Origin of the sequence: Methylorubrum sp. SL192, from assembly GCF_026672325.1 — a bacterium.
GTDB lineage: Bacteria > Pseudomonadota > Alphaproteobacteria > Rhizobiales > Beijerinckiaceae > Methylobacterium > Methylobacterium extorquens.
The window spans coordinates 853,559-911,229 of the sequence record NZ_JAPPQV010000003.1 but is presented as its reverse complement, the minus strand read 5'-3'; the positions used below and the strand labels follow the sequence as shown (position 1 = coordinate 911,229).

Sequence of the window (57,671 nt, the reverse complement as noted above, 5' to 3'; positions counted from 1 at the left end):
GCGAGGAACCGGGTCCGCCCGTCCGGCTCTTCGACGTGGGGGCTCGCAATTGGGCCGGTTTTTCCGAATGGCCGGACCCCGAACCGACAGCGCTGTATCTCGCCTCGGACGGTCTCGCCGCGACCGCTGCGAACGGCCGCCTCGTGGCGGCACCGGGGGAGGCCGGCGAGGACCGCCTCGTGCACGATCCCTGGCGCCCCGCGCCGGTCGTCGGCGGGCCCTGGGGGACGCCGCCGGGCTATCAGGACCGCGCCGCCCTCGACGACCGCAGCGACGTCGCGGTCTATGACGGCCCGGTGATCGCCGCACCCCTGCAGCTCGCCGGCCGCGTGGCGGCGGAGGTGTTCGTCGAGACCGCGGCGGCGAGCCACGACCTGCACGCCACGCTCTCCCTGGTGGAGCCGGACGGACGCGCCGTCACCCTCACCGCCGGCCATCTGCGGGTGGTCGAGGCCGCCGCACCCGGCCCTCGACGCATCGCCATGCGGGGCGTGTGTTGCACGCTGCGGCCGGGGCAGCGCCTACGCCTATCGCTCCAGGCCGCCGCTTGGCCGGCCTTCGCCGTCAATCCGGGAACCGGGAGCCGCCCGGAGGCGAATGCGGCGATGCAGGCCCAGGTGATCGTTCTTGCTCTCCGCCACGGTGCCGAGCGGCCGTCGCGGCTGCTGCTGCCGGTGCTCGGGTGAGCCGCCCAATCGGTCCCGGCGGCACGGCCCTTGCTGACGCCGATCAGTGCAAACGGTGGCCGCGACGGCCCCCGCGGGAGCCTCGACAATGCGCGTGAAACGGGCCCTTTTCGGCCTCAGCCTACCCCTCCTCGCTTGGTTCGTCGCAGCCTTCTGCCTCGGCAGCGGCATCGCCACGGCGCCCGGTGCCCGTGCGCAGGGCACGGTGACGCCGCCGGCCGGCCAATCGCGCGTCACAGCTCCGGGCGGGCGGCGCGGAAAGGCCGCCCGTTCGCACCGGAAGCGTCATCGGTAAGGCACTTCCTGGGGTTCCTGTTACCCGGCGACATCGCGCGCCCCCTCCTCCGCAACCGGAAAGTTCGTCCCATGCGTACCATCACGACAGCCACGCTTGCCCTGGGCGTCCTCGCGGGCCTGGGAGTGGGCCTGGGCAGTGCGGCCTTCGCCCAAGGATCGACCGGCGCCCCAGCCGGTCAGCCGGGGGCAACCGCCCCGGGCGGCACGGAAGGGGCCGCCGCCCTCTCGAACGAGCAGGAGGCGATCCGCTCGGGCGAGGCGATCCCGGCGACGCCCGGCACCGGCGTGCCGATCGAGACGGCCCCGCCCCCGGCCGGGGAGCACCATCGGACGCACTCGCCGCGGCCCTGACCGGCATCGAAACGCGAAGAGGCGCCGCCGGATCGCTCCGGCGGCGCCTCTTCTTTTAGGGCCTCCGCGCCTGCTTCTACTGCGTCAGCCGGTCGTCGATCCCCTTCACGTACCAGTTCATGCCGAGGATCATCGGGTCGGGGGCCTGCTCGCCCTCCTTCACCGCGACCGAGCCGTCCTGCTTGAGCACCGGCCCCTGGAACGGGTGGATCTTGCCCTCGACGATGCCCTTCTTGGTCTCCTCGGCCAGCGCCTTCACATCGTCGGGCATGTTGGTGAAGGGTGCCAGCACGACCATACCGTCCTTGATGCCGGCCCAGGTGTCCCCGCTCTTCCACGTGCCGTCGAGAACGGCCTTGGTCTCGGCGATGACGTAGCCGTTCCAATCGTCGACGATCGAGGTGAGCTGCGCCTTCGGGGCGAAGCGGTACTGGTCGGAGGACTGGCCGAAGGCGAGCTTGCCGGCCTTCTCCGCCTCCTGCAGCGGCGCGGCGGAATCGGTGTGCTGGGTCAGGATGTCGGCGCCCTGGGCCAGCAAGGCCTTGGCGGCCTCCGCCTCCTTGCCGGGATCGAACCACGTGTTCACCCAGACGATCTTGATCTTGATGTTCGGGTTGACCGACTGCGCGCCGAGCATGAAGGCGTTGATGCCGCTCACGACTTCGGGAATCGGGAAGGAGGCGATGTAGCCGACGGTGCCCGACTTCGACAGTTTGCCGGCAATCTTCCCGCAGATGTAGCGGCCCTCGTAGAAGCGGGCCGAGTAGGTGGAGACGTTGTCGGCCCGCTTGTAGCCGGTGGCGTGGGCGAACTTCACCTTGGGGAATTTCTTGGCGACCTTCAGGGTCGGCTCCATGAAGCCGAAGGAGGTCGTGAAGATCAGGCCGGCGCCCGAGCGGGCGAGCTTCTCGATCGAGCGCTCGCTGTCGGCCTCGGGCACGTTTTCGAGGAAGGTCGTCTCGACCTTGCCGGGCAGCGCCTCGGCCAGCGCCTTGCGGCTGAGGTCGTGCTGGTAAGAATAGCCGTAATCGGCGACCGGGCCGACATAGACGAAGCCCACCTTGAGCTTGTCCGCCGCCCGCGCCGGAGCCGCCGCGACGGCCGCGCACAGAAGTGCCCCGGCCACGCGCGTGACGATGCTGCCCATCATGAGTGTCTGCCCCTTTTCGACGGCGTTGTCCGCCGCGGCTTGCCGGCGCCGCGCATGGGCGCCCGGGGGAATTTCAGAGCAAGACCAGGGCCAGGAGGGGGCGCGGGAGACGCTGAGCGGATGCTGGCGCATCCCATCGATGACCATCAGCGGTTCGGCTGGTCTTTGGGCATGGAGATCAATGCGCCGGTCGGGCGTCAAAGCCATGCTGATCCCGCACTGCCGGGCAGCGGGCCCCTGTGGCGATCGCTGACGCGAAGGCACGCCCGCGCTTGGTAGGCCGTAATCGAGCGCGGCTCGATCCTACCGATCGGGTCGCACGGAGCATCGGACCATGGATGACCTCGTCCTTCGCATCATCATCTTCGCGATCGTTGGCTTAGTCTCCGGTTTCATATCCGGATTGTTCGGCATCGGCGGCAGCACCGTGCGCCTGCCCATTTTCATTTATCTGCTTCCCTGGGTCGGCATCGGACAATCGGTCCTGATGCACGTGGCATCGGCAACATCCATGGCGCTGGTCATACCCAGTGCGATTACCGCGATCCGCAAGCAATATGCCCTCGGGAACCTCGATGTCGGGTTTTACAAGACATGGGTGATCGGCCTCTTCATCGGCGTCGCCTTAGGGGCAATCTTGCTTCCGCATGGATCGACTGAAATCCTGCAGACCCTGTTTGCGGTCTATATCCTCTTGGTCGGCTTCTACATCGCGTTCGGCCGTGGACGCTTTTCGTCCAGAAGCGAGGCGCCGTCGGGCAGCAAGAGGATCGGCATCGCTTCGTTCGTCGGGCTCGTCGCGGCTTTGACCGGAACAAGTGGTGGCACACTGACGACGCCGATCCTGAGCACCTGCGGGCTCGCTCTCGAAAAGGCGATCGCGATCGCCTCCGCCACCGGACTGGTGACCGGAAGCATCGCGACGATCGGGGGCATCCTCTCCGGATGGCATGCCCCGGATCGGCCCTCCTATTCGCTCGGCTACGTGGACCTCGTCATCTTCGTCGTGATGATGCCGACGGTGATGATCAGCGCGCCCTGGGGCGTCTCCGTCGGCGAGAAGTTCAGCGAGACGACGCTGCAACGGACCTATGCCGCGCTGCTCATCCTGGTCGGCTTGGATCTTCTGCGGCGGCTGGCGTTCTGACCCACGAGTGCGGGGCTTCGTGTCGGTGACCTTGGATCGCGGGTAGGCCGGATCGGGAACGTCACTGGCGGTCGCCGAGCAATGAGTGCGGCCGGACGCGGCTGGTGATGTGCTGCCAAAGGCCAATTCCGGCCTGCGGATGCCGGGGCCGCGGCACTCAGGTCCCCATCTTGTCGTGTCGCGGACCTTCCGAGCCGCGGTCGCGAAGCTCCGCGCGGGGTCGAAAGCAGCGCGGTCCACGGTCAGATGGTTGAGATTGACCCAACCAACCTAACGGCGTCCCCAGCCTAATGATGCCCGGCCATGTGGCGGCCGATCACCCCGGCTTCCGCCGCGGCGGCCGGCGTTTCGTAGACGAGGCGTCCGTCCGACATCACGCAGATGCGGTCCGACAGTTCGAGAATCTCGTCGAGATCCTCGCTGATCAGCAGCACGGCGGCGCCGGCGTTCCGCGCCGCCACGATGCGGGAGCGGATCTCGGCGACCGCCGCGAAATCGAGGCCGAAGCAGGGATTGACGACGATCAGGAGATCGACCGGGTCGGTGAGTTCGCGCGCGAGCACGGCGCGCTGCACGTTGCCGCCCGAGAGCGTGGCGATCGGCGCCTCCGAGGAGGCGGTCTTGACCTTGAAGCGGGCGATCAAATCCTTCGCCCGCCGGCTCATGGCGCGCCGGTCGAGCCAGAGGGTCGGGGCACCGGCGGGATCGTCGCCGCGCCGGTCGAAGGCGCGGAAGGCGAGGTTTTCGGCCACCGACATCCGCGGCGCGCAGGCGTTGCGCAGGGGCTCCTCAGGGATGAAGCGCACCCGGTGCCGGCGGCTCTGCGCCCGCGTGCCGCGATAGGGCTCGCCTTGGACCGCGACGCGCCCGCCGGTCGCGCGGATCTGGCCGCCGAGCACGTCGGCGAGCTCCTTCTGCCCGTTGCCGGAGACGCCGGCGATGCCGACGATCTCGTGGGCCCGCACGCGCAGATCCGCGACATCGATCCGCCGCAGGCCGGAGACGTCGGTGGCGGTCAGGCCGTCCACCCGCAGGATCTCGCGGGCCGGGTCGGGCTCGCCGACCCGTGCGGCGATCGTCCGCACGGTGCGCTCGCCCACCATCATCGCCGCCATGTCGTCCCGCGACAGCGCGCCGACCGCGCCGCCGCCGACGAGCCGGCCGCGGCGTAGGACGCTGAGCGTGCGGGCGAAGGCTTCGACCTCGCGGAACTTGTGGCTGATCATCAGCACCGTGAGCGTGCCCGCATCGGCCATGCCGCGCAGCAGGCCCAGCACCTCCTCGGCCTCGGCCGGCGTCAGCACGGAAGTCGGCTCGTCGAGGATCAGGAACCGGGCCTTGAGGTAGAGCTGCTTGACGATCTCAAGCTTCTGCCGCTCGCCGGCCGCGAGTTCCGCCACCGGCCGGTCGAGGTTCAGCCGGAACGGCATCCGCGCCATGAAGTCGGCCAAGGCCGCGCGCTCGGCCTTCCAATCGAGGATGGCGGGGGCGTCGGCCCGGCCGATGACGAGGTTCTCGGCGCCGGTCAGCGAGGGCACCAGGGTGAAATGCTGGTAGACCATGCCGAGGCCGCGCCCTTGCGCACCCTTCGGCCCGGTGATCTCGGCCTCGCGGCCATCGACGAGGACCGAGCCGGCGGTGGGGGCGTAGAAGCCCATCACGCATTTGACGAAGGTCGACTTGCCCGCCCCGTTCTCGCCGAGCAGGGCATGGAAGCCGCCGGCCTCGATCTTCATCGAGACGTCGTCGAGGGCGGTGAAGCCGCCGAAGCGCTTCGTCATGCCGACGGTCTCGACCGCAAGGGCGCCGGAGCGGGCGCCGGACGGGACGGGGTGCGCGGAAGCCGCCATGGCGCCTCAGCCCATCGCCGCCAGGATCGCCTCGGACGAGGCCACCGCGCCGAACACGCCGCCTTGCATCGTCACCATCTTCAGCGCCGCCTCGTGGTTGCCGGGGTCTGTGGCGGCGGTGCCGTCGGAGACGATCACGCATTCGAAGCCGCGGTCGTTGGCTTCGCGCATGGTGGTGTGAACGCAGACATCCGTGGTGATGCCGGTCAGGATCAGGTTGCGGATGCCGCGCGTGGCCAGGATCAGTTCGAGATCGGTGGCGCAGAACGAGCCCTTGCCCGGCTTGTCGATCACCGGCTCGTCCGGCAGTGGCGCCAGTTCCGGGATGATCTCCCAGCCCGGCTCGCCGCGCACCAGCACCCGCCCGCAGGGGCCGGGATCGCCGATCCCCGCTCCGATCCGGCGCGAGCGCCAGCGCTTGTTATCGGGAAGATCCGCGAGATCCGGCCGATGGCCCTCGCGGGTGTGGATGACGGGGTAGCCGCTCTTCCGCGCGGCGGCGAGAAGCCGTGCGATCGGCTCGATCGGCGCGCGGGTCAGGGCGAGGTCGTAGCCCATGGCGTCGACGTAGCCGCCCTTGCCGCAGAAATCGGTCTGCATGTCGATGATGACGAGCGCCGTGGTCTTCGGATTGAGCGAACCGTCATAGGGCCAAGGGTAGGGCTCGGCAGCGACGAAGCGTCCGCTTTCGGCTGCAGCGGCGGAGGGGAAGGGGATGACGCTCATTCCGCCGCCTCCCGCGCCGCCGTCGTCTGGCCCTCGCCGTAGGCGCGGGTCGGCGCCGGGAAGCCGCACGTGGTGCCGTCGGTCACCTTCACCGTCTCCTCCCACGGCACGCGGTAACGGCCGGCGGCGAGGTCGTGCATGTAGGTGTAGGGGCAGTCGCCCGCGCCGCCCTTCACCGCCGTGTAGCCGCGGTGGCCGAGCTGGTAGATGTTGTTCTCGACGCCCCAATGCGCCCGCGCCTCGCGGACGAGGTCCGGACGCACCTCGGCGGTGATGATCTCGTCGACGCGACCCGTGGTTCCGTGGGCGATGACGGTGCCGTCGAAGTTGACGATCATGCCTTCGCCCATGGAGTCGAAGCTGCCGTCCGAGCCGCACATACAGACATTGGCGGTCACCATCAGGTTGCAGAAGGCGTTCGACTGGTTGGTGAAGCGCCAGGATTCGCGGATCGGCGCGGTGTAGCCGGCCGTGCGGATCATGATCTCGGCGCCCTTGTAGGCGCATTCGCGCGCCATCTCGGGGAACATGCCGTCGTGGCAGATGATGAGGCCGATCTTGGCGCCCTTCGGCCCCTCGATCACCGGGATGCCGAGATCGCCGGGCTCCCAGGGCTCGACCGGCACCCAGGGGTGCATCTTGCGATAGTAGAGCTTGAGTTCGCCGGTGTCGTCGATGATGAGGCCGGAATTGAACGGATTGCCGTTCGGGTTGGCCTCCATGATCGAGAAGCAGCCCCAGATCCGGTTGTCGCGGCAGGCCTGTTTGAAGGCCGCGACCTCGGGACCGTCGAGGGTGCACAGGATCTCCGGTCGGGTGTCCATCGACAGGCCGTGCAGGGCGTATTCGGGGAAGACGACGAGATCCATCGTCGCGAGGTTGGCGCGCGCCTTGGCAACCATCGCGACGATGCGGTCGGTCTGTGCCTTGAGGTCGGCCCTGGTGGCCACGTTCGGAAGCTGGAGCTGCACGAGGCCGAGCACGACGCCGTTCGGGGATTTGTTCAGTCCGCCGAGACCGTTCATGGGGATTCCTTACTTCAGGGACAGCTCGCCCGGCGCGCCGGCCAGCGCCCGGTCGGGCGAGGAGGTGGCGATCAGGAGCGCCAGGGTGAGGATGTAGGGAGCGGCGTAGAACAGGTAGTAGCCCTGTGAGATGCCGACCGATTGCAGGGCGGGCCCGAGCGCGCCGGCGCCCCCGAACATCAGGGCGGCGCCGAAGCAGGCGAGCGGGTTCCAGCGGGCGAAGATCACCAGCGCCACCGCCATCAGACCCTGCCCGGACGAGATGCCCTCGTTCCAGGAGCCGGGATAATAGAGCGAGAGATAGGCGCCGCCGATCCCGGCGAGCACGCCGCCCGCGGCGGTCGCCAGGAGCCGCACGCGGTCGACGTCGTAGCCCATGGCGCGCGCCGCATCCGCGCTGTCGCCGACGACGCGCAGGATCAGGCCGGCCTTGGTGTTGCGGAACGCCCACCACAGGAACACCGCCAGCGCCGCGCCGGCCAGGAACAGCACGTTGACGCGCAACGCCGCCTGGACCTGCGGCAGGTCGGACCAGAAGCCGAAGGGAATCGCCGGCAGCGGCGGGGCCGAGGGCTGGATGAAGGGCTTTCCGAGGAAGAAGGCGAGGCCTGAGCCGAACAGCATCAGCGCGATGCCGATCGCCACGTCGTTGACGCGGGGGAAGCGGCAGATGAAGCCGTGCAGCAGGCCGAAGGCGCCGCCCGCGAGTCCCGCGACCGCGACGCCCGCCCAGGGACTGCTCGTCAGCACGGCGGTGGCGTAGGCCGACATCGCCCCGAAGACGAGGATGCCCTCCAGCCCGAGATTGATGCGTCCCGAGCGCTCGGTGATGGTCTCGCCGAGGCTGACGAACAGGAACGGCGTCGAGACGCGGATCGCGCCGCCGACCACGGCGAGCAACACGGTCCCCAGGCCGAGATCGTCGCTCATTCCGTCGGCCCCCTACCGGCTCTCACGACACCGCTCCGCGCTTCTCGGCCCAGAGATGCGGGCTGAACAGTTTGAAGCGCCCGTAGAGCGTCTCGCTGACGAGCACGACGAGGAAGAGCAGCCCTTCGAGCACGAGCACCGTGGCATCGGGCAGCTGCATCCGGCGCTGGATCAGCCCGTTCGAGGCCTCAATGCCGCCGAGCAGGAAGGCTACCGGCAGGATCGCGAGGGGATTGTGGCGGGCGAGGAAGGCGACGAGGATGCCGGTATAGCCGAAGCCCGCATTGAGCGAGGCGTTGGCGTTGCCGTGCACCGCCGCGACCTCGAAGAAGCCGGCCAGCGCCGCACAGGCACCGCCGAGCGCGGTGAAGCCGACGACGAGCCGCCCGACCGGCAAGCCCTGGATCTGCGCGGCCCGCACGTTGCCGCCCGCGATGCGCGCGGCGAAGCCGATCGTGGTGCGCTCGGTGAGCCCGTAGGCGGCCAGGCAGGCGAGAATGCCGATGCCGAGGCCCCAGTGAACCTCCAGGCCCGGCATGGGGCCGACCGCGAACGCCTCGCCGATCGGCCAGGTGGAGGGCTTGTTGAGGCTGCCCGCGTCGCGCAGCAGGCCCTCGATCAGGTGGTTCGAGAGCGCGATGGCGATGTAGGACATCAGCAGGCTGGCGATGGTCTCGTTGACGCCGCGATAGGCGCGCAGCGCGCCGACGGCGCCGATCCAGGCCGCCCCGGCCCCTGCCGCGGCGAGCGCCATCAGCGGCACCGCGAGCATCGGGGGAAAGCCCTGAAGCGGCTGCGCCGCGGCCGCCGCGGCCACGCCTCCGAGCACGATCGCGCCCTCGCCGCCGATCACCACGAGGCCGAGCCGGGCGGGCAGCGCGACGCAGAGCGCGGCGAGGAGCAGGGGCGCGGCGCGCTGCAGGCTGTTCTGGAGGGCGAAGGGCGAGCCGAAGCCGCCGCGCCAGACGAGGTCGAGGAAGGCGAGCGGGCTCTTTCCGAGGGCGAGCAGGAAGAGGGAGAACAGCAGGAAGCCGGCGATGACCGCTCCCACCGGGATCGCCAGGGCCTCGGCCCGGCGCGCGAGCCAGGCCCGAGCCTGGAGCGAGGCCGGCGGATGGTCCGGGCCGCTCACGGTGCTCTCGACGAGCGGCAGCGCGGGGGCGGTGGTGTCAGCGGCCATCGCTCACTCCTCGCCCGCAGAGCGGCAGAAACCGTGCCAAGCCGGCCCTCACCGCCCTACACCGAAGCGCAGGCCCGCCCGCGCCGCGCGACGGCAGGACGGATGGTGCGCGGGAGCCGTTCTCGGGGGGAGCCCGGGATCCGCTTGCATCCGGCGGGATGGCGGAGGCCGCATCAGGCCGAGCCCTTCACACCCTCGACGAGGTAGTTGGTCTTCTCCAGCTCGATCGCGTTCTCGGCGAACGCCTTGCCGGGGCCGGCGATCTCGTTGCCCTTGTTGTCCTTGAGCGGCCCCTTGATGATGGCGAAGCCGCCCTTCATCATTTCGGCCTTGACCGCGTCGGCGTTGCGGCGTGCTTCCTCGGACACTGCGGGCCCGTAGGGGCTCATCTTCACGAAGCCGTCCGGCAACCCGCCGCGCACGAAGTTCGGGGGCGCCTTGCCCGCCTGCATGTCGGCGACGAAGCCCTTGTAGATCGAGGCCCAGTTCCACTCGGCGCCGGTGAGGTACTTGTCCTTGGCGAGCGCCGACTGGTCGGCGTGGTAGCCGCAGACGAAGGCCCCGCGCCGCGCGGCGGTCTCAACCACGACCTTGGGACCATCGACGTGGCAGGTGATCACGTCGGCCCCGCCGTCGATCAGCGCGTTGGTCGCCTCCGCTTCCTTGACCGCGAGCGACCACTCGCCGGTGAAGATCACCTGCAGGGTGATGGACGGATCGACGCTGCGCGCGCCGAGCAGGAAGCCGTTGACGTTGTTGAGCACCTGGGGGACCGGCTTGGCGGCGACGAAGCCGAGCCGCTTCGACTTCGAGGCGTGGGCGGCGACGATGCCGTTCAGGTACTGCCCTTGGGCGATGTAGCCGAAATACGAGCCGGCGTTCTTCGGGTTCGCCTCGGTCCAGAGGCCGCCGCAATGGCGGAACTGCACCTTCGGGTTCTTCTTGGCCTCGATCAGCACGTGCGGATCGAAGTAGCCGAAGGACGTCGGGAAGACGAGGCTCGCGCCGTCCAGGTTGATCATGCTCTCCATGGTCTTCTGGACGTCGGTGGTCTCGCGGACGTTCTCCTCCTCGACGACCTGAAGGCCGGGGATCGCCTTAAGGGCGGCGGCGCCCTGAGCGTGGGCTTGGTTGTAGCCGTAATCGTCCTTCGGCCCGACATAGATGAACCCGACGGTGAGCGGGCCGGCGGCCCGGGCGCGGCCGAAGGGCAGCGCGCCGAGCGAGAGGGCGGCCGCACCGCCGAGAAGATGTCTGCGGGAGAAAGGATGGGCTGACACGAGGCGTGATCCGTCTTTCCGGGCCGGCGGCACAGGCTTGGCAGAATTGATCCTGTTCCGTGCAGAGAAAAGATCAAAGTTTCGGCATCAGAATGCGGATCAACCGTCAGGGAAAACCCTATCGAATCGGATGATGCGCCCAAAAAGACGTCCGCATATGCATGCTTTCGCGCCATCGATCCCGCGGGGCACCACTCCTCAACGGCTCGGAGCGAAGACGCGGCCGAGCGCCGCCGGTGCCAGCGAGCCGCCGCGGCGCCGGCCGAGCGACAGCAGGACGAGGGCCAGGATGGTGGCGAGGTAGGGGGCCGCCGAGAGCAACTGGCCGGGCAGGCCGAGGCCCGCGGCCTGGGCGTGGAGCTGGAGCACGGTCGCCCCGCCGAAGAGCAGCGCGCCCGCGGCCACCCGCAGCGGCTGCCAGGAGGCGAAGACCACGAGCGCGAGCGCGATCCAGCCCCGTCCCGCGGTCATCGCCGGCGCCCAGAACGGCGTGTAGGCCAGCGACAGGTAAGCGCCCGCGAGCCCGGCGCAGGCGCCACCGAACAGCACGGCGAGGAAGCGGACCTTGCGCACCTTGAGCCCGAGGGCGTGGGTCGCGGTGTGATCGTCGCCGATGGCGCGCAGGGTCAGTCCGGCGCGGGTGCGCCAGAGGAACCACCATACCCCCGCGACGAGGAGGAGCGCCGCGTAGACGAAGGCATCGTGTCCGAAGAGCAGCCGCCCGATCCCGGGGAGGTCGGTGAGGCCGGGCAGGTGGAGATGAGGCGCCGGATCGCGCTTCATCCCGACATAGCCGGCGCCGACGAGGCCGGAGAGCCCCAGTCCGAGGATGGTCAGCGCCAGTCCCGAGGCGACTTGATTGGCCGCCAGCCCCACGGTGAGAATGCCGAAGAGCGCGGCGAGCAGCAGGCCCGCCCCGGCCCCGCCGAGGGCGCCGAGGGCGGTCGATCCAGTCTCGGTGGCGACGGCGAAGCCGGCGGCCGCGCCGAACACCATCATGCCCTCGACGCCGAGATTGAGCACGCCGGCGCGCTCCACGACGAGTTCGCCGACGGCGGCCAGGATCAACGGGGTAGCCGCCGCCAGCACCGTGACGAGCACCATCTGGACGATGTCGAGGCTCATGGTGTCACCCGTGTGCTCGCGCCACCCGGCACGATCCGAACGTGGTAGCGCGTGAGCACGTCGGCCCCGAGCACGAGGCCGAGCAGCAATCCTTGGAAGGCGCGGGTCAGGTCGAGCGGCAGCTTCAGGTCGATCTGCGCCCCCTCCCCGCCGATCGTCGTGAGCGCGATGACGAGCGCCGCAAGCAGGATGCCGGGCGGGCTGAGGCGCCCGAGAAAGGCGACGATGATCGCGGTGAAGCCGTAACCGGGAGAGATCTCCGGCTGGAGCTGGCCGATCCGCCCGGCCACCTCGCAGATGCCGGAAAGACCCGCCGCGCCGCCGGAGATCGCGAAGACCGAGAGCGTCAGCCGCGCGTCCGAGAAGCCGGCAAAGCGCGCCGCCCGCGGGCTGGCGCCAACGGCGCGCACCTCGAAGCCGAACAGGGTGCGCGCCAGGACGAGAGCCGCGAGCACGATTCCCAGAAGGCTGATGAGCACGCCCGCATGGAGCGACTCGCCCTCCATCAGCAGGGGCAGCCGCGCGGCATCCTCGAAGCCGACGCTCTGCGGGAAGTTGTAGCCCTGCGGATCGCGCAAGGGGCCGCGCACCATGTAGTCGAGCAGCAATTGCGCGACGTAGACGAGCATCAGGCTGGTCAGGATCTCCGAGACGCCGAGCCTGACCCGCAGCAGCGCCGGGATCATCGCGTAGGCGATGCCGGCGAGCACCCCGGCGAGCAGCATCGCGGGCAGGACCCACAAGGTGGGCCCCTGGAAACCGTGCGCGGCGACGGCGACCCAGCCGCCCGCGAGGCCGCCGGCCACGTACTGGCCCTCCGCCCCGATGTTCCACAGGTTGGCGCGGTAGCAGAAGGCGAGACCGGTCGCGATCAGGGCGAGCGGCGCGGCCTTCAGCGCGACCTCCTGCAGCGACCAGACCTCGCTCAAGGGCGCGACGAAGTAGGTGAGGAAGGCCTGTTCCGGCGCCACGCCGAGGGCCGCCACCGCGATCCCGCCGATCAGGACCGCGGCGAGAAAGGCGAGCGCGGGCGCGAGCAGGTCGAGCCAGGGTGACCGGCGCGCGCGGGGGAGGAGATCAAGGCGCATCGCGCATCCCGTTCATTCCTGGCTCACCTCTCGCACGCGTGGGGGATCGGGTCCGGCGGGGGCTCAATGGACCGGCGCGGCGGTTCGGATCGCAGGCGCCGCCGGAGGCTCGCCCGTCTGCGGCTCCGGCTCCCCGGCCCCGCCCATCAGCAGCCCCAGGGCCGCGCGGCTGGTCGCAGCGGTCGGGACGGGCGGCGAGAGCGCGCCGGCATGCAGGACGGCGATGGAATCGGCGATCTCGAACAGCTCGTCGAGATCCTGGCTGATCACCACCACCGCGGCACCGCGGCCGGCGAGATCGAGTACGGCCTGCCGGATATGGGCGGCGGCGGCGGCATCGACGCCCCAGGTCGGCTGGTTGATGACGAGGATGCCCGGCTCGGCCAGGATCTCGCGGCCGACCACGAATTTCTGCAGGTTGCCGCCCGAGAGCGTGCCGGCCGCCGGGTCCGGGCCCGCCCCGCGCACGTCGAAGGCGTCGATCACCCGACGGGCGAGCGTCCGCGCCGAGCCGAGCCGCAGCAGGCCCAGCCAAGTGAGCGGCGCGGTGGCGTGGCGGGAGAGCAGCGCATTCTCCGACAGGGTCATGGATGGGACGGCGGCGTGGCCGTTGCGCTCCTCGGGCACGAAGGCGGCCCCGAGCCGGCGCCGGGCATTGATGCCGAGCTGGCCCACCGCCCGGCCGTCGAGGCGCACCGCCCCGGCCGCCGGGGCCCGGCTCTCGCCGGAGAGGACGTCGAACAGCTCCGCCTGCCCATTGCCCGCAATGCCGGCGATGCCGAGGATCTCCCCGCCCGCAACGGAGAGCGCGATGTCCCGCAGCGGCGTCCCGTGCAGGCCGGGCGCGGGCCGCGACAGGCGGTCGAGCACGAGGCGCTCGGCGCGGCCCGCGCGGGCCGCCTTCGGCCGCACCTCGCTCACCCCCGTGCCGACCATCATCGCGGCGAGCGAGCGGGCGGTCTCCGCCTGCGGATTGCAGCTGCCGACGACCCGGCCGCCCCGCAGGATCGTGGCCCGGGTGCAGAGGCGGCGCACCTCGTCGAGCCGGTGGGAGATGTAGAGCACGGCGCGGCCCTCATCGCGCAGGCGTTCCAGCACCGAGAACAGCACCTCCGCCTCGCCCGGCGTCAGCACCGAGGTCGGCTCGTCGAGGATCACGAGCTTCGGGTTCTGGAGCAGGCAGCGCACGATCTCGATGCGCTGGCGCTCGCCCGCCGAGAGCGACCAGACCGGCCGCGCGGGATCGAGATGCAGGCCGTAATCCGCTCCGAGCCGGGCGATCCGCTCCGCCAGCGCCCGGCCCGTGAGCCCGGCGGGCATGACGAGGGCGATGTTTTCGGCGACCGTCAGGTTCTCGCACAGCGAGAAGTGCTGGAACACCATGCCGATGCCGAGCGCCCGCGCGGCCTCGGGGTTCGCCAGCCGCACGATGTCGCCCTGATGCGTGACGACGCCCTCGCTCGGCTCCAGGAGGCCGTAGAGGATCTTCATCAGGGTCGATTTGCCGGCGCCGTTCTCCCCGAGCAGGGCGTGGATCTCGCCGGCGCGGATCTCCAGATCGACCTGATCGTTGGCGGTGAAGGCGCCGAAGCGCTTGACGATGCCGTAGGCCCCGAAGAGCGGGGTCGGGCCTTCCCTTGGGCTCAGCGCAGCGGAGGCAGCCGCCATCACGCCGTTCCGAACAGGGTGCGGGCCAGCCGGCCGTGCTCCTCGCGCAGGCGCCCGGTCTCGATGCCGACGGGCTCCCCGTCGATCACCCGCCACATGCCCGCCACCATCACCCGGTCCGCCCGGTGGGCGCCGCACAGCACGAGCGCCGCGAGCGGGTCGTGGGCGCCGGAGAAGCGGAGTTCGTCGAGGGTGAACAAGGCCAGATCCGCCTCGCGGCCGGGCTCGATCCGGCCGATGTCCTTGCGCCCGAGGCAGGCGGCCGAGCCCTCCGTCGCCCAGCGCAGGGCGTCGAGATGGGTCACGGCTTCCGCGCCGTAAGTCAGGCGGTTGATCATCAGGGCGTGGCGCACGCCCTCCATCAGGTTCGAGCTGTCGCTCGAGGCCGAGCCGTCGACGCCGAGGCCGACGGGGGAACCCGCCGCCTCCAGCTCGCAGGTCCGGCACTGGCCCGAGGCCAGCACCATGTTCGAGGCCGGGCAATGGCACACCCCGACGCCGGCGGCACCGAGGCGCTTCACTTCATCGTCGTTGAAGTGGATGCCGTGGGCGAGCCAGGCCCGCGGCCCCATCCAGCCGACCTCTTCGAGGTAATCGACCGGGCGCTGGCCGAACGCCTCCAGGCAGAAGGCGTTCTCGTCGAGCGTCTCGCCGAGATGGGTGTGCAGGCGGCAATCGTGGCGCTCGGCCAGCGCGGCGCTCTCGCGCATCAGCCGCTTGGTGACGTTGAACGGCGAGCACGGAGCCAGCCCGATCTGCACCATCGCGCCGGGTTCGGGATCGTGGAACAGGCGCAGCACCCGCTCGCTGTCGGCCAGGATGGTGTCGTCGTCCTGCACCAGCGTCTCGGGCGGCAGGCCGCCATCCTTCTCCGACAGGCTCATCGAGCCGCGAGTGACGAAGGCGCGGATACCGAGGGAGCGCGCCTCCTCGACCTGGATATCGACGGCGGCCTCAAGTCCTCTCGGGAACAGGTAATGGTGGTCGCCCGCCGTGGTGCAGCCCGACAGCAGCAGCTCCGTATAGGCGAGCCGCGTCGCCAGCCGGAACGCCTCCGGCGTCAGCCGCGGCCAGATGGTCGAGAGCGCCTTGAGCCAGGGAAAGAGCGGCTTGTTGATCGCGATCGGGTGCGCGCGGGTGAGCGTCTGGAAGAAGTGGTGATGCGTGTTGACGAGGCCGGGGATGACGACGTGGCGCGAGGCGTCGAACGTCTCATCCACCGGGCTCGCGGGCCGGGCGCCCGCGGCCACCACTTCGGCGATGCGGGTGCCCTCCACCACGAGCCCGCCGCCGGCCCCGTCGGCGAGGATCGCCAACGGATCGCGGAGCCAGAGACGGCGGGGGCGGGTGCTCGATTCCATCATCCGGCTTCGCGTTTCCTGTCGGGGATCAGAAGATGTGGAAGGCGACGCCGGCGAGGAAGCTCTTCTCCTCGGTGCCCTTGAAGGTCGCGGTCTCCTGATTGCCGAACTTGTTCAGCCAGTACTGGAAGCCGATGAAGACATCGACCTTGTTGGGCTGATCGTAGGCGAGCTTGCCGAGATCGAGCACGAGATTGGTGCGCGACAGGAATTCCAGCCCGCGCGGCGGGTTGAACGCGAAGGCGGCGGGGTTGTTGCTGATGCCGCGGCCCTTGGGCAGGACGATGTTGTTGAAGCCGGCCAGCGTCAGCGGCAGACCGGTGAAGGTCAGCGGCAGGCTGTAGACGATCTCGAATTCGGGGACCGTGTTGAAGCTCTGGTCGCGGTCGGGCTGGGTGTTGAAGCCGTTGCGGTTCCATTCCTTGTAGGCGTGGACCGACAGGTTCAGGAAGCCGGCCGGCACGTCGAAGGCGAAGTTCAGGCCGCCGACGACGTCGCGCTTCTTCGAGCCGAAGGCGTCGTTCTGCGAGTTGGCGTCGAAGCCGTAGGAGAGCGAGACCTCCTTGACGATGCCCGGGACCATGAAGGCCTTGGTGCCGGTCAGGGCGTTCAGGCTCAGCGTGCCGCGGTAGAGGCCGTAGGCTTCGGTGTTGCCGTAATCGGCGAAGGTCGGGATGCCGCCGGGCGTGTTGGTCGTACCGGCCGGAAACTGAGAACCCGATTGCAGGATGTCGAGGGTGAAGAAGTTCGTGCCGTAGGCCCAGGCATCCGCGTGCGAGATGTTGAGGATGTGCTTGGGCGCCTCGCGCGAGCGGAAGCTGCCGTCCGGCCGCTGGATCTGGATGCCGGGCGTGACGGTCGGGAACTGGTAGCGATAGCTGATCTGCGTGTCCGCGAAGAGGAAGAACGGCACTTCCTTCGCGGCCACCGTTTCGGGGGCCCGCTTCTCCCCGAGATCCGCCGCGACCGCCGTACCCACCGTGAAGAGCGACAGCGCCACCGCCGCAAGTCCCCGAACCGACATTCTTCGTTCTCCCCGACCATCCGTGTGGTCGGGCGGCAGCAACGGGGGTGCCAACACAAAACAAGCCGGAGCCCTCAGCGCCTATGCGGCAGCATAAGTCACAAATCCGCAACACATTCTCGGCGGTGCCGGGCTGGGTCGCCAGTGTATGGCCGGATCAGGACGCCTCTTAGAACCGGTGGGAGTTGGAGGACGAGCCGTCATCGCGCCGGGGCAATCCGTAGAACCTTCTCCAGGCCGCCCACCGTCCGCTCATGCTGCGCATTTCATGGACGTGATGCTGGCAGGGCCGCGGAGTGGAAGCCGTTTGCGCGCACGGCCGTTCGCACCGTGCGGCCGGAGCCGGCGGCGTGCCAGCGTGGACTGCACAGGCCGGCGCCAGCCTGACGACACTTCGTGCATCGGCGACGATGATCGGGCACGATTTTTCGGGAGCCGAGCGCCATCATCGCGGCGGCCCGGACACGCTCCGGCTCCCGGCCCCGCGCGGTCGCTCCGAGGTAGCCCATGCCCGCCCCGCAGCCCCTTCTCGACGCCGAACCTGCACCCCTGCCGTTCGATCCGGCCCGGACGGCCCTCGTCATCATCGACATGCAGCGCGACTTCCTCGAACCCGGCGGCTTCGGCGAGAGCCTGGGCAACGATGTCTCGCTGCTCGCCGCCGCGGTGCCGCCCGCCCGCGCCCTGCTGGCCGCCGCGCGCGCGGCCGGCCTCCTCGTCGTCCACACCCGCGAGGGTCACGCGCCCGATCTCTCGGATGCCCCGCCGGCCAAGCTGGAGCGCGGCGCGCCGACGGCGCGGATCGGCGAGCCGGGCCCGATGGGCCGCATCCTGATCCGCGGCGAGCCCGGCCACGATATCATCCCCGAACTGGCGCCCCTCGACGGCGAGCCGGTGATCGACAAGCCCGGCAAGGGCGCCTTCTACGCGACCGGGCTCGCGGCCCTGCTGGAGGCGCGCGGCATCGAAACCCTGATCGTCTGCGGCGTGACGACGGAGGTCTGCGTACACACCACCGTGCGCGAGGCCAACGACCGCGGCTATCGCTGCGTCGTCGTCGCCGATGCCTGCGGCTCGTACATTCCGGCCTTCCACGAGGCGGGCCTTGCCATGATCAAGGCCCAGGGCGGCATCTTCGGCTGGGTCTCGCGCTCCGCCGCGGTGATCGCCGCCCTCGGCCAAGCGTGAGGCGTCCCTGAACGGCGGAACGCGCCGTGGGCGGGCCCCGCCGGGGTGGCGCGGCCATTGCACCGGACCGGCCGCGAAGCGCCCGATCCTCGAGGGAATCCGATGACCGATCACGCCGCGGAGACGCCGACGCCCGATCTCGACGCCTACGCCGCGGCGGCGGCACCCCTGCTGGGCCTCACCCTCGATCCGGCCTGGACCGGGGCGGTCGTCGCCAACCTGCGGGTGCTCCACGCGGCGGCGGCGCTCGTTGGCGGCTTCCCGCTGCCCGACACCGCCGAGGCCGCACCGGTCTACACGGCGTGAGCGCGACGACGGATTTGAGCCTCGCCCCGGCCTCCGACATCGCCCGGGCCGTGTCGGCGGGGACGGTCGGCGCCCGCGACGTGGTTGCCGCTACGCTGGATCGCATCGCCCGCATCGATCCGGCGGTGAACAGCTTCACCGAGCGCTTGGCCGAGCGCGCCACCGCCCGCGCCGCGGAGCTCGACGCCGCGCGGGCCCGGGGCGACAGGCTCGGCCCCCTGGCCGGGGTGCCGTTCGCGGTCAAGAACCTGTTCGACGTCGCCGGGCTTCCGACGCGGGCGGGCTCGCGGATCAATCGCGAGCGAGCACCGGCCACCTGCGACGCCGCTCTGATCCGGCGGCTGGAGGCGGCGGGCGCTGTCCTGGTCGGGACGCTCGGCATGGGCGAGTACGCCTACGACTTCACCGGCGAGAACATCCACGACGGCAACACCCGCAATCCGCACGCCCTCGGCCACATGTCCGGCGGCTCGTCCGGCGGCTCGGGCGCGGCGGTGGCCGCCGGCCTGGTGCCGCTCGCGCTGGCCTCGGACACCAACGGCTCGATCCGCGTGCCCGCCGCCTTCTGCGGCTGCTTCGGGCTCAAGCCCACCTACGGGCGGCTGAGCCGGGCCGGGAGCTTCCCCTTCGTCGGCAGCCTCGATCATCTCGGACCGATGGCGCGCTCGAGCCGCGATCTCGCCCTGGCCTACGACGCGATGCAGGGGCCCGACCCCGAGGATTCCGCCATGGCCTCCCGCCCGGCCGAGCCCGCGGCTCCGGACCTCGACCGGGGCGTCGCCGATCTGCGCATCGCGGTCGCCGGAGGCTACTTCGCGCAAGGGGGCGACCCGGAGGCCTTCGCCGCCGTCGCGCATGTCGCCCGCGCGCTGGGCGCGCGCTGCAGCGTCGTGATCCCGGAGGCGGCCCGCGCACGGGCGGCGGCCTACCTCATCACCGCGGCCGAGGGCGCCGCACTGCATCTCGACCGGCTGCGCAGCCGGGCCGACGACTTCGATCCGGCGGTGCGCGATCGGCTCATCGCCGGGGCGATGCTGCCCGCCCCCTTCGTGGAACGGGCGCAGCGTTTCCGCCGCTGGTATCGCGACGCCGTGCTGGCGCTGTTCCGCGAGGTCGATGTGATCCTCGCGCCGAGCACGCCGGTCCGGGCGCCGCGTTCCGGCCAGACGACCTTCGTCCTCGACGGCGTTGAGTTGCCGGTGCGGCCCAATATCGGCGTGTTCACGCAGCCGATCTCGTTCATCGGCCTGCCCGTGGCCGCGGTGCCGGTCTGGCTCGACGGCGGCTTGCCGCTCGGCGTGCAGGTCATCGCCGCGCCCTGGAACGAGGCACTCTGCCTGCGGGTGGCGCATCACCTCGAACGCGAGGGTGCGGTCCGGGCGCCGGTCGCGACCGTGAAGGACACGCGATGATCATCGACGATCCCGCGGTGAAGGCCGAGGTCGAGCGGGCCTTCGCGACCTACGAGGCGGCGCTCGTGAGCAACGACATCGCGACGCTCGAACGGCTGTTCCACGACGATTCCCGCACGATCCGCTACGGCGCGGCGGAGAACCTCTACGGCATGGATGCGATCCGCGCCTTCCGCCGGGCGCGGCCCTCGCAGGGTCTCGCCCGCGACCTCGCGGGCACCGTCATCACCACCTTCGGCCGCGACTGCGCCGTGGCGATGACGCTGTTCCGGCGCGAGGGCGCCCCCGGCCGCGTCGGACGCCAGAGCCAGACCTGGCTGCGCTTTCCCGACGGCTGGAAGGTGGTGGCGGCCCATGTCAGCGTCATCGACGACGCTCCCGGTGAGGGCGCGAGCGGCGCCTGACGCGCACCACCGTAGAGCGCAGGCCGGCGGCCGGTTCAGGCCTTCCGATCGGTGCCGGCGACAGGCGGCTCGGCTCCAGCCGCAGCGGTCAGGGGTCCGACGGCTCGCCGCCGGCCCGCGGTGACGTCAATGGGCTTGCGCGACCTCGGCCTGCCGGATCGCCGCCTCACGGGATTCCGCCCGGTCGCCGAATCCGTTGAAGAACAGGTTCAGCCCCACCGCCGCGATCGCGGCGAGCAGAATGCCCGATTCCAGCAGCGGATGCAGCGCGTGCGGCATCTGCTTGAAGAAGTTCGGCGCGACGAGCGGGATCATGCCGAAACCGACCGAGACCGCGACGACGAACAGGTTGTTGCGGTTGCGCGCGAAATCGACGCCGCCGAGGATGCGCGTGCCGGTCGCGCCGACCATGCCGAACATCACGAGGCCGGCCCCGCCGAGCACGCATGGCGGCACGGCCTCGACCAGGGCCGCGAGCTTCGGAATCAGCCCGAGGCCGAGCATGATGAAGCCCGCGGCCACCGTGACCCAGCGCGAGCGGATGCCGGTGACCCCGACGAGCCCGATATTCTGCGAGAACGAGGTGTAGGGAAACGTGTTGAAGATGCCGCCGATGACGGTGCCGAGCCCGTCCGCGCGCAGGCCCCGCGTCAGCCGCCGCTCGTCGACCGGATCGGCGGTGATCTGCGACAGGGCCAGGAACATCCCGGTCGATTCGATCATCACGACGATCATCACGAGGCACAGGGTGACGACCGAGACCGGATCGAAGCTCGGCCAGCCGAAGGCGAAGGGGCGCACCATGTCGAACCAGGGCGCCGCGGCGACGCGGTCGAGTTCCACCAGCCCGGCAAAGCCGGCCAGCACCATGCCGAGCGCGATCCCGATCAGCACCGAGGCCGAGGCGACGAAGCCCGTGGCGTAGCGGGTGATCGCGAGGATCGCGCAGAGCACGAAGGCCGCGATGCCGAGATAGACGGGGGCGCCGTAATTCGGGTTGCCGACGCCGCCGGCAGCCCAGTTCACCCCGACCCGCATCAGCGAGATGCCGATGACCATGATGATGGTGCCGGTCACGACCGGTGGGAACAGCGGCAGGAGGCGTCCGATCACCGGTGCGGCGATGAGGCCGAACAGGCCGGAGGCGATGACGGCGCCGTAGATGCCGGTGAGGCCGATCGCCGGGTTCGTCCCCATGGAGAGCATCGGGCCGACGGCCGCAAAGGTGACCCCCATCATCACCGGCATGCGGATGCCGATGCCGGGCAGACCCCAGCTCTGGATCAGCGTGACGATCCCGCAGGCGAACAGGTCGGCGCTGACCAGCATGGCCACCTGCTCGGGCGGCAGCTTGAGCGCCCGTCCGATGATGAGCGGGATCGCCACGGCGCCTGCATACATCACGAGCACGTGCTGCAGCCCGAGCAGGCCGAGGGCCGCGGGGGGAACCCGTTCCTCGGACTTGAGGGGCACCCGACCCTCGATCTCGGACGCGGAAGCCGACGGGGAAGACGCCATCAACACCATGGGAGAGATGCTCCGAACGTCCGGACGCGGTTGCAGGTGTTATGCCAGAGAGCGACCACGGCCTGTGCCGCCTTCGGCGCGCGGAAGTCCGCCTGTCGCCGGCACTCGTTGCGCCGCGTGCCGTCGAAGCGTTCGCAACGTCCGTTCGCCCCCCGGCGAGCCCGGCGCGATGTCCTAGATCCGCGGCCCGGTTTCGGGACCATGTCGATCTCTCATCCAGGCCCCGTCCGAAGGAAGGCTAGGAGCCCCTCCGAGTCATTCTCTCGACGGTGCGGCGTTGCGGGTAGCTCACTCGGCTCATGGCCAAGGTGTCTCGCGCGTGGAGGCGGATCAGGGCCGGCTTCTGCCGCCTTCGCTGCACGAGTTCGTGCCGCCTGGGCACAGGGCGCAGTTCGGGTGGGATACGGTGCGGGAAGCGCTCGACCTGTCGGCCCGCCTCGACACCGAGGAGCGCGGCTACCCGGACGTTTCAGGCTTGGCCTGTCACACCACAGCCGGAACCGTAGAGCGAACAGGCCCATGACTGTTTTCCCAGCACAAAACCATCAAATGATACAAATTTAGTCCGCAAGCACAGCATTGTCTCTTGAGCGACTCGTCGGCCGCTTCCTAGCCTCGCACCCGGTAATCAACACGAGAGAACGGCCGTGCCCCAGTCCCAAGCGAGCGCCCTGCGCGATGTCGTGCGCGCCACCTACCGGCGCGCGGGGCTCGACAAGTCCGAGACCGAACTCGAGACTCTGCTTCCCACCGTCCGGCCGTTGATCGACTTCGATCCGCGCGAGGCGCGCGAGGCCGACATCGTCGGCCTGCTGGGCAAACTCACCCTGCGGGACGCATCCCTGCCCGCCGCGCCCGGCCCCGTCTCCCTGGTCCGTACGCTGTCGAAGGAGCCGCTGGCCGCCTATGGCGGCACGGCGCCCGACATCACCACCAAGTCGGCCACGGAACTCGCCGCCCTGCTCGCAAGCGGCACGATCACCTCGCGCGAGATCGTGCTCCAGTACATGTACAAGATCCAGAAGCTCGACCGCGCCGGTCCGGCTCTGCGATCGGTGACGGAACTCAACCCCGAGCTTCTGACCATCGCCGACCGCATGGACGCACGCCGGGCCGAGGCCAAGGCGAAAGGAGAGACGCTGCCGGACCTGTTCGGCATCCCGATCCTCCTCAAGAACAACATCGAGACCGGCGACCATCTACGCACCACCGCCAGTTCGATGGCCCTGATCGGCTCGAAGCCGGCGGCCGACGCGCCCCTGGTGGCCAACTTGCGCGAGCAGGGGGCCATCATCATGGGCAAGACCAACATGAGCGAGTGGGCCAACTTCCGGGGCGGGATTGTTCTCAGCGGACAGGGCGGAACCGCCATCAACCCGTTCGGACCCGATCAACCGCTATACGGCTCGAGCGTTGGGTCGGGCATCGCGGTTGCCATGGATTTCGCACCGCTCACCGTTGGGACGGAGACCAACGGCTCGATCACGAGTCCGTCCACGGGCTACCACATCTGGGGTCTCAAGCTGACGCGCGGTCTCGTGGATGGCGCCGGCATCATCCCGGGCGTCGCGTCGCTGGATACGCCCGGTCCCATGGGATCGAACCCGTCCGATCTCGCTCTGATGCTCAACGGGATGCGGGGGAGCGGGACGTCCGGCCCCGCAAATCCGCCGACCGACTACACCAGCAAGATGAACGGCGATCTGACAGGTGTCAGGATCGGCGTCGATACCACCGACGCATCTCCGGCATTCGTGTCCCTGCTTTCGGCCGCCGCGACAGGGTCCGGGGCGACGTTGGTCACCTACAACAAGGCGGCATACGATCAGGCCGTTTATGCGGCGGTGCGCGGCCTCGATACTGCGGACATCAGCGAACTCGTCAAACTGTATAATGGATTGGCGCCCTCGACAGCCGTAACCCAGGCTCAAATCGATGCGTTCTTAAAAATACTCGTTACCGATATGTTAAACCAATGGTACACCGCCTTTCCTCTGAGTACGGCCATAGGAAACGCATACGGACTCATCTCTGCATACGAGCTCAGGAAGTACATCGACGAGAATCTGGGTGCGCGCGAAGCGAATCCTCAGGACTACGACAGCGCCCTGGTTCGACTGCTCGGTACCACCTTCCGGCCGCTTAGCGGCGACGGGGCGAAATTCGCGCGCGATCTGCCGGATGTCGTTGCATTCAACGCAGCGAATCCGGAGATCGAGAGGGTCGGCTTCGGGTTCGACACTTTCGTCAGCGTCGCCAGGCTGAGCCTCGATGACCTCGTCAGGAGCTCAGGTTTCGATTCCGCCGCCGCGCTCGAAGCCGCCGCCGTAAACTGGAAGGGGATCATCGGGAAGATCCTTCACGAGGTGAGAGCCGGTCTCGGCGTCGATGTCTCGTTCGATACCCGGTTCGACGAGAACGCGATGGCGTTCGCAAACTCGCCTCAGTTGGTCGTTCCCGTCGGTCCGGGACGCGGTTCCACCGGGCAGATCATGAACGCCGACCCGTTCGGCGAGGAGGCCATGCTCCGGGTCGGCTACGCCCTGAACGAGAAGCTGAACGACCCCGCCTTCGCGAGCCTGCGCGCGATATCCCCGTCCATCCCCGAGACGGGCTTCACCAATCAGCCGCCCGACCGGGGCCCGCTTCTGCCGCTGGTGCTGCACGATCTGGATGACCACGGCCGGGCAACGCTGGCCCATCTCCTCACCACCGAGATGGCCCCCCTCGTGCTCCACACCACCGGAAAGCTCGCCCAGCCCACCTTCGACGGACGCATCTCCGGCAATGGCGGCCTGATCAAGGAGGCCGACGGCGTCCAGGCCCTCACCGGCGACAGCGACTTCACCGGCACCGTCCAGGTCTGGAAGGGCGCCCTGGCGATCAACCGCAACCAGGCCCTCGGCAGCGCCGCCAACGCCGTCAGCCTCGAAGCCGGCAGCGCCCTGATCGCCAGCCGCAGCCTCACCCTGGCCCGCGACCTGCTCCTGAAGAACGGCGGTGCCCTCGGCGCCGGAGCCGAGATCACCCTGATCGCCGACGGCGTGATCGCCGGCAATGGCGGCCTGACCAAGACCGGGGCCGGCCAGCTGACCCTGGCGGGCATCAACACCTATACCGGCGGCACCCGCGTCGCCGAAGGCGTTCTGGCCGTCGCCGCCGATGCCGGGCTCGGCCAGGATTACGGCGCGCTGCGCTTTGCCGCCGGCACCGGCCTGCTCGTCACCGGCAGCTTCGCCACCCAGCGGCCGTTCCAGCTCGACGGGGAGACCCACCTCTCCATCCGGGCCGGCGCCTCCCTGACGGTGAACAACCTCATCGACGGCGCCGGCAGCCTCGTCCTCGACGGCGGCGGCAGCCTCACCCTGGCCGCGGCCGCCAACCGCTTCGCCGGCGGCATCCAGCTCAAGGCCGGCACCCTCGCCCTCGACGGCGCCGGCGCCGCCGGGCTCGGCACAATCCGCTTCGAGGCCGGGCCCCAGACCCTCGTCCTCGACGACGACGCCTTCCAGGCCGGCATGTTCGGGGGCACGATCGCCCGGTTCGGCACCGCCGACACGATCAGCCTGGCCGATCTCGCCTACTCCACCGGCGCCACCGCCCAGTACGATCCCACCGCCCAGGCGCTGACCGTCGTCAGCGGCGGCCTCACCCGCCAGCTCACCCTGTCCGAGCTCGGCCGCGGCGGCTTCACCCTGGCCTCCGACCCGGCCGGCGGCACCCGCGTCCTGCTCACCGGCGTGCCCGTCGGCCTCGCCGCTTCGGGGCCGGGCCTCGACGCCCAGGGCAACGGCCTGCTGAAGGCCGGGGCTGTCCTCAGCTTCACCGTCGAGATGTCCGATCTCGTCACCGTCGAGACCGGCGCGGGCCGCCCCGTTCTGGTCCTGTCCAACGGAGCGGAGGCGGCCTATACCGGCCAGCCGAACGGGACGAGCCTCGGCTTCGCCTACACCGTCGCCCCCGGACAGGACAGCCAGGCCCTCGCCGTCGCCCGGCTCGACCTACGCGGTGCCGTCATCCGCGACACCGGCGGCCACGTGGCCGACGTGACGACCCTTCCCGCCGCCCCGTCGGGCACGATCACCCTCGACACCACCGCACCGACGCTGGCCCTGACCGCAGCACCGCCCGCCACGGTCGAGGCGAGCTCCGCCGCGGGTGCCGCCGTGAGCTTTACCGCCAGTGCCGGAGACGGCGTCGATCCGGCCCCGCGCGTGGTGTTTAGGGCCGGCGACACCGTCGTGTCCTCCGGCCAGACCTTCGCCCTCGGCACCCACAGCGTCACCGCCACCGCTTTCGATGCCGCCGGCAATGCCAGCGCCCCGGTCTCGTTCGACTTTACGGTGCAGGACAGCACCGCACCGACGCTGGCCCTGACCGCGGCACCGCCCGCCGCCGTCGAGGCCAGCTCCGCCGCGGGTGCGGCCGTGAGCTTCGCCGCCAGTGCCGGGGACGGGGTCGATCCGGCCCCGCGCGTGGTGTTCCGCGCGGGCGACGCGGTGGTGTCCTCGGGCCAGACCTTCGCCATCGGCACGCACAGCGTCACCGCCACCGCTTTCGATGCCGCCGGCAATGCCAGCACCCCGGTCTTGTTCGACTTCACGGTGCAGGACAGCACCGCGCCGACGCTGGCTCTGACCGCGGCACCGCCCGCTACCATCGAGGCGAGCTCCGCCGCGGGTGCCGCCGTGAGCTTCGCCGCCAGTGCCGGGGACGGGGTCGATCCGGCCCCGCGCGTGGTGTTCCGGTCGGGCGACGCGGTGGTGACCTCCGGCCAGACCTTCGCCATCGGCACCCACAGCGTCACCGTCACCGCATTCGATGCCGCCGGCAATGCCAGCACCCCGGTCTCGTTCGGCTTTACGGTGCAGGATACCACCGCACCGACACTCGCCCTGACGGCGGCGCCGCCCGCCACCGTCGAGGCCAGCTCCGCCGCGGGTGCCGCCGTGAGCTTTACCGCCAGTGCCGGGGACGGCGTCGATCCGGCCCCGCGCGTGGTGTTCCGGGCGGGCGACGCGACGATGGTGTCCTCCGGCCAGACCTTCGCGCTGGGCACCCACACCGTCACCGCCACCGCTTTCGATGCCGCCGGCAATGCCAGCACCCCGGTCTCGTTCGACTTCACCGTGGGGGACAGCACCGCACCGACGCTGGCCCTGACGGCGGCACCGCCCGCCACGGTCGAGGCGAGCTCCGCCGCGGGCGCCGCCGTGAGCTTTACCGCCAGTGCCGGGGACGGGGTCGATCCGGCCCCGCGCGTGGTGTTCCGGTCGGGTGACACCGTGGTGTCCTCCGGCCAGACCTTCGCGCTCGGCACCCACAGCGTCACCGCCACCGCCTTTGACGCCGCCGGCAATGCCAGCGCTCCGGTCTCGTTCGACTTCACCGTGACGACCCCGGTCGCGCCGGCCACGGCGAGCTTCGACTTCGCCCTGAGCCAGGCCAACCTGCGCCAGGCCCCGGGGCACATCGCCCTGATCGGGCCGGACGGCCTGAGCCACGACGTCACCGCCGTCGAGACCTTCGTGTTCACCGATGGCGTCGTCCGGCAGAAGGACGCCGCCCCGCTGGTCGACGACCTGTTCTACTACGCCGCCAATCCCGACGTCTGGCAGGCCCAGATCGATGCCGAGGCGCACTATGCCGCCTATGGCTGGCGCGAGGGCCGCGACCCGAACGCCGCCTTCTCGACCGCGGGCTATCTCGCGGCCAACCCGGAGGTGGCCGCGGCCGGCCTCGACCCGCTGGTCCACTTCGCGCAAGCGGGCTGGAAGGAGGGCCGCGATCCCGCTGCCGGCTTCGACGTCGAACGCTACCTCGCCCGCCATCCGGAGGCGCGGGCGGCCGGCCTCGATCCGCTCAGCCACTACCTCGCCCAGGGCCGGGCCGAGGGGCACGTCGCCCATACCGCGATCGGACGCCCGGCCGACCTGGCCGAGCAGGGCGGCTTCGATGCGCAGGCCTACCTGCTGTCCAACCTCGACGTGGCCGAGGCGGCCCGGGCGGCCGGGGGCGACAGCTTCGCCTTCGCCCGGACGCACTACACGACCTATGGCTGGCAGGAGGGGCGCAACCCGAACGCGGTGTTCGACACCAAGGGCTATCTCGCCGCCTACGGCGACGTGGCCGCGGAGGGGATCGATCCGCTCGCCCACTATGTCCGGTACGGCGCGGCGGAGGGCCGCGACCCTTCCGCCGGCTTCGACGGCAAGGCCTACCTCGCCGCCAACAGTGACGTGGCCGCGGCGGGGCTGAACCCGATGCTGCACTATCTCCAGTACGGCGCCGCCGAGGGCCGCAGCGTCTTCGCCGACGGGCACTTCGCCTGACGCCCGCTTCCCCAGCGAGGCTGAAATCCCCGCTGGCAGGGGGCGGGCCGGCTGGCCTCTCGAGGTCATCCGATCCGCTCCCATGCCGATCCGTGTGCGCGCCGTGCCGCCGGCCACGAAACACGCTCGGCAGCGCGGCTACGGCGTGCGGCCGTGCCGCCGGCCACGAAACACGCTCGGCAGCGCGGCTACGGCGTGCGGCCGGGCGGCCGGATCATCGCCGTGCCCGATCGGAGGCGGCGCCCGCCTGATGCCGTTCGAGCGCCAGCTTCGCCCGCTAGGGCTGGCCCCTCGGCGGCAAATGCAACGCGTTTGCGCCCAACCCGCTTCTTGGCTCCGTCGTCGCCACGCGGCCCGCGCACCCTAAGGCACTTGACGCGCTGCGGGTCGACAAGCGCCAGCCGTGGATCGAGCCGACGTCCGCAGCGCCACCGCTGGCCTTTTGAAGATTAAGTGGAGCGGGCGATCGGGATCGAACCGACGACATTCAGCTTGGGAAGCTGAAGTAATTCTCTGCGCATCACATTAAGAAGTGTTTGCAGGTATGCAGCCAGACAGCCATAAAATCGATTACCCCGCGCTCCTACTGCTCTCAGAATTCAAACGGCAAGGCCGATCAACCCGCAGGCGCGACGTTGCGAAGTGCCCTTCTCCTCGATGGCCCAGCTCACGGCTGTTCTGCGTGCGCCGGGCGTCAGAAGTTTTCTCCCAAAGCCTCGCGCAGCGTCGCCACGTCGAGCATCGCCTCGGCGAGAAGCTACTTGAGCTTGCGGTTCTCCTCGTCGAGCGCCTTCAGCCTGCGCGCATCCGGGACCTCCATGCCGCCGAAGCGCGAGCGCCACGTGTAGAACGTCGCGTCGCTGATGCCGTGGCGGCGGCAGACCTCAGCCACCGGAAGCCCAGCCGGCTGCTCCTTCAGGATGACGATGATCTACTCTTCGCTGAACCGACTTTTCTTCATCGTCCGTCCCCTTATCGACGGACCCTAGCTTCAGAAAGACGGCAGACCAGGGGGCAAGGTCAGCCGACTTCGGGGTTTCCGGTCATGAACCGCGCCGCGATTGTATCGCCCTCTCTCGACACGCCCGACGAGACAAGCCGAAGCCGCTACTCTGCCGCGATCGGTAGCAGCACAGGCTCATCCGGCGCGGCCTCGGATCGGCTCCGCCATCCTTGACGCGGCGGCGCCACGGCCACTTGGTTCCGGCCGTTGTGCTTGGCCCGGTAAAGTGCCGTATCCGCAGCGCGTATCAGTTCGGCACTGGTGCCCGAGGTGCTCGGGACGGAGGCGACACCGAGTGAGGCAGAGACCTTTGCCCCATGCGTGCCGGATAGGCTCTCGATACGGCCTCGGATCTGCTCGGCCTTGGCTGCCGCGTCCTCGAGATCGCAATCGGGCAGAAACACGATCATCTCCTCGCCGCCATACCGACAGGCCACATCTGTCTCCCGCAAGGCGCCCACGATGGCGGCGGCGGCTTCGCACAGGACCGCGTCGCCAGTCGCATGACCGTGCTCGTCGTTCAGTCGTTTGAAGTGGTCGAGATCGATCATGACGACAGAAACTTTCCGGCCTTCCCGTTCGGCGAGCCGAACGTAACGCTCAAGACTGTCCTCCATGTAACGACGATTGTAGAGCCCAGTCAGTGGATCGCGAAGGGCTTGGTTGCGCAGCTTCTCACGAAGAGCGATGTTTGAGAGCGCAAGTGACATGGCATCGCCGAGCGCGGAGCTGAGCGGCAGCATCGCGGCCAGGCGTGTCTCCGCGTCGGCCCCCTCCGCGAAGATCTGCAGGAGTCCGAGGTTTTCGCCGCGCGCCGCCATCGGGATCTCCAAGGCCGCCATGCCAGAGGCATGGTGCTCGCAGCAGAGAGCTTTCGCCCCTCGATGGTTGATGTGCGGCTTGCCGCGCTTCATCGCCCAGCACTGGCCGACCATGATAGCCTCCGGGAGGGACGCACTGTCACTGCATGCCCAAGAGGTGGAGAGAACCAGACGATCACGCGAGTTGTTGAAGACGTAAAGGGCACCACCGAAGCCAGCGATGAGTTCTCCGGCGGTGGCTCTCAGAACCGCGTTAGCGTCGTGGTGATCCGCTGCGCTCTGCAGCATGTCGGTCATCCCGAACAAGTGGCCGACCTGCTTACGAGAGGCCTCCACCTGCGTAATGGCGGCCTGCCGCGCTTGAGCATCGCGTGCCGCAGACCGGAAAGCGAAGACCATCACTCCGCCGATCAGGAGCTGCGAGAGCAGAACGAAAAGCTTGCCGATCTCGATGCGGGTCTCGTGCACAGCGAAGTGCGCGTTCCAGTCGGTCAGGAACGCGTCGAAGGCACTTCGAATCCTACCGACCTGAGCAGCACTATGGCGCTCCCTGAGTAGCGCCTGCGCCTCGCTGAGACGTCCGGTCCGCGCGAGCTCGAGCACCTCGGTCCAACTCGCCTCAAGCGATTCGATAATGCCTCCCGCCGTAGCCTTGCCGTCCGATCTCCCAATGAAGGGGGTAAGTAAGGCGAGCTGCGCGGTGCGCCGGCTGTGCAGCGCCTCGAGTGCGCGGTTGAACGCTCCGAACTGACCATCGCCCGTCCCCAGTGCCTTGTTCAGGACATAGGACTCCGCGTCCATCAGCGCTTCCTGCGCGATACGCATCTGACGTCCGCCCTCGCGCAGATCGATCAGTGCCTGCTGATGCGCGTTAGTGAAGAAGAACCCCGACAGGGCCGTGGTCACCATCAGCGATACCAAGCCAATCTGAACGCTCAGGCGACGCTTTCCTGGACCGCTGGCTTGACGTTGATCGACCGCCCCGAGTTCCATCGCAACGAGAGACATAGTTGTGTCCGGAATGTCGGTGACAGCGCGCCGTCTGAGGCGAGCCTACTTAGCTCCTGTGTCTGCCTGACACGTGAATGAATATGGCTAACAGTGCGGTGGAGCCCTCCTCTAAAGTGTTACCAGCCACTCTCCCGGGCCCTGAAAGCTCGGCATGAACACCAATGACGAGGCCGAAAAGATCCTTGGATGGAAGCACATTTTTCGAAGTTTGGCGCAAACGATAACAATTAAGAAATTCAGCGGCAGTTTTGGATGAATGTGCAAGCGCGCTGCTTGTTATGCGGCAAAACCCCTCGGCTTATTCGCTAGTCCCCAGTCGGATGGTGTGAAGCGACGCTCCATCGTCGCCTCTGTCGATCAGAGATCGGGAAAGGCAGGCTGTGGAAGGCCACAGCTTTGACGAGCCCCCGGCGCCTCCCGGCTTCGAAATCCAGTCGATTTCCTGATCGTATCGATTGGAACTATGCGCTTATCGGATCGTGGCTCCGCCGGCATCTTGAATGTGCGCCGGTCATGAGAACGTGCGCCGCGAGCCCCGCATCGGGACGCGACCGAACCATGCCGCGTGTGCCGGAAGTGGCCAGCCATGCCTGCCTCCACGATCACCTCTGATCATCCTGCCCTTCAAGCTCAAGCCGTCCTGGCCGGGCGCAGATGCATGCCTCCCGCTGGGCTCGCGGTGCAGCCGCTGCGTAAGCGGAGCGGTTCTGTGCTCCTGCTTGGCGGCGCGATCCTGCTCTGGGGGGCGAACTGGCCGGTGATGAAGCTCGGTCTCGGCCATGTTTCGCCCCTGTGGTTCTCCGCTGCCCGGTTCGCCACGGGGGCCGCCTGCCTGTTCGCTTGGCAGGCCCTGCGCGGCGAGGTGTGGTGGCCTCAGCGCAGGGACCTGCCTCGCGTCGCCTCCATCGGCTTGTTTCAGATGATGCTGTTCACAGCCCTCGGGACCGTGGCGATGAGGCATCTTCCGGCGGGGCGGTCGGCGATCTTGAGCTACACCACGCCCCTCTGGGTGCTCCCGGTCGCGGTCCTGGTGTTCGGCGAACGGATCGAGCGTCGGCATTGGGCCGGTCTCGGCTTGGCTGGGCTCGGCGTTCTCGTTCTTCTCAATCCGCACGCGGTCGACTGGGGGGACGGTCAGGTCGTCGGCGCCAACGCCATGCTGGTGGCGGCCTCGCTCGCCTGGGCCGTGTGCATCCTGCACCTGCGCTACGGGCGCGCCTCGGCCTCGGCCTCGGCGATCCAGCTCGCGCCCTGGCAGATGCTCGTCGCCGCGGCCACCCTGGCCCCGCTGGCCTATGCCGTCGAGGGTCCCTTCACGGGCGACGGCACGGCGGCCTTCTGGGCCTGCCTCGGCTTCGTGGGGCCCGTCGCCACGGCCTTCTGCTTCTGCGCCGTCAACGCGGCGAGCGCCCGGCTGCCGGCCAGCACGACCGCGACCCTGATGATGGCGGTGCCGGTCACCGGTCTCGCCCTCTCCACGGCAACCCTGCACGAAGACCCGAGCCTCGACCTGATCGTCGGAGCCCTCGCGATCGTGCTCGGCATCGCCGCGAGCGCGCAACGATCCCATCCCTGACACCTACACCGAACGAGGAGCATTCCCATGAAGGCCGTCGGCTTCCACACCTCCCTGCCCATCGAGAACGAGGCGGCCCTGGTCGACTTAGACCTGCCGACCCCGGTGCCCGGCCCCCGCGACCTGCTCGTCCGGGTTCAGGCGGTCTCGGTGAATCCGGTCGATACCAAGGTCCGCGCCCGGGTCACGCCGGCCGAGGGGCAGCCGCACATCCTCGGCTACGATGCGGTCGGCCTCGTCGAGGCGGTCGGCCCGGAGGTCCGGTTGTTCCGGCCGGGTGATGCAGTGTTCTACGCCGGGGCGCTTGGCCGGCCCGGCACTAATGCCGAACTGCACTGCGTCGACGAGCGCATCGTCGGCCACAAGCCCGCCGCGCTCTCGGCGGCGGAGGCCGCGGCCCTGCCGCTCACCGCGATCACCGCCTGGGAGGCGCTGTTCGACCGGCTCGACGTCGGCAAGCCGGTGCCGGGCGCCGCCCGGTCGATCCTGATCATCGGCGGGGCGGGCGGCGTCGGCTCGATCGCGACGCAGCTCGCCCGCCAACTCACGGACCTGACCGTGATCACCACCGCCTCGCGTCCCGAGACCGCCGCCTGGAGCCGCGATCTCGGCGCCCATCACGTCATCGACCACACCAAACCGTTGGCCGCCGAGGTCGCGGGGCTGGGCTTGGGCGCACCGGGCTTCGTGTTCTCGACCACCAGCACCGACCGACACCTCACCGAGATCGCGGAACTGATCGCCCCGCAGGGCCGCTTCGCCCTGATCGACGATCCCGACAGCCTCGACGTCATGCTCTTCAAGCGCAAGAGCGTGTCGACCCACTGGGAGTTCATGTTCACCCGCTCGATGTTCTCGACCACCGACATGGAGGCGCAGGGCCAGCTCCTCGACGAGGTTGCGCGCCTCGTTGATGCGGGCCGGCTGAAGACCACCCTGGCCGAGCGTTTCGGACCGATCTCGGCCGCCAACCTGCGCCGTGCCCACGCCTTGATCGAGAGCGGACGGGCCAAGGGCAAGATCGTTCTGGAAGGTTGGGCATGACCGGACGATCGCCCTCGACGGCGTGATGGCGCCTGGCTGTACGATCAGCCCTGCTCAGGTCCGCTCTCTCGCGTGCCGACCCGGCTCCTCGACGCGCCCGGAACCGCGCCCGAGACCCTGTCGGGCGCGGTGGAGCGCAGTGCCGTCACGCCGTCGACCGGGGGCACTGCGATCGCCGCCGACGGAACCCTCTTCGTCAGCGATACGGACACGCAACGCATCCTCCGGATCGCGCCGGACGGCACCGTCTCGAGCCTGATCGAGGACCCGCGCCGGCTCCGGGTCGACGCGATGTGGATCGAAGCCACCGGACGGCTCTGGATGCCGGCAGCACAGATCAATCGCCTTGCCCTGTTCCAGGGCGGCACGTCCCGCGTGCGATACCCGGTGGAAGTCTTCATTTTGCAGGTGGGCGCCGAGCCGCCCCCCCAACGATCATCGCTGAGGAGGGATCATGTCGGACTCGACGAAAACGGGGCGCTTCGACCTGAGGGCCATCGCGGCGGCGCTGCCCGCGACGGCGCAGACGCTGCTGGTCGACACCTACCTCACGGACCGCGAGGCGGCGAGCGCTCGGGTGTTCCGGGTCTATCGTCCCACGCCGCCGCACTACCATGCGACCTGCGACGAGTACCTCTACGTGTTGTCGGGGCGTGGAACGTTCTGGATGGAGGATGCGAGCCAGGAGGCGGCGTTCGGGCCGGGCGATCTCCTGTTCTTCGAACGGGGAACCGTTCATGCCCTGCCGACGATCACGCAGGAGCCAGTCGTCTTCCTCTCAGTCGACACGCCGCGGCGCCCACCGACCGACATCGTCTTCGTCGATGCCGCGGACGGGTCACCCGAGACCTTCATAGCCCGCAACGCGCCGACGGGCTGAGCGCGGCTCGGCCGTCACGGAACGCTGAGCCGCCCCGTGTCACGAAGGTTCGGCCAGCCTCAAAGCCGTCGGTCAGGCGATCCTGTGCAAGAGCTCGATCGCCAGTGGTTCGCCAAGAAGTTTGTCGAAGCGCGCGGCGAGCGCTCGGAAGTTCGGGCCATCGGCATGGACATCAAGGGCGGCCTGGCTTTCCCAGACCTCGTACATCACGATCGTGCCCGGCTGCTCTCGGCTCTCGTGGGCCGTGTAAGCGAGGCAGCCGGGCTCCCCGCGCACGGCGGGCGTGATCGACGTCATGGCCTGTGCCAGCGCCAACTCCTGTCCAACGCGGGGCACCAGGCGGGCGATCAGATGAACGCGCTCGGACATCGTTCTGAGTTCCCTGGTTCAATTTCCGCCCGGCCGTGATCCTACGGTGCGACGCGCATACGCGCCGGACGACTGCCAACCGCTCAGGCCGCGATGGTGAGCCCGTCGTGACCGGCAAGGCTCTGGCTGAGGAAGGTGATCAGCGGCTCCACGAGATCGGGCGCCCGGTCCTCGCCGAGCACGCTGACCTCCGTCATCGGCAGAGCCGGCCAGAGGTCGGGCGCGCGCAGGATCTGCATGCCCTCCTGCACGAAGGAGCGGCCGAGCAACGTCACCCCAAGCCCGCCCGCCACCGCCGCCTGGACGCCCATCAGGCTGCTCGCCGTGCAGGCGGCGACCCAGTCGCGCCGCACGGAATCGAGGGCAGCGATCATCGATTCACGATAGCTGCACGGAGCTGCCAGCATGACGAGGCGCGCGGGCTTGGTGAAGTCGAGCTGGTAGTCGGCGGAGGCGAGCCAGACGAGGGGCTCGCGCCAGATCACGCGTCCTCGTCCATTCGTGCCGCTGCGCTTGACGATCACCGCATCGACCCGGTCCGCGTCGTAGGCTTCGAGAAGGTTGCAACTCAGGCCCGTCATCAGCGCGATGTGGACGTCGGGATAGAGCCGACCGAACCGCGCGAGCAGCTTCGGCAACTGACCGGGGATGAAGTCCTCCGACACGCCGAGCCGCAGGGTGCCGCTCGCGGTGGGCTCCCGCCAAGCGCGCATGAACCGGTCGTTGAATTCCAGCATTTGACGTGCCGCGACCAGCAGCCGCTCGCCGTCTGGCGTGAGCCCGAGCATACGGCTGGTCCGGTCGAAGACCCGCCGGCCGAGGATCTCTTCGAGGCGAAGCACCTTCTGGCTCACCGCCGATTGCGAACGGTGCACCACGTCGGCGGCGGCCGTGAAGCTACCTGTCTCGGCGACCGCCACGAAGGCCCGCAGCAGATCGAGCTCCAGATCCGGGTATCGCATGGTTCGGCAGCTTCCCAGTCTCGCAAAAACTCAATACCGAGGCCCGGTCCATCACCGGCATCCTACCCATCAACCGTTCGGCGACCCTTGCCACGGGGCTCATCCCCGCCCGATGAGGGTGTCGACTGAGCGACAGGACCGTCGAGTTCCTCGACATGCTCGCTGGCCGGGAGCACGACGACCCGCGTCTCGACCGGAACGCGACCGTAGAGGTCGATGATGTCCTGGTTGAACATCCGGATGCAGCCGGAGGAGACGTCGGTGCCGATAGTCTGCGGTTCGGTAGTCCCATGGATGCGATAGAGCGTATCGCGCGGGCCCTCGAAGAGGTAGAGCGCTCGGGGTCCCAGCGGGTTGCCGAGGCCGCCGGCCATGCCGTTGCGCCAGGGCCCGTTGCGGTCCGGCTCCCGCGCGATCATCTCCGCCGTCGGGGTCCAGCGCGGCCAGTCGGCCTTGCGTCCCACCCGCGCCGACCCGCTCCAGGCAAGACCCGCCCGACCGACACCGACCCCGTAGCGCAAAGCGCGGCCCTTCTCGCGCACGAGGTAGAGGAACTTGCGGCCCGGATCGACGACCAGCGTGCCCGGCGGTTCGGCACGCGGATAGGCGACCTCCTGGCGGAAGTAGCGGGGATCGACGCCGCCGATCTCGGTTGCCGGCAGCGGGAAACGCTCGTCGGGGCGCGCGCCGTACATCGCCGTGAAGGCTGCGTTCGGCACCGGTACCAGGGCACTCTGCCGGGGTTCATCGGTCACGCAGCCGCCCAAGGCTAAAGCAAGCCAGGTCAGCCGGAGGATGGTCGAACGCTTAGGACCATCACCCTGCCAGGGGGAGGCAAGCGAGCCCGGCTCGTTCATGACACGCGCTACCCTTCCAGAGATGTCCCACGTTCGAGGCCATCAAGGGACCTCAAACCGCCGGGGAAGGATGCCCCTCGTCGATGTCCGACGGAAACGCATAGTTCTGATGGGATCTAGCTGCCGATCGAATGGGATCGTACCAGCCTGCCTGTGGTCTCTCCGATCGCGGGGACCATGGTTGTCTTGAGCTACAACCGGTTTCCTACCGACCGGTGTCGACCCAATGCTGCCCTGGACGGGCGCACCGTCGCGATCTGCCGCCTCGGCGCGCTTGATCTGAACGGCCGGCTGGCGGGCGCCGCGGGGCTGATGACCGCATGGCCGAGGTCCGGAAGCGGATGCTGACGGCGGCGAGGGTTTGATACGAAAAACCCCGCCGCGGCTGAGCCGGGCGGGGCTGGAGAAGGTGCGCGCGGGACTGATCGCGCGTGAGGCATCAGTGGCGTGCGGACAGCGGCGGGTCTATCCCTGCGCCGAAGCCGAGGGAACACGATCACGTCACCCCGGCGGCGCTCCTCCGAACGGAAGCCCCTGTCCGCCACCCATCCCCGATGTAGGGCCCGGTGCGCTCGATCGCAGGGCCTATGCCTACAGGGGAGCAATCGTCGAGTGGACCTATACATACGCGCATGTGAACGACAGCGGTTCGATTCGGTGCTCATCCACGATTTGCTTGTGTGGCCTATCCTTGGAGAAAGCGAATATGTTCACTCACATCATGATCGGCAGCAACAACTTGGAGCAGGCCCGGAGCTTCTACGATGCCACATTCGCCGCTCTGGGAGGCCAGCCCGGTGAGATGGATGCCAGAGGCAGGCTGATCTACTCCCACGAGGGCGGGCGGCTGATGGTCACGAAGCCCATCGATGGCAAGCCGGCAACCGCAGCCAACGGTGGGACGATCGGTATCGCAGCAGCGAGCCGTGACCATGTTCTCGCGTGGCATGAAGCCGGGCTCGCGCATGGTGGTACTGCGATCGAGAGCCCGCCCACAGAGCGTCCGAACGGATCCTTTGTCGCCTATCTTCGTGACCCGGACGGAAACAAGCTGACGGCACGGACGCATCCGGGGAAGTGACAATAACCGGTGTCAACTTTACGTCGTTCGAATTGAAGATGGAGGCCAATGCTGGACATCCGAGAAGGATCGGCACGGTCTCAGTTTAGCTTTTCGAGCACTGCACTGGCAGGCCCGGGCGCTCCACATACGCCGCCCGAACCACCATCCGGCGTCTCACGCACGAACGTTATGATCGGTCCGACGGTGATCTCGGACTTTGCGGATGGCCGCTCGTGAGTGTGGAAAAGGGTATGAAAAACCCCGCCGCGGCTGAGCCGGGCGGGGGTGAGTTGCGTCATGGAACGAGAGGTTCCGAAGTGAAACCCCAATCGGGTCAAACGGTTCAGCCTCGGTTTGAAATCGCACCGTGTCGCCGAAACGAAAGACCCCGCGCCGGCGGACCGGGCGGGGCAAGGTGGTTGTGGACTGAGATGCCTGAGAGTGGAACGACAGCCCTGAGATAAACGGGTGGTTGTGGGCAGATAGTCCCACATCCTGGCGCGGCCCCTGCGAACCGAAGTGCCCCGTCCGCCACCAATCGCCGATGTGGGGCCGGATCGGCTCGATCGACGGGCCGATGCCGGCAGAGGGTGGGGAGCCGTCCTCAGGGTGTTGCCCGAAAGGCGACATTCGGCTTGGCGCCGATCGGCACGGAGCCTGCAGCGGCGGAGACCAGCCAGCTGACCAACTTCTCGACATCTGCTTTCCGAACCGAGTGGCGCGGGCGAACGACCCAGTAAGGGTGCGCGTCGAGGACAGGCCCGAACGGTTGGACCAGTGCGCCGCTCGTCAACTCGTCGGCGGTCAGCACGTCAGAGAGGAGCGCTATCCCCTGGCCGGCGATCGCGGCCTGGATGACATGCCCTTCGTCGCTGAACCGAATGCCCGCTCTGCCATCGACGCCGGTCACCCCGGCATGCCGCAACCAGGCAGGCCAAGTCGGCGTCTCGAAATGCAGCAGCGTGTGATGTCTCAAGTCACCCACGGATCGAATGGCGAGGTGGGGACTACAAGCAGGAGTAACGCGCTCGGCTAGAAGCCTGTGAGCGTCGAAATCGGAATAGGGACCCGGCCCGTACCGGACCGCGACGTCCACGCCATCGCGAGCGAAGTCGATCAGGCTGTCGGACGCGTGCAGTCGCAGGTCGCAAGCGGGATGCGCGGCACGGAAGTCGGCAAGCCGTGGCACCAGCCACTTCGCGACGAAGGCGGTCGGAGCCGAGAGCGTGAGGACACCGGCCGCGCGCCGGCCGCGGATCTGGTCGATGGCTTCGGCAAACGCGTCGAAGCCATCGCGGAGCACGGGCAGCAGTACGGCTCCCTCTGCGGTCAATCGGACCCGGCGCGTCTCGCGGTGGAAGAGGCGCAGCCCCAGGGTTTGTTCGAGAAGCCGGATCTGATGGCTGATGGAGGTCGGCGTGACGCCCAGTTCGTCGGCTGCTCCGCGGAAGCTCAGGCGGCGCCCTGCCGCCTCGAAGGCCCGCAGCGTCGCGAGCGGGGGAAGCGACCTTCGCATCGTCATGGCTGAATGTAGCTCATCCGTCCCGTGAGGAGAACGAGTTCGTCATCCCGTATCCCGGCTGACACAAAGGCGCCTGCCGAGGACAGGAGACTCACTTGAAAGCGATGGTGTTGACGAGGTTCGGGGGGCCGGACAGCTTCGAGCTCCGGGATCTACCCGACCCACGGCCAGGACCCCGGCAGGTCCGCGTTGCGGTGCATGCGACGTCGATCAACCCGCTCGACGCACAGATCCGCCGCGGTGACTACGCCGATCAGGTCGAACTGCCTGCCATCATCGGGCACGACGTCTCCGGGGTGGTCGACCAAGTCGGATCAGACGTGACGAACTTCCGCGTGGGGGATGAGGTCTATTACACGCCGCAGATCTTTAGCGGGCCGGGATCGTACGCGGAATACCATGTGGCGGACGCCGAGATCGTGGCGCGAAAGCCGGCCAACCTGACCCATTCCGAGGCCGCGAGCGTCAGCCTGGTCGGCGTGACCGTTTGGGAGGGGCTGGTCGAGCGGGCCCGGTTGCAGGTGACCGAGACCGTCCTGATCCACGGCGGCGCCGGCGGCGTCGGGGCCATCGCCGTCCAGGTCGCCAAGGCCATCGGCGCGCGGGTCCTGGCGACGGCACGAGGCAGCGACGCGGCGCTCGTCGAACGGCTCGGCGCCTCGGCCGTCATCGATTTCGAGCGCGAGGACTACGTGGACGCCGTTGATCGCCTGACCGAAGGCAGGGGCGTCGACGTCGTTCTGGATACGATCGGGCGCGACACGCTTTCGCGTTCCCCACGCATCCTCCGCGAGGATGGGCGAGTCGTCACCCTGGTGGACACGGCGACGCCCCAGAACCTCATCGACGCCTGGGGCCGGAACGCGACCTACCACTTCGTTTTCTCTCGCCAGAACGGCAGCAAGCTCGACGCCCTCACGCGCCTCCTCGAGCGAGGCCTGGTGGTGCCGCAAGTCGGCCTGGAGTTTCCCCTCGACGACGTCGCACGCGCCCACGCGCGCTCCGAGGAGGGCCGGCTCAAGGGCAAGATCGTGCTCAGAGTCAGATCGTGACGCAGCCTGACCTCTGCCGGAGTCCCTGACCTGATAGGTCGCGATGTCCTGTAGGTCGAAGACGACGACGACATCTCAAAGCCAGCACAAGAGGTGATAACCATGAAATTTCGCAACGGCCCTGATTCGCTACTTCGTCACGAAGACTCCGTACTGGTTCTGATCGATCATCAGCCTTACCAGCTCACAAACCTGAACAGCCACGATCCGCATATGGTCGTGAACAACACGACCGCTCTGGCTAAATCCGCCAAGGTGTTCGGCGTGCCCACCATCCTGACGAGCGTCATAGCAGAGCGCGGCGGCGTCATCTTCCCGCAGGTCACCGATGTCTTTCCGGGCCAGGAGGTGATCGACAGAACGTTCATCAACACCTGGGAGGATGAGAAAGTCGTGGATGCGGTTAAGGCGACCGGCCGCAAGCAGCTGATCGTCGCAGGCCTCTGGACCGAAATCTGTGTCGCGATGCCCGCGATCCAGGCCGCAGGCGAAGGCTGGGACGTCACGGTGATCACCGACGCCTCCGGGGGCGTCTCGGTTGAGGCTCACGAAGTCGCCATCCAGCGCATGATCCGGGCCGGCGTGAACATGATGACTTGGCTGGCGCTGGCGGCCGAGTGGCAGCGCGACTGGGCCCGCCTGGATACCGCCGTCGGTCTCACCGAGGTGCTCAAGCAACACGCTGCCGGCAGCGGCATTGCATATCTTTGGGAACAGCAGCTACTCGCTACGCCTGTGCCGAAAGCCGCGGGCTGATCGAATAGCGGCCGCCCTCGCCGATCCGGCGGGGCGCACGGGCGGCTGGACGGAGCGGTTCAAGGACATCCCGCTGAGCGCAGATGGCTCGATCTATCTCTCGGCCGGCGTGGAGATCCGCACCCGTTACGACGGCGATGCCAATCTCGACTGGGGATCGGCGCGCCACGATTCCTTCGTCTGGCAGCGCGTGATGCTCGATGCCGACCTGCCACGTTGGACTGAGACCTGGGGCACTCCTTCCCTTCAGAAGGTACCTGTCCCAGATCCTCTCGGTCCGCCAACGATTTGGGACGTCCCGTCTCATGGTCGGATCGATCCTCAGACCTTGGCGATGAGCTTTCGTTCACGGGGAGGCCAGCTGTGTGATCAGCCAGCGGCCGGCCGGGCCCGGCGGGCGCTCAATCGGGTAGACGGCCCACATCGGCAGGAACAGGCCGCCCTTCGGCACGGCGGCGATATCCAGTCTCACGAGGAGACCGCTGGCAAGGTCATCCGCGACGACGTCGAGGGGCATCCCTCCCCAGCCCAGGCCCGAGCGCAGGAATGCGTGCTTCGCCCCGAGATCCGCAAGCCGCCAGGTCCTCGGCGAGAATACGCCGAACTCGCGCCCTTTGGTTAGCTCGCTCCGGTCGGTCAGGACCAATTGGACATGCTCGGCCAGGTCGGCGGTGGGGATCGTCCCCGTCCGTCCGCCGAGGGGATGCGCGGGCGAGGCGACCATCACCAACTCAACCTGGCATAATGGCTCGCGTGCGAGTTCAGGGGGTAGCAGGGGAGTGGCGCCGGCGACCGCGAATGCGCAACGTCCGTCGAGAACCGGTGCGATCACCGCGCCGAGGGTCTCGACCTGTACCCGAAGTGGGGTCCTGGGGAATGCCGGTTGAAACGCGACCACGGCGGCTGTCAGCACCTGGATCGGAAACAGGACGTCGAGCACGATGCTGACCTCTGGCTCCAGGCCGCCGGCGAGGTCCTTTGCGTGCGACTTGAAGGTCTCGGCGGCGGCGACGGTCGCACGGGCATGGGCCAACAGCACTCTGCCGGCCTCGGTCAGGATCGGATAGCGGCTGGAACGGTCGAACAGCTTGATGCCGGACTGGCTCTCCAGGTTGGCGAGGGATTGGCTGATGAGGGACTGAGCGCGCCCGAGCTTGCGTCCGGCCGCCGAGAAGCTGCCGGTGTCGACGGCGGCGACGAAGGTTCGCAACTGATCGAGGGTGAGCTGATCGAGCATCCATCTGTCCAGGTGATGGGACGCATCGAAACATAGAGGCTTCGATGGGAGACGGAAGGCGCTTAGGTCTTTCGCTCACAGCCAAGCCGCACCCGCGGTCGGCCACCTCGAACCGGATGTCTCTCATGTCTCAGACCCTCGCGGCCTCACCGGCTTCCTCGCGCAAGCTCACCATCGCGGCCTGGTCGCTGCAGGTGCTGCTCGCCCTCGTGTTCCTCGCCGCTGGCGGGGCCAAGCTGGCCGGCGTGTCGATGATGGTGCAGGTCTATGACCTCATTGGCGTCGGCCAGTGGTTCCGCATCGTCACCGGTCTTGTGGAAGTCGCCGGTGCCGTCGCCCTGCTGGTGCCCGGATACGCCGCCTTCGCCGCCCTCTTGCTGGCCTGCACCATGGTGGGTGCCATCCTGGCCCATCTCACCGTTCTGCCCACGCCCGCCGCCCCGGCCGTCGTGCTGCTCGCCCTGACCGCGACCTTGGTGTGGCTGCGCCGCGATCAGATCCTCGCGGTTCTCGGTCGTCGCTGACCATGGGTCGGCCGCTGCATGGCCTTGCCGGCGGCGGCCTCGAACGAGCCGGGAGAGAGCCGTCTATTGGGGGGCGGGGTCCTTTCGTGCGGTTCGATCGGCTACGTCTCGGGCATTGTCGACCGGCTCGAGCCCGAGGGCAGAAACGTTCTGCGGGCTCCACGCGCGTAAACTGGGGCCGCCTCTCTCCGGCCACGGCCCACATCGACTTCGCCTGACACAGGGAAAGCCCGTCATGGAGTTCGGCATCGACAGCTTTGCCGTCACCCTTCCCGACCCGAAGACGGGTCGGACCCTGCCGGCGGCCGAGCGCATGGAACGCTTGCTCGCCGAGGTCGAGGTCGCCGACCGGGCGGGGCTCGACGTTTTCGGCATTGGCGAGCACCACCGCGCCGAGTTTCTGGACGCGGCACCCGCGATCATCCTCGCGGCTGCGGCCGCGCGCACCAGAACCATACGTCTGACAAGCGCCGTCACCGTGCTGAGCGCGGCCGATCCGGTCCGCGTCTTCCAGGAATTCGCCACCCTCGACCTGATCGCCAAGGGGCGGGCCGAGATCGTGGTCGGACGCGGCTCCTTCGGCGAGGCCTACCCGCTCTTCGGCTTCGCCGCCCAGGACTACGACGCATTGTTCGCCGAGAAGTTAGACCTGCTCCTGGCTTTGCGCGACCAAACCCACGTGACCTGGCGCGGCCGGTTCCGGCCGCCGCTGAGCGGCCAGGGTGTCTACCCGCGCCCGCACCAGGACAGGCTCCCGATCTGGATCGGAGTCGGCGGGACGCCGGCGTCCTTCGCCCGGGCGGGCACCCTGGGCCTACCCTTGATGGTCGCCATCATCGGCGGCAGCTTCCAGCGCTTCCGTCCCCTGGTCGAACTCTACCGGGAAGCCGGCCGGAAGGCGGGGCATGCGCCGGAGACGTTGAAGGTGGGCGTGCACGCGGTCGGGTTCGTCGCAGACACGGACCGTGCCGCACAAGAGGCGTTCTATCCGGGCTGGGCGCAGATGTTCGGAAAGATCGGAGCGGAGCGTGGCTGGCCGAGTACGGACCTGCGCGAGCAGTTCCAGGCGATGTGCGGCCCTTACGGCGCCTACCTCATCGGCGCGCCGGAGACGGTTGCGGCAAAGGTGCTCGACGCCAACGCGGCGCTGGGCGGCCTCTCACGCCTGACCTTCCAGATGAGCTCGGCGATACAGGAGCCGGACGCCATGGAGCGGTCGATCACACTTCTGGGTACTGAGGTGATGCCGCGGGTGAAGGCGGAACTCGCGAAGGCGGTGTGAAAAGAGGTGTCGCCCTCACCTCGTAAAGGCGTCAAGTTGCAGACGCTCCCTCACGAAAACCTCGAACTTGAGAGAAGCACGCGCAGTCGGTCTGACGGCCTCCGTTGAGCCTGACGCGGCCTGTCACCCTCCGATGTGGGCCGCCAGTTCGTCGGCGGTTCCCATCGGAAAAGCCTCCTTGAGATGGTCGAGGAAGGCCGAGACCCGTGCGCTCAGCAGACGCCGCGATGGATAGAGGGTCCAGAGAGCGATCTCAGGTCTGTCGAGCTCGCCCCAGAGGACCAGCCGGCCGGCGGCCAGATCATGACTGACGAGCGAGAGGGGAAGGCGTCCGGCACCGGCGCCAGCTCTGACCGCGTCGCGAACCATCATCAGCGACGGCAGGCTCAGGACGGGCTCGGCGGTGACGCTCGATCTGCCCGCAGGCGACTTCATATTCCAGCTCATGGAGCCCTCCATCGGTCCGCGTATGACGGCGGGAGCGGTCGCATCGCCCGTCGGCCGGACCATGCTCGGAGCCGCCACGACGACCAGACGGTCCCGCAGGAAGATACGTCCGACGAGGCTCTCGTCCGGATCGGGATTCACCCGGATCACGAGGTCGTAGCCCTCTTCCACCATATCGACGGCACGGTCCTCCGTGGTGACTTCAAGCCGAACCTCGGGATGCTTGAGGGCGAACCCGACGGCGAGCTTTGCCATCGCGGACTGCGAGAAAAGCACGGGCGCGCTGATGCGTAGCCGGCCCCGTGGTCTGTCGCCCCCCGTCGCGATGGCCGCAGCCGTTTCGCTGAGTTCCGTGAGCAACACCTTCGTCCGCTCGTGGAGCGCCCGGCCTTCCTCCGTCAGCTTCAGGATGCGCGCCCCACGTTCGAACAGGCGCAGGGCGAGGCTGGCCTCCAGCTCCGCAACGCGGCGGGACAGCGTCGCCTTTGGACGTCCGGCAGCGCGTGCAGCCCGGCCGAAGCCGCCGTGTTGGGCGACGAGGTTGAAATCTGCGAGGGCGAGGAGGTCCATGCGTTCCACCAGCGAGACGGACCATCCTATCAGGAGGCCTATTGGATCGCGAGCGGGTCCATCATCTTCCAGCTGTCGTTTGAGGCAAAACTGGAGTTACCCCATGACCATTCTCGTTACCGGCGCGACCGGCACCGTCGGCAGCCATGTCGTCGAGCACCTCATCAAGCGCGGCACCGACGTCCGCGCCCTGGTCCGTGACCCGTCGAAGGCCAAGTTGCCGGCGGGCGTCACCGCGGTCCAGGGAGACCTGCTCGATGTCGACACAATGCGGAACGCCCTTTCGGGCGTCTCGACCCTGTTCCTGCTGAACGCAGTCGTGCCCGACGAGGTCACCCAGGCGCTGATCGCGCTCAATCTTGCCCGAGAGGCTGGGATCGAGCGGATCGTCTACCTGTCGGTGATCCACAGCGACCTCTACGTGAACGTGCCGCACTTCGCGGGCAAGTTCGGCGTCGAGCGCATGATCGAGGCGATGGGTTTCAACGCCACCGTCCTGCGTCCCGCCTACTTCATGAACAACGATTTCATGGTCAAAGATGTGGTGCGTGACTATGGCATCTACCCTATGCCCATCGGAGCCAAAGGCCTCGCGATGATCGACGCTGCCGACCTCGGCGAAATCGCGGCTCTCGAACTCATCCGCCGCGAGCAGGCCGAGACGCCACTTCCCTTCGACCGGATCAACCTCGTTGGTCCCGAGACGCTGACGGGTTCGGACGTTGCCGCCATCTGGTCCGATGTCTTAGGCCGCCAGATCAACTACGGTGGCGATGACACCGCCGCCTTCGAGCAGAACCTTCGGCAGAAGCACGTGCCGGGCTGGATGGCCTTCGACATGCGCCTGATGTGCGAGCGCTTTCTCAGCGTGGGGATGGTGCCCGACGCCGGCGATGTCGACCGCCTCACCGCACTGTTGGGACGTCCGCTGCGCTCCTATCGTGCCTTCGCCGCCCAGGCCGCAGCAACCGCCTAAAAACTCGCTGCGAAACATCGGCGACCCTCAAGTCAGGACGTTGTGGCCGCCGGACTGAGCATTCTGTCTCAACGGCAGCTGTCGGGCTCCAAAGCGGCCATTCCAGTGGTTCGATCCGAAGGTCCGCTGATGGCGCGTTGCTGACTTCGCCGCATGTCCGACGCCTTCAGTCCAGGCTGACCCGTGCAATCAGCCCGGACCAAAGCCAGCCGGTCACGTCATGACGCTCATCGCGTCGGGCGTCACCGGGAAGAAGTGCATCTCCGACTCTTATTCGATTGGCATTGTCCCATGCGCATTGCTGAGCAGACCACGTAGGGTTTCGACCAACTCAGTCGCGCGATACGGTTTCTGCAGCAACGAAAAGCCGTTCGTGTCCTGATCTTCTTGAAGGTAGCCGGACGACAGCAAAATTGGCATGTCCGGCCATCGCTGGCGGATGATGTGCCCAAGCTCGATGCCGTTCATCGCGCCAGGCATGTTCACGTCACTGAAAACGAGAGAAATGTTCGACTCTATTTGCAGGAGGCGGAGGGCCTCGTCGACGTCCTGCGCACTGAAAACTTTGAATGCAAGTGCTTCAAAAGTCGAGACAACCGTAAAGCGGACATCGGCATCGTCCTCGACGACGAGCACGGCTCTCCCTGCACCATTCATCGCGTTCTGCGGTCCGGGGGCGTTGCCTGGATCCATTTCCTCCGACGAAAAACTCCGCTGGGCGAGCACGGGCAACGTAATAACGAACCGGGTGCCTTGGTCAGGATTGCTGTCAACGGCGATGGTTCCGCCGCTCTGCTGTACGAAACCGTAGACCATGCTCAGACCGAGCCCAGTGCCTTTACCGGCCTCCTTGGTCGTGAAGAACGGTTCGAATACGCGAGCGAGGACGGCTGGAGACATCCCTGTGCCCGAGTCCGTGACCGCGATCTCGACGGAGTGCACCTGCTCGGAGTCCTCCTGCGCGTCGGCCTCATGACGCTTGATGCGAATGCCCAAGGTCCCCCCGTCTGGCATCGCGTCCCGCGCATTCACAGCGAGGTTGATGAGGGCGGCCTCGAACTGAGCGTGATCAACGCAGACTTCCGGCAGTCCATCCTCCAGGTCCGCGGAGATCGCAATCCGCTCCCCAAGAGTGCGCTCTAGGAGCTTTATCAGGCCAGGTATGAAGCTCGTGAAGTCCAACGCTCTGGGCTGGAGAGGAGAGCGCCGGGAGAAGGCCAGCAGCCGACTGGTCAGTTCAGCGCAGCGATGGGCTCCCTCGATGGCGCTCTCGATGCGGCGGAGCGCTTTCTCGTTGCCCGACAACGAGCTCTTCACCAGATCAAGGTTGCCGATCACGATGCTCAGCATATTGTTGAAGTCGTGCGCAATACCGCCTGTCAGGCGGCCAACCGCTTCAAGCTTTGACGCATGCTGCAAGCTGAGTTCAAGCTCCTTGCGCTCTGTCACGTCGAACCACATCCCAAACAGTTCGACCGGCGCACCGTTCTCATCAACGTTGATCACGATCTGATCGAGAATGTGCCGCTCCCTGCCGTCTGCGTTGCGCCAGCGATATTCGAGAGTTACCGCGCCGGATTCCGAGACCGTGCTCAAATCCGCAGAGATCCTCTCCCTGTCATCCGGTTCAAGCTGCTCCCCCCAGAGGTTTGAGGCAGCAAAGGCCTCGCGCGAGAAGCCGGTGATGCGCTCGATGCTGTCATTCGTGAAGTGAAGCCGTCGATCGTCTCCACTGAATGGCGAGGTGTAGAGCGCAATGGGGAGGCCGCGCAGGACAGCGGCCTGATGTTCCTCACGCCTGCGCAGAGCCTGCTCGGCGGCAAGCTTCTCGCCCCGTACGCGCAGGTTTTCCAGGAGCAGCTGCTTCTCGGCCGCCGCCTTGCGCTGGATCTCCGCTGTCTTCAGGTACAGATCGACGAAGACATCGACCTTCGATTTGAGGACCAGAGGCTGGATGGGTTTGAATACGTAGTCCACCGCTCCGGCGGAGTATCCGCGGAAGATGTGGATGTCCTCCTTGTTGTGGGCTGTAAGGAACAGGATCGGGACACGGGACGTGCGCGAGCGGCTGCGGATTAGGGAGGCGACCTCGTAGCCGTCCATGCGCGGCATCTGCACGTCGAGCAGGATCAGGGCGAAATCCTCCCGGAGCGCCTGCCGCAGGGCTTCCTCGGGCGAGTTCGCCAGCACGAGGTCGATCGCCGGATCGGCGAGGACCTCGGAGGCGGCGAGGAGATTGCGCTGATCGTCATCGACGATCAGGATCTTGGCCCGAACCGGATCGGGCTCAGTGCGGGCGCTCCGCGGCTCGGCGGAGCTGCCGGTCCCGGTCGGCAGGAAACTCAGCCCGTCCTTCATTGTGGTTGCCGATCGAGGGTCGTCGGGTCGCCGAGCGTGGGCACGGGGCCGTGTGCGACCTCGCCACGCCGGGCCAGCTGCACCCGCAGCACCGCGAGGAGCTGATCCATGTCGATCGGCTTCGAGACGTAATCGGACGCGCCCGCCTCGAGGCACTTCTCGCGGTCGCCCTTCATGGCCTTCGCGGTCACCGCGATGAGCGGCAGGCTACGGAAGCTGGCCTCCGCCCGGATCGCGCGCATCGTCTCGTAGCCGTCCATCCCCGGCATCATGATGTCGACCAGCATCGCATCGATGTTCGGGTTGGACTTGAGGAGGGCGATGCTGTCCTGCCCGTTCTCGGCGAACAGAACTTCCAGCCCATGCTGCTCGAGGGCGCTCGTGAGCGAGAAGATGTTGCGCAGGTCGTCATCGACCAGAATGACCCGACAGCCCTGAAGTGACGTCGCATCCTTCCGCTCGACGAGGATCTGCTCCTCGACTGGAACGCGATTGATCGCGCGATGCAGAAACAGCGCGGTCTCGTCGAGGAGTCGCTCGGACGAGCGCGTGTCCTTGAGGATGATCGTTGAGGCGGTGTGCCTGAGCTGCTGCTCCTCGGCGGCCGTCAGCTCCCGGCCCGTATACACGATGATCGGCAACTCCTCCCCATCCTGGGAGGCACGGATCTGCTCGATCAGCTCGGAACCGCCGATATCGGGCAGGCCGAGATCGATGATCGCGCAGTCGAACCGGCCGCCTGTCAGGGCTTCCAGCGCGGCGGAGGCCGTGCCGACCCCGAAGATTTTGACGTCCTCTTCGCTCAGGAGCGCTGTGATGCTGGCGCGCTGGTTCTCGTCGTCCTCGACGAGCAGGAGGTTGCGCACCGGCCGCGTGATGAACTCCTTCGAGCGCTCCAGGGCGCGCATCAGGCCCTCGCGCTCGACCGGCTTCTCCAGAAACCCGAACGCGCCCGCGCGAAGGCCGCGCTTCTTCTCGTCGTTGACCGAGATCACGTGGATCGGAATGTGCCGGGTGCGGGGATCGTTCTTCAGGAGGTCGAGCAGGGCCCAGCCGTCCATATCGGGCAGGCCGATATCGAGGGTGATGGCGTGCGGCTTGAAGCGGTGCGCGAGGCTAAGTGCGCCGGCTCCGTCCTGCGCGATCAAACCTTTGAAGCCACGCTCGCGCGCGAGCTCCAGCAGCACCGAGGCGAACATGGCGTCGTCCTCCACGATGAGCACGATGTGGTCGCTCGGGTGAATCGCGTGGCGGTCGTCCGCAGAGGACGAGAGCGCCATCGCGGTGTTCGGCTGGCGGCCCATCGGCGCCGAAGGCGCGTACCCGTCCGATGCCTCCGCCACGCGTCCGGTGAGCGCCTGCGCGGGCGGCTCGAAGGGCAGGAACAGGGTGAAGGTGCTGCCCGTACCGACGCGGCTCTCGACCACGATCTCGCCGCCCAGCAGGCGCGCGATCTCGCGGCTGATCGCGAGGCCGAGGCCCGTGCCGCCGTACTTGCGGCTCGTGGTCCCGTCGGCCTGCTGGAACGCCTCGAAGATGATCCGCTGCTTGTCCTCGGCGATGCCGATCCCGGTATCGGTGACGGACATGGCGATCCACTGGGTCCCGGCGCGCAGGGGCGAGCCCTCCGCGGAACCGATCTTGAGCGAGACGCTCCCCTTCTCGGTGAACTTGAAGGCGTTGGAGAGTAGGTTGCGCAGGACCTGCTGCAGGCGCTTCGAGTCCGTCCGCAGGGAGCGCGGCAGGCCCGGATCGGCCTCGATCACAAAGGCGAGGTGGCGCTCCTCGGCGAGCTGCCGGAAGGTCCTGTTCAGGTTCTCGCTGATGTCCTGCAGCGTGACGTCGCCGATCTCGAGCGACACCGTGCCCGACTCGATCTTGGAGAGATCGAGGATGTCGTTGATGAGCGACAGGAGGTCGGTCCCGGCCGCGTTGATCGTCTTGGCGAATTCCCGCTGTTTGTCGGTGAGGTTCCCGTCGCGGTTTTCGGAGAGAAGCTTCGAGAGGATCAGCAGGCTGTTGAGCGGCGTGCGCAGCTCGTGGCTCATATTGGCGAGGAACTGCGACTTGTAGCGCGAGGTCAGGCTCAGCTGCTCGGCCTTCTCCTCCAGCGCCGTCTTGGCGATCGAGACCTCGCGGTTCTTACCCTCGACCTCACGCTTCTGGATTTCGAGCAGGCGCGCCTTTTCCTCCAGCTCCTCGTTGGTCTGCTGCAGCCGCTCCCGCTGGTTCTTCAGGAGGTCCTCGGATTGCTGCAGCGAGGCGGCCTGCAGCTCCAGGCGATCGTTCGTCTTCTTCAATTCTTCCTGCCGGCTCTGCAACTCGCCGGTCAGGAGCTGCGACTGCTTCAGGAGGCCTTCCGTCCTCATGTTGGCAGCGATCGTGTTGAGCACGATCCCGATCGACTCGGTCAGCTGATCGAGGAAGGACTGGTGGGTCTCGCTGAAGCGGCTGAACGACGCCAACTCGATGACTGCTCGGACTTCCTGCTCGAAGAGGACGGGCAGCACGATGATGTTGAGGGGCGGCGCCTCGCCGAGAGCCGAGCCGATGGTGATGTAGTCGCCGGGCACGTGGGTGAGGAGGATGCGCTTCTTCTCGAAGGCGCATTGGCCGACGAGGCCTTGACGCAGGCGATAGCGGTTCGAGAGGTTCTTGCGCTCCGTGAAGGCGTAGCTCGCCATCAGATCGAGAACCGGCTCTCCGCCCTCGTCCTCCACCATGTAGAACACGCCGCGCTGGGCGCTCACGAGCGATGCAATCTCGGACAGGATCAGGTTCGAGACCGTGGCGAGGTCGCGCTCGCCCTGCAGCATGCGGGTGAATTTGGCGAGGTTGGTCTTCAACCAATCCTGCTCGGCGTTCTTGAGCGTCGTGTCCCGCAGATTGCGGATCATCTCGTTGATGTTGTCCTTCAGCGAGGCGACCTCGCCGGAGGCCTCGACCGAGATCGAGCGCGCGAGATCCCCCTTCGTCACGGCGGTCGCCACCTCGGCGATGGCGCGCACCTGAGTCGTGAGGTTCGCCGCGAGCTGGTTCACGTTGTCCGTCAGATCACGCCAGAGACCCGCCGCACCCGGCACCCGCGCTTGGCCGCCCAGCTTGCCTTCGACGCCCACCTCGCGCGCCACGTTGGTCACCTGGTCGGCAAAGGTGGCGAGCGTCTCGATCATCTCGTTGACGGTGTCGGCCAGCGCCGCGATCTCGCCCTTGGCGTCGACTGAGAGTTTCCGCTTGAGGTCGCCCTGCGCCACCGCCGTGACGACGTCTGCGATGCCGCGCACCTGACCGGTGAGGTTGGCGGCCATCATGTTCACGTTGTCGGTCAGGTCCTTCCAGGTTCCGCCGACGCCGCGCACCTGCGCCTGGCCGCCGAGTTTGCCCTCGGAGCCGACCTCGCGGGCGACGCGGGTCACCTCGGAGGCGAAGGAGTTCAGCTGATCCACCATCGTGTTGATGGTCGACTTGAGCTCCAGGATCTCGCCCTTCACGTCGACGGTGATCTTCTTGGACAGATCGCCGTTGGCGACCGCCGTCGTCACGTCGGCGATGTTGCGCACCTGCCCCGTCAGGTTGGCCGCCATCATGTTCACGTTGTCGGTCAGGTCCTTCCAAGTCCCGCCGACGCCGCGCACCTGTGCCTGGCCGCCGAGCTTGCCCTCGATGCCGACCTCGCGGGCGACGCGGACCACCTCGGAGGCGAAGGAGTTCAGCTGATCCACCATCGTGTTGATGGTCGATTTGAGCTCCAGGATCTCGCCCTCGACGGCCACCGTGATCTTCTTGGACAGGTCGCCGTTGGCCACCGCGGTGGTGACTTCGGCGATGTTGCGCACCTGCCCTGTGAGGTTGGCCGCCATCATATTCACATTGTCGGTCAGGCCCTTCCAGACGCCGCCGACGCCTTTGACCTGCGCCTGTCCGCCGAGCTTGCCCTCCGTGCCGACCTCGCGGGCGACGCGGGTCACCTCGGAGGCGAAGGAGTTCAGCTGATCCACCATCGTGTTGATAGTCGACTTGAGCTCCAAGATCTCGCCCTTTACGTCGACGGTGATCTTCTTGGACAGATCGCCATTGGCGACCGCGGTCGTCACATCGGCGATGTTGCGCACCTGGCCCGTCAGGTTGGCCGCCATCAGGTTCACGTTGTCGGTGAGGTCGGCCCAGGTGCCGGCCACGCCCTCGACGCGGGCCTGACCGCCAAGCTTGCCTTCCGAACCCACTTCCTTCGCGACGCGGGTCACCTCGGAGGCGAAGGAGTTCAGTTGGTCCACCATCGTGTTGATGGTGTTCTTGAGCTCCAGGATCTCGCCGCGCACATCGACGGTGATCTTCTTGGAGAGATCGCCGTTGGCGACCGCCGTCGTCACGTCGGCGATGTTGCGTACCTGCCCCGTGAGGTTGGCCGCCATCAGGTTCACGTTGTCGGTGAGGTCGGCCCAGGTGCCGGCGACACCGCGCACCTGCGCCTGCCCGCCGAGCTTGCCTTCCGAGCCGACCTCACGGGCGACGCGGGTCACCTCCGAGGCGAAGGAGTTCAGCTGGTCCACCATCGTGTTGATGGTGTTCTTGAGTTCCAGGATCTCGCCGCGCACATCGACGGTGATCTTCTTGGAGAGATCGCCGTTGGCCACGGCGGTGGTGACTTCGGCGATGTTGCGCACCTGGCCCGTCAGGTTGGCCGCCATCATGTTCACGTTGTCGGTCAGGTCCTTCCAGGTCCCGCCCACGCCCTCGACCTGGGCCTGTCCGCCGAGCTTGCCCTCCGTGCCGACCTCGCGGGCGACGCGGGTCACCTCGGAGGCGAAGGAGTTCAGCTGGTCCACCATCGTGTTGATGGTCAGCTTCAAGGCGAGAATCTCGCCCTTCACATCGACGGTGATCTTCTTGGACAGGTCGCCCCGCGCGACCGCGGTGGTGACCTCGGCGATGTTGCGCACTTGGCCCGTCAGGTTTTCCGCCATCATGTTGACGTTGTCGGTCAGGTCCTTCCAGACGCCGCCGACGCCCTTGACCTGCGCCTGTCCGCCGAGCTTGCCCTCCGACCCCACCTCCTTGGCGACGCGGGTCACTTCCGAGGCGAAGGAATTGAGCTGGTCCACCATCGTGTTGATGGTCGATTTCAGGTCGAGGATCTCGCCCTTCACGTCGACGGTGATCTTCTTGGACAGATCGCCGTTGGCCACCGCGGTGGTGACTTCAGCGATGTTGCGCACTTGGCCCGTCAGGTTGGCCGCCATCAGGTTCACGTTGTCGGTCAGGTCCTTCCAGGTCCCGCCGACGCCCTTGACCTGCGCCTGCCCTCCGAGCTTGCCCTCCGAGCCGACCTCGCGGGCGACGCGGGTCACCTCCGAGGCGAAGGAGTTCAGCTGGTCCACCATCGTGTTGACGACCTTGCCGATCCGGAGGAACTCGCCGCGCAGGGGCCGGCCCTCGATCTCGATCTGCATGGTCTGACCGAGGTCGCCCTTGGCGACGGCCCCGATGACGCGCGCCACCTCGGTGGTGGGCTGAACAAGGTCGCCGATCATCGTGTTGACCGACTCAACGCAATCGTTCCACCCGCCGGTCGCGGCCGGAAGCTTTCCGCGCTCGCCGATGCGCCCGTCCTTGCCGACCGCGCGGGCGACCCTGTCGAGCTCACGAGCGAGCCCTTGGTTGAGCTCGACGATATCGTTGAACGCTTGCGCGATCTCCCCCTCAATGCCCGTCAGATCCAGCGGCAGCCGAGTCGAGAAGTCACCCTTCCGAAAGGCACGAAGGCTCTTCAGGAGGAGCTTCGGCTCCAACTGCAACGTAGTCGGCGTCATGCGGGTACACCCTTAGGGTAGATGATACAGACCAGCGAGGCATTCTTTGGATCGTCGGCGGCTGTGAGAAACCACTGGCGAGGAAGAACGGCAATAGGGCGCAGCGTAAATGGTTGCTCGATCCTTCGGTCCGTAGCGCGGCCCAGCACGTTGCTCTTTCCGATGCATGGCCGCTCGGCTGAGAATAGGCCCGCTCGTCGCGACGCAGATCGTTGTTTTTCGTTTCGCGGCGCGCATCGCCGTGACGGGCAGCAAGCAAGAGGCTGTGATCGCCTTGCCGACTGGGAGGCTCAAATGATGGGTTATGAGCCTATCCCGGAAAGCCTACCCGTCTGATGTATCCGATGCTCCCCTGCAGCCACGAATATTGCCGTCAGAAATATAGGTATTCCCCGCGCCAAGGACCGACCTTGTATCAACACCAGACTGTCCGCCGTCCGCGGGCGAAAGTCCGTTGATGGGGCAAAGCCAAATCCCGCTTCTGGACCGCAGGCCAAGGTCCAGTTGTGGCGCACAGCACAACCATCGGCGCGCGAACTCCTGACCCCTTGCAGTACTCGGAGTTCATTCGGATCGGCGCTGAACACGACGATGGACTTTCGCACGCAAAAAGCTGCATCTTGCGCTGGGGGCCCCGTGTGAGTCGGAGGCACCATGAACTACGAAATCCAACCTCATAACGCCAAGCCTGCCAGTATCTGGAACTCCGGCGGCGCTCATTACAACGAGATCAGTCGCGGCATCGCCGACAGTATTGAACACTGCGTACTGCGTCTCGATCCGAAGCCGGGCGAGCGGGTGCTCGACCTCGCCACCGGCACCGGCTGGACTTCGCGCGTCGTCGCCCGGCGGGGTGCGCAGGTGACTGGGGCCGACATCAGCGCCGATCTCTTGTCGTTCGCCGCTGAGCAGGCTCGGGCCGAGGGTCTCGACATCGATTACCAGCTGGGCGACGCTGAGAGACTGCCCTTTGCCGACGGCGCGTTTGACGCCATCATCTCGACCTGCGGCGTGATGTTCGCTAGCCGGCCTGAGGCTGCAGCCGCTGAGTTGGCACGTGTCTGTCGCAAGGGCGGAAGGATTTGCCTCACCACCTGGCTGTCGAACGACAATGTGTTCAGGATGTTCATGGTGATGAAGTCCTACATGCCGCCACCGCCCAATCCGGCCCCGCCCTCGCCATTTGAGTGGGGCCGCACGGAGCGGCTTGAGGAACTGCTAGGTCGGGACTTTGAGCTGGCTTTCGAGAACGGCGTCTCGTTCTATCGCGAGCAGAGCGCAGAGGCGGCCTGGGAGCGGTTCGCCGGTGGCTACGGTCCGACCAAGGCTCTGGTCGCCAGCCTCGACGAGGACCGCCGCGCCAATCTGCGGCGCGACTTCATCGCCTTCCATGCCCAGTTTTCCACCCCGCTCGGTATCTGCGTTCCCCGCGCGTACTGGGTCACGCGTGGGATTCGCCACTAGCCTGAGCCTGGCTGGGCCGTGGTCAGGAACGGCCCTGCCACGATACGGCACACCTCATCACCTCGATCCAGAGCATCACTCCTGCGCAGGGAGGCTGGCATGAAGCGTTGCGCAATCCTTACTTTGACAGTGCTCGCGATCGGCCCGGCATCAGCCGACCCGGTGGAACTCGCGGACTTTCGTGACCTGTTGCGACCTCCGCCGACCCTGCAGCTCACCTACGGTGAGGCCCCCTCTCAAGGCATCGATGTATTCCTGCCCGCAAGCCCTGGCCCACACCCAGTCGCGGTTCTCATCCACGGCGGTTGCTGGAGCGCTACCACCGTCGGGCGCGAGCAGATGCGTCACCTAGGACCCGATCTAACGCGTCGCGGCGTTGCCGTGTGGAGCATCGGCTACCGCCGTGCCAACGAGGCCGGCGGTGGCTATCCCGGAACTTATCAGGACGTGGGCGCCGCTCTGGACCGCCTCGCTGAAGAGGCAGGAGCCCACCACTTGGATCTCTCACGAGTGGTGTTCGTGGGCCACTCGGCAGGTGGCCATCTCGCCCTCTGGGCGGCCTCGCGCGGCTTGCTTCCCGCCACGAGCCCTCTTCACGCAGCGACCGGGTTTGTCCCGCGGGCGGTGATCAGCCTGGGCGGCGTGGGGGATCTTGCGACGTTCGCGCGGTTCATCCCGGTGCTCTGCGGCCCGGGCATTGTCGAGCGGATCGCACCAGCAGACAAGCTATCGGAGGTGTCACCCGCTGCCCTCCCGCCCGCAGGGGTGCCGATCTTTCTGGTCAGCGGCGTCCTGGACCGACTCACGCCGCCATGGGTCGCCTACGACTATGCCCGCGCTGTACGAGGGAGGTCCGGACCTGCGCCGCAACTCATCAACGTCTCGGATGCCGGACACTTCGACGTGGTCACCTCGTCGACACTGGCTTGGCAGGAGGTGCGTGGTCTCATCGAGGCATCCTTGGAACTCCAGTAGGTTGCCGTCAGACCGGTCTGCGTGCAAGCCCGCTCGGTCGAGCTCGGCGTTTCGGATGTGCCTTATGCGTCGAGGTCCAGTGTCCGGGCTCGCTATGCCTATAGAGGCGAACTGGTACGTTCATGTTGCGCATGAAGCGGCCGATCATAAGCGGACCGACCATGAACCGACGCACGATGACGCTTTGAAGTGACTATGCGCTGATCCGGATGAGCCTTGTCGTGCAGGAGAGTGCGGTGATCTTTGGCGAACGGATCATTCTGGTCTATCGCCACCAATTAGAGGTGATCGCAGGCGGCGAGACGCTTCTGCGAGCCAATCAATTCAAGGCCAAATCGCTCCGGCCAATGGCTGAGACCGAATGTCAGCGCAGGGGAATCTCTCCATGAAGCCAGCCCTGGAGAATGGCGAACTGAACGATCTGTGCTCGGCTTGCGAGGCCGAGCTTGGTGCAGGCCCGAGCCTTTTGGGTCTCGATCGCCTTGGGGGTTGCCCCGAGCCGGTCGGCGACTTCCTTGCTCGTGAAGCCGAAGGCGACGAACCGGAGGATGTCGCGCTCGCGCTCGCTCAAGGTTGAGCACGCCGCCTCATCCACGCTTGAACTCAGCCGCCGATGCGGAGCGGTGCGTTCCGGCAATGCCGGATCGAGATAGATGCCGCCGGCATGAACCGCCCGCACCGCGCTGGCGATGTTCTGGAAGGCCGACCGCTTGAGAACATAGCCGCGGGCGCCCGCCTCAAAGGCTTGGTCGATGTAGACCCGGCTCTCATAGACGCTCAGCATGATAGCCTGGGTCCGCGTCCCGGTTCTGGCGAGATGGCGAAGAACGGTGACGCCATTCATCTCCGGCATATTGATGTCGAGGATGGCGACGTCCGGCTCGTGCTGAACAATCGCCCGGTAGGCGGCTGCGCCCGTTTCGACGGAGGCCACCACGACGATCTCGCCGGAATCAGCGATCAGGCTCGTCACACCGTGACGGAAAACCGGATGATCGTCCGCCAGCACGACGTGGATCAGGGTCCTAGGCATGCCCGCTTTCCTCGACGGACCG

44 protein-coding genes and 2 pseudogenes (2 of these 46 running past the window's edge) are annotated in these 57,671 nt (G+C 67.7%); 21 read left to right on the top strand and 25 right to left on the bottom strand.

Annotation, left to right across the window (positions count from 1 at the left end; translation table 11 throughout):
- The 3 genes from OVA30_RS04970 to OVA30_RS04960 form a co-directional block, all read left to right on the top strand.
- Positions 1 to 686, top strand: the 3' end of a protein-coding gene (locus OVA30_RS04970) for a CocE/NonD family hydrolase (protein ID WP_268174776.1). The gene continues 961 nt to the left of window position 1, outside the view; the window shows 686 of its 1,647 coding nt (coding positions 962-1,647); its start codon lies off the left edge, out of view; its stop codon occupies positions 684 to 686.
- Positions 687 to 774: 88 nt separating this feature from the next.
- Complete coding sequence (locus OVA30_RS04965; RefSeq protein WP_015822282.1) at positions 775 to 981, top strand: hypothetical protein; 207 nt, start codon at positions 775 to 777, stop codon at positions 979 to 981.
- Positions 982 to 1,052: 71 nt separating this feature from the next.
- Positions 1,053 to 1,334: a hypothetical protein gene (locus tag OVA30_RS04960; RefSeq protein WP_268174775.1), complete on the top strand. Its 282-nt coding sequence runs from the start codon at positions 1,053 to 1,055 to the stop codon at positions 1,332 to 1,334.
- Between the two features lie 76 nt (positions 1,335 to 1,410).
- Here OVA30_RS04960 and OVA30_RS04955 read toward each other — a convergent pair whose 3' ends face one another.
- Entirely contained in the window at positions 1,411 to 2,484 is a 1,074-nt protein-coding gene (locus tag OVA30_RS04955; protein ID WP_015822280.1) for a BMP family ABC transporter substrate-binding protein, read from the bottom strand.
- A gap of 334 nt (positions 2,485 to 2,818) precedes the next feature.
- Between OVA30_RS04955 and OVA30_RS04950 the strand changes: the two genes are divergently transcribed.
- Entirely contained in the window at positions 2,819 to 3,631 is an 813-nt protein-coding gene (locus tag OVA30_RS04950) for a sulfite exporter TauE/SafE family protein (RefSeq protein ID WP_268174774.1), read from the top strand.
- A 287-nt stretch (positions 3,632 to 3,918) separates the two neighbouring features.
- Here OVA30_RS04950 and OVA30_RS04945 read toward each other — a convergent pair whose 3' ends face one another.
- The 11 genes from OVA30_RS04945 to OVA30_RS04895 all read right to left on the bottom strand — a co-directional run bounded on the left by OVA30_RS04945 (position 3,919) and on the right by OVA30_RS04895 (position 16,888).
- Positions 3,919 to 5,481, bottom strand: coding sequence for an ABC transporter ATP-binding protein (locus tag OVA30_RS04945; RefSeq protein ID WP_268174773.1), 1,563 nt, complete (start codon positions 5,479 to 5,481; stop codon positions 3,919 to 3,921).
- Positions 5,482 to 5,487: 6 nt separating this feature from the next.
- Positions 5,488 to 6,207: a biuret amidohydrolase gene (biuH, locus tag OVA30_RS04940; protein WP_268174772.1), complete on the bottom strand. Its 720-nt coding sequence runs from the start codon at positions 6,205 to 6,207 to the stop codon at positions 5,488 to 5,490.
- The gene (locus OVA30_RS04935; RefSeq protein ID WP_268174771.1) at positions 6,204 to 7,232 is read right to left on the bottom strand and encodes a formamidase; all 1,029 of its coding nucleotides are present in this window, start codon (positions 7,230 to 7,232) and stop codon (positions 6,204 to 6,206) included. Before OVA30_RS04935 ends, biuH begins: the two co-directional genes overlap by 4 nt.
- 9 nt (positions 7,233 to 7,241) lie before the next feature.
- A complete protein-coding gene (locus tag OVA30_RS04930; RefSeq protein WP_268174770.1) occupies positions 7,242 to 8,162 on the bottom strand; it encodes an ABC transporter permease in 921 nt (306 codons plus the stop codon).
- A gap of 22 nt (positions 8,163 to 8,184) precedes the next feature.
- Complete coding sequence (locus OVA30_RS04925; RefSeq protein WP_056155535.1) at positions 8,185 to 9,342, bottom strand: ABC transporter permease; 1,158 nt, start codon at positions 9,340 to 9,342, stop codon at positions 8,185 to 8,187.
- Between the two features lie 173 nt (positions 9,343 to 9,515).
- Positions 9,516 to 10,622, bottom strand: a complete 1,107-nt coding sequence (locus OVA30_RS04920) for a BMP family ABC transporter substrate-binding protein (protein WP_003606733.1) — start codon at positions 10,620 to 10,622, stop codon at positions 9,516 to 9,518.
- Between the two features lie 198 nt (positions 10,623 to 10,820).
- Positions 10,821 to 11,747 carry an ABC transporter permease gene (locus tag OVA30_RS04915; protein WP_015950591.1) on the bottom strand — a complete coding sequence of 309 codons (927 nt, stop codon included), beginning with the start codon at positions 11,745 to 11,747 and terminating at the stop codon, positions 10,821 to 10,823.
- Positions 11,744 to 12,835: an ABC transporter permease gene (locus OVA30_RS04910; RefSeq protein ID WP_268174769.1), complete on the bottom strand. Its 1,092-nt coding sequence runs from the start codon at positions 12,833 to 12,835 to the stop codon at positions 11,744 to 11,746. The genes OVA30_RS04915 and OVA30_RS04910 overlap by 4 nt, the downstream gene beginning before the upstream one ends.
- Before the next feature lie 63 nt (positions 12,836 to 12,898).
- The gene (locus tag OVA30_RS04905) at positions 12,899 to 14,503 is read right to left on the bottom strand and encodes an ABC transporter ATP-binding protein (RefSeq protein WP_268174768.1); all 1,605 of its coding nucleotides are present in this window, start codon (positions 14,501 to 14,503) and stop codon (positions 12,899 to 12,901) included.
- Positions 14,503 to 15,867: an 8-oxoguanine deaminase gene (locus OVA30_RS04900; protein ID WP_268174767.1), complete on the bottom strand. Its 1,365-nt coding sequence runs from the start codon at positions 15,865 to 15,867 to the stop codon at positions 14,503 to 14,505. The genes OVA30_RS04905 and OVA30_RS04900 overlap by 1 nt, the downstream gene beginning before the upstream one ends.
- 25 nt (positions 15,868 to 15,892) lie before the next feature.
- On the bottom strand, positions 15,893 to 16,888 hold the full coding sequence (locus OVA30_RS04895) for a hypothetical protein (protein ID WP_268174766.1): 996 nt from the start codon (positions 16,886 to 16,888) through the stop codon (positions 15,893 to 15,895).
- A gap of 507 nt (positions 16,889 to 17,395) precedes the next feature.
- Here OVA30_RS04895 and OVA30_RS04890 point away from each other — a divergent pair.
- From OVA30_RS04890 to hpxZ, 4 genes are all read left to right on the top strand, one after another.
- Complete coding sequence (locus OVA30_RS04890) at positions 17,396 to 18,076, top strand: cysteine hydrolase family protein (RefSeq protein ID WP_268174765.1); 681 nt, start codon at positions 17,396 to 17,398, stop codon at positions 18,074 to 18,076.
- A gap of 102 nt (positions 18,077 to 18,178) precedes the next feature.
- Positions 18,179 to 18,382 carry a DUF4089 domain-containing protein gene (locus OVA30_RS04885; RefSeq protein WP_003607794.1) on the top strand — a complete coding sequence of 68 codons (204 nt, stop codon included), beginning with the start codon at positions 18,179 to 18,181 and terminating at the stop codon, positions 18,380 to 18,382.
- Complete coding sequence (locus OVA30_RS04880; RefSeq protein ID WP_268174764.1) at positions 18,379 to 19,794, top strand: AtzE family amidohydrolase; 1,416 nt, start codon at positions 18,379 to 18,381, stop codon at positions 19,792 to 19,794. The genes OVA30_RS04885 and OVA30_RS04880 overlap by 4 nt, the downstream gene beginning before the upstream one ends.
- Positions 19,791 to 20,198 (top strand): oxalurate catabolism protein HpxZ, encoded by a 408-nt coding sequence (gene hpxZ, locus OVA30_RS04875; protein WP_268174763.1) that lies wholly within the window; start codon positions 19,791 to 19,793, stop codon positions 20,196 to 20,198. The genes OVA30_RS04880 and hpxZ overlap by 4 nt, the downstream gene beginning before the upstream one ends.
- A gap of 126 nt (positions 20,199 to 20,324) precedes the next feature.
- Here hpxZ and OVA30_RS04870 read toward each other — a convergent pair whose 3' ends face one another.
- Positions 20,325 to 21,725: a nucleobase:cation symporter-2 family protein gene (locus tag OVA30_RS04870; protein WP_268174762.1), complete on the bottom strand. Its 1,401-nt coding sequence runs from the start codon at positions 21,723 to 21,725 to the stop codon at positions 20,325 to 20,327.
- A 299-nt stretch (positions 21,726 to 22,024) separates the two neighbouring features.
- Between OVA30_RS04870 and OVA30_RS04865 the strand changes: the two are divergent.
- Together OVA30_RS04865 and OVA30_RS04860 are read left to right on the top strand one after the other, a co-directional pair.
- A pseudogene (locus OVA30_RS04865) lies at positions 22,025 to 22,188 on the top strand (IS5/IS1182 family transposase); the annotation flags it as partial.
- A 184-nt stretch (positions 22,189 to 22,372) separates the two neighbouring features.
- Positions 22,373 to 28,057 (top strand): amidase family protein, encoded by a 5,685-nt coding sequence (locus OVA30_RS04860; RefSeq protein ID WP_268174761.1) that lies wholly within the window; start codon positions 22,373 to 22,375, stop codon positions 28,055 to 28,057.
- A 608-nt stretch (positions 28,058 to 28,665) separates the two neighbouring features.
- Here OVA30_RS04860 and OVA30_RS04855 read toward each other — a convergent pair.
- Both OVA30_RS04855 and OVA30_RS04850 read right to left on the bottom strand, forming a co-directional pair.
- A pseudogene (locus OVA30_RS04855) lies at positions 28,666 to 28,988 on the bottom strand (transposase); the annotation flags it as partial.
- Positions 28,989 to 29,164: 176 nt separating this feature from the next.
- Positions 29,165 to 30,889 carry a GGDEF domain-containing protein gene (locus tag OVA30_RS04850; RefSeq protein WP_268174760.1) on the bottom strand — a complete coding sequence of 575 codons (1,725 nt, stop codon included), beginning with the start codon at positions 30,887 to 30,889 and terminating at the stop codon, positions 29,165 to 29,167.
- A 712-nt stretch (positions 30,890 to 31,601) separates the two neighbouring features.
- On the opposite strand from OVA30_RS04850, the gene OVA30_RS04845 reads away from it, so the two are divergent.
- The 3 genes from OVA30_RS04845 to OVA30_RS04835 all read left to right on the top strand — a co-directional run bounded on the left by OVA30_RS04845 (position 31,602) and on the right by OVA30_RS04835 (position 34,392).
- On the top strand, positions 31,602 to 32,468 hold the full coding sequence (locus OVA30_RS04845; RefSeq protein WP_268174759.1) for a DMT family transporter: 867 nt from the start codon (positions 31,602 to 31,604) through the stop codon (positions 32,466 to 32,468).
- Between the two features lie 27 nt (positions 32,469 to 32,495).
- A complete protein-coding gene (locus tag OVA30_RS04840; RefSeq protein WP_268174758.1) occupies positions 32,496 to 33,512 on the top strand; it encodes a zinc-binding alcohol dehydrogenase family protein in 1,017 nt (338 codons plus the stop codon).
- A gap of 454 nt (positions 33,513 to 33,966) precedes the next feature.
- Positions 33,967 to 34,392 (top strand): cupin domain-containing protein, encoded by a 426-nt coding sequence (locus OVA30_RS04835; protein ID WP_015822255.1) that lies wholly within the window; start codon positions 33,967 to 33,969, stop codon positions 34,390 to 34,392.
- Between the two features lie 72 nt (positions 34,393 to 34,464).
- Here OVA30_RS04835 and OVA30_RS04830 read toward each other — a convergent pair whose 3' ends face one another.
- The 3 genes from OVA30_RS04830 to OVA30_RS04820 all read right to left on the bottom strand — a co-directional run bounded on the left by OVA30_RS04830 (position 34,465) and on the right by OVA30_RS04820 (position 36,580).
- Positions 34,465 to 34,761 carry a putative quinol monooxygenase gene (locus tag OVA30_RS04830; protein ID WP_268174757.1) on the bottom strand — a complete coding sequence of 99 codons (297 nt, stop codon included), beginning with the start codon at positions 34,759 to 34,761 and terminating at the stop codon, positions 34,465 to 34,467.
- Between the two features lie 83 nt (positions 34,762 to 34,844).
- Positions 34,845 to 35,723, bottom strand: a complete 879-nt coding sequence (locus tag OVA30_RS04825; RefSeq protein ID WP_012253262.1) for a LysR substrate-binding domain-containing protein — start codon at positions 35,721 to 35,723, stop codon at positions 34,845 to 34,847.
- Between the two features lie 62 nt (positions 35,724 to 35,785).
- Positions 35,786 to 36,580 (bottom strand): L,D-transpeptidase, encoded by a 795-nt coding sequence (locus tag OVA30_RS04820; protein WP_268174756.1) that lies wholly within the window; start codon positions 36,578 to 36,580, stop codon positions 35,786 to 35,788.
- 706 nt (positions 36,581 to 37,286) lie between these two features.
- On the opposite strand from OVA30_RS04820, the gene OVA30_RS04815 reads away from it, so the two are divergent.
- On the top strand, positions 37,287 to 37,661 hold the full coding sequence (locus OVA30_RS04815; protein WP_012253260.1) for a VOC family protein: 375 nt from the start codon (positions 37,287 to 37,289) through the stop codon (positions 37,659 to 37,661).
- A 586-nt stretch (positions 37,662 to 38,247) separates the two neighbouring features.
- On the opposite strand, the gene gcvA is transcribed toward OVA30_RS04815, so the two are convergent.
- Positions 38,248 to 39,165 (bottom strand): transcriptional regulator GcvA, encoded by a 918-nt coding sequence (gene gcvA / locus OVA30_RS04810; protein WP_268174755.1) that lies wholly within the window; start codon positions 39,163 to 39,165, stop codon positions 38,248 to 38,250.
- Positions 39,166 to 39,260: 95 nt separating this feature from the next.
- Between gcvA and OVA30_RS04805 the strand changes: the two genes are divergently transcribed.
- Both OVA30_RS04805 and OVA30_RS04800 read left to right on the top strand, forming a co-directional pair.
- Complete coding sequence (locus OVA30_RS04805; RefSeq protein WP_268174754.1) at positions 39,261 to 40,217, top strand: zinc-dependent alcohol dehydrogenase family protein; 957 nt, start codon at positions 39,261 to 39,263, stop codon at positions 40,215 to 40,217.
- A 102-nt stretch (positions 40,218 to 40,319) separates the two neighbouring features.
- A complete protein-coding gene (locus OVA30_RS04800; RefSeq protein WP_268174753.1) occupies positions 40,320 to 40,973 on the top strand; it encodes a hydrolase in 654 nt (217 codons plus the stop codon).
- Between the two features lie 346 nt (positions 40,974 to 41,319).
- Here OVA30_RS04800 and OVA30_RS04795 read toward each other — a convergent pair whose 3' ends face one another.
- Positions 41,320 to 42,210 carry a LysR family transcriptional regulator gene (locus tag OVA30_RS04795; protein WP_268174752.1) on the bottom strand — a complete coding sequence of 297 codons (891 nt, stop codon included), beginning with the start codon at positions 42,208 to 42,210 and terminating at the stop codon, positions 41,320 to 41,322.
- Positions 42,211 to 42,335: 125 nt separating this feature from the next.
- Between OVA30_RS04795 and OVA30_RS04790 the strand changes: the two genes are divergently transcribed.
- Positions 42,336 to 42,734 (top strand): DoxX family protein, encoded by a 399-nt coding sequence (locus tag OVA30_RS04790; protein WP_056112257.1) that lies wholly within the window; start codon positions 42,336 to 42,338, stop codon positions 42,732 to 42,734.
- A 235-nt stretch (positions 42,735 to 42,969) separates the two neighbouring features.
- Positions 42,970 to 44,016: an LLM class flavin-dependent oxidoreductase gene (locus OVA30_RS04785; protein WP_268174751.1), complete on the top strand. Its 1,047-nt coding sequence runs from the start codon at positions 42,970 to 42,972 to the stop codon at positions 44,014 to 44,016.
- Positions 44,017 to 44,139: 123 nt separating this feature from the next.
- Here OVA30_RS04785 and OVA30_RS04780 read toward each other — a convergent pair whose 3' ends face one another.
- Positions 44,140 to 45,033: a LysR family transcriptional regulator gene (locus tag OVA30_RS04780; protein WP_268174750.1), complete on the bottom strand. Its 894-nt coding sequence runs from the start codon at positions 45,031 to 45,033 to the stop codon at positions 44,140 to 44,142.
- Between the two features lie 103 nt (positions 45,034 to 45,136).
- Between OVA30_RS04780 and OVA30_RS04775 the strand changes: the two genes are divergently transcribed.
- The gene (locus OVA30_RS04775; RefSeq protein WP_268174749.1) at positions 45,137 to 46,009 is read left to right on the top strand and encodes an SDR family oxidoreductase; all 873 of its coding nucleotides are present in this window, start codon (positions 45,137 to 45,139) and stop codon (positions 46,007 to 46,009) included.
- A gap of 270 nt (positions 46,010 to 46,279) precedes the next feature.
- On the opposite strand, the gene OVA30_RS04770 is transcribed toward OVA30_RS04775, so the two are convergent.
- Positions 46,280 to 48,367 (bottom strand): response regulator, encoded by a 2,088-nt coding sequence (locus OVA30_RS04770; protein ID WP_268174748.1) that lies wholly within the window; start codon positions 48,365 to 48,367, stop codon positions 46,280 to 46,282.
- The gene (locus tag OVA30_RS04765) at positions 48,364 to 54,177 is read right to left on the bottom strand and encodes a HAMP domain-containing protein (protein ID WP_268174747.1); all 5,814 of its coding nucleotides are present in this window, start codon (positions 54,175 to 54,177) and stop codon (positions 48,364 to 48,366) included. Before OVA30_RS04765 ends, OVA30_RS04770 begins: the two co-directional genes overlap by 4 nt.
- Before the next feature lie 654 nt (positions 54,178 to 54,831).
- Between OVA30_RS04765 and OVA30_RS04760 the strand changes: the two genes are divergently transcribed.
- Positions 54,832 to 55,641 carry a class I SAM-dependent methyltransferase gene (locus OVA30_RS04760; protein WP_268174746.1) on the top strand — a complete coding sequence of 270 codons (810 nt, stop codon included), beginning with the start codon at positions 54,832 to 54,834 and terminating at the stop codon, positions 55,639 to 55,641.
- Between the two features lie 99 nt (positions 55,642 to 55,740).
- Positions 55,741 to 56,616 carry an alpha/beta hydrolase family protein gene (locus tag OVA30_RS04755; RefSeq protein ID WP_268174745.1) on the top strand — a complete coding sequence of 292 codons (876 nt, stop codon included), beginning with the start codon at positions 55,741 to 55,743 and terminating at the stop codon, positions 56,614 to 56,616.
- 364 nt (positions 56,617 to 56,980) lie between these two features.
- Here the strand turns inward: OVA30_RS04755 and OVA30_RS04750 are convergent, their stop codons facing one another.
- Complete coding sequence (locus OVA30_RS04750; RefSeq protein WP_245296400.1) at positions 56,981 to 57,625, bottom strand: response regulator; 645 nt, start codon at positions 57,623 to 57,625, stop codon at positions 56,981 to 56,983.
- Positions 57,626 to 57,641: 16 nt separating this feature from the next.
- Positions 57,642 to 57,671 carry the final stretch of a sensor histidine kinase gene (locus tag OVA30_RS04745; RefSeq protein ID WP_326493631.1) on the bottom strand. 1,092 nt of this gene lie beyond the right edge of the window, so the window shows 30 of its 1,122 coding nt (coding positions 1,093-1,122); its start codon lies beyond the right edge, outside the window; its stop codon occupies positions 57,642 to 57,644.

Coding starts and splice junctions, on each gene's coding strand:
- OVA30_RS04870 (WP_268174762.1), bottom strand. CDS start 21,725: ATGGTGTTGATGGCGTCTTCCCCGTCGGCTTCCGCGTCCGAGATCGAG.
- OVA30_RS04825 (WP_012253262.1), bottom strand. CDS start 35,723: ATGCGATACCCGGATCTGGAGCTCGATCTGCTGCGGGCCTTCGTGGCG.
- OVA30_RS04930 (WP_268174770.1), bottom strand. CDS start 8,162: ATGAGCGACGATCTCGGCCTGGGGACCGTGTTGCTCGCCGTGGTCGGC.
- OVA30_RS04770 (WP_268174748.1), bottom strand. CDS start 48,367: ATGAAGGACGGGCTGAGTTTCCTGCCGACCGGGACCGGCAGCTCCGCC.
- OVA30_RS04965 (WP_015822282.1), top strand. CDS start 775: ATGCGCGTGAAACGGGCCCTTTTCGGCCTCAGCCTACCCCTCCTCGCT.
- OVA30_RS04890 (WP_268174765.1), top strand. CDS start 17,396: ATGCCCGCCCCGCAGCCCCTTCTCGACGCCGAACCTGCACCCCTGCCG.
- OVA30_RS04910 (WP_268174769.1), bottom strand. CDS start 12,835: ATGCGCCTTGATCTCCTCCCCCGCGCGCGCCGGTCACCCTGGCTCGAC.
- hpxZ (WP_268174763.1), top strand. CDS start 19,791: ATGATCATCGACGATCCCGCGGTGAAGGCCGAGGTCGAGCGGGCCTTC.
- gcvA (WP_268174755.1), bottom strand. CDS start 39,165: ATGACGATGCGAAGGTCGCTTCCCCCGCTCGCGACGCTGCGGGCCTTC.
- OVA30_RS04765 (WP_268174747.1), bottom strand. CDS start 54,177: ATGACGCCGACTACGTTGCAGTTGGAGCCGAAGCTCCTCCTGAAGAGC.
- OVA30_RS04835 (WP_015822255.1), top strand. CDS start 33,967: ATGTCGGACTCGACGAAAACGGGGCGCTTCGACCTGAGGGCCATCGCG.
- OVA30_RS04895 (WP_268174766.1), bottom strand. CDS start 16,888: ATGTCGGTTCGGGGACTTGCGGCGGTGGCGCTGTCGCTCTTCACGGTG.
- OVA30_RS04945 (WP_268174773.1), bottom strand. CDS start 5,481: ATGGCGGCTTCCGCGCACCCCGTCCCGTCCGGCGCCCGCTCCGGCGCC.
- OVA30_RS04820 (WP_268174756.1), bottom strand. CDS start 36,580: ATGAACGAGCCGGGCTCGCTTGCCTCCCCCTGGCAGGGTGATGGTCCT.
- OVA30_RS04785 (WP_268174751.1), top strand. CDS start 42,970: ATGGAGTTCGGCATCGACAGCTTTGCCGTCACCCTTCCCGACCCGAAG.
- OVA30_RS04800 (WP_268174753.1), top strand. CDS start 40,320: ATGAAATTTCGCAACGGCCCTGATTCGCTACTTCGTCACGAAGACTCC.
- OVA30_RS04925 (WP_056155535.1), bottom strand. CDS start 9,342: ATGGCCGCTGACACCACCGCCCCCGCGCTGCCGCTCGTCGAGAGCACC.
- OVA30_RS04955 (WP_015822280.1), bottom strand. CDS start 2,484: ATGATGGGCAGCATCGTCACGCGCGTGGCCGGGGCACTTCTGTGCGCG.
- OVA30_RS04830 (WP_268174757.1), bottom strand. CDS start 34,761: ATGTCCGAGCGCGTTCATCTGATCGCCCGCCTGGTGCCCCGCGTTGGA.
- OVA30_RS04935 (WP_268174771.1), bottom strand. CDS start 7,232: ATGAACGGTCTCGGCGGACTGAACAAATCCCCGAACGGCGTCGTGCTC.
- OVA30_RS04775 (WP_268174749.1), top strand. CDS start 45,137: ATGACCATTCTCGTTACCGGCGCGACCGGCACCGTCGGCAGCCATGTC.
- OVA30_RS04790 (WP_056112257.1), top strand. CDS start 42,336: ATGTCTCAGACCCTCGCGGCCTCACCGGCTTCCTCGCGCAAGCTCACC.
- biuH (WP_268174772.1), bottom strand. CDS start 6,207: ATGAGCGTCATCCCCTTCCCCTCCGCCGCTGCAGCCGAAAGCGGACGC.
- OVA30_RS04755 (WP_268174745.1), top strand. CDS start 55,741: ATGAAGCGTTGCGCAATCCTTACTTTGACAGTGCTCGCGATCGGCCCG.
- OVA30_RS04780 (WP_268174750.1), bottom strand. CDS start 45,033: ATGGACCTCCTCGCCCTCGCAGATTTCAACCTCGTCGCCCAACACGGC.
- OVA30_RS04795 (WP_268174752.1), bottom strand. CDS start 42,210: ATGCTCGATCAGCTCACCCTCGATCAGTTGCGAACCTTCGTCGCCGCC.
- OVA30_RS04760 (WP_268174746.1), top strand. CDS start 54,832: ATGAACTACGAAATCCAACCTCATAACGCCAAGCCTGCCAGTATCTGG.
- OVA30_RS04905 (WP_268174768.1), bottom strand. CDS start 14,503: ATGGCGGCTGCCTCCGCTGCGCTGAGCCCAAGGGAAGGCCCGACCCCG.
- OVA30_RS04840 (WP_268174758.1), top strand. CDS start 32,496: ATGAAGGCCGTCGGCTTCCACACCTCCCTGCCCATCGAGAACGAGGCG.
- OVA30_RS04950 (WP_268174774.1), top strand. CDS start 2,819: ATGGATGACCTCGTCCTTCGCATCATCATCTTCGCGATCGTTGGCTTA.
- OVA30_RS04850 (WP_268174760.1), bottom strand. CDS start 30,889: ATGTCTCTCGTTGCGATGGAACTCGGGGCGGTCGATCAACGTCAAGCC.
- OVA30_RS04960 (WP_268174775.1), top strand. CDS start 1,053: ATGCGTACCATCACGACAGCCACGCTTGCCCTGGGCGTCCTCGCGGGC.
- OVA30_RS04815 (WP_012253260.1), top strand. CDS start 37,287: ATGTTCACTCACATCATGATCGGCAGCAACAACTTGGAGCAGGCCCGG.
- OVA30_RS04885 (WP_003607794.1), top strand. CDS start 18,179: ATGACCGATCACGCCGCGGAGACGCCGACGCCCGATCTCGACGCCTAC.
- OVA30_RS04915 (WP_015950591.1), bottom strand. CDS start 11,747: ATGAGCCTCGACATCGTCCAGATGGTGCTCGTCACGGTGCTGGCGGCG.
- OVA30_RS04900 (WP_268174767.1), bottom strand. CDS start 15,867: ATGATGGAATCGAGCACCCGCCCCCGCCGTCTCTGGCTCCGCGATCCG.